The sequence below is a fragment of the Mycobacterium ostraviense genome (genome assembly GCF_002705925.1).
Lineage (GTDB): Bacteria > Actinomycetota > Actinomycetes > Mycobacteriales > Mycobacteriaceae > Mycobacterium > Mycobacterium ostraviense.
Map to the genome: position 1 here is coordinate 2,674,625 of NZ_NKRE01000001.1, position 57,671 is coordinate 2,732,295.

General features: G+C 66.8%; 49 protein-coding genes and 3 pseudogenes (2 of these 52 running past the window's edge). 20 read left to right on the top strand and 32 right to left on the bottom strand.

The genetic code is table 11. The annotated features are described in order from the left end of the window. Positions 1-910: the final stretch of a M13 family metallopeptidase gene (locus CDN38_RS12195; protein WP_075512496.1), read on the top strand. The gene continues 1,088 nt to the left of window position 1, outside the view; 910 of the gene's 1,998 nt are visible here — the last part of the coding sequence; its start codon lies beyond the left edge, outside the window; it ends in the stop codon at positions 908-910. A 46-nt stretch (positions 911-956) separates the two neighbouring features. On the opposite strand, the pseudogene CDN38_RS12200 reads toward CDN38_RS12195, so the two are convergent. From CDN38_RS12200 to ricR, 5 genes and pseudogenes are all read right to left on the bottom strand, one after another. After that, positions 957-3,230, bottom strand: a pseudogene (locus tag CDN38_RS12200) (molybdopterin-dependent oxidoreductase). Next, a complete protein-coding gene (locus tag CDN38_RS12205; RefSeq protein WP_075512497.1) occupies positions 3,227-3,814 on the bottom strand; it encodes a TetR/AcrR family transcriptional regulator in 588 nt (195 codons plus the stop codon). The pseudogene CDN38_RS12200 and the gene CDN38_RS12205 overlap by 4 nt, the downstream one beginning before the upstream one ends. Positions 3,815-4,080: 266 nt before the next feature. Further along, positions 4,081-5,103, bottom strand: a complete 1,023-nt coding sequence (locus tag CDN38_RS12210; protein WP_075512498.1) for a L,D-transpeptidase — start codon at positions 5,101-5,103, stop codon at positions 4,081-4,083. Between the two features lie 138 nt (positions 5,104-5,241). Then, entirely contained in the window at positions 5,242-6,480 is a 1,239-nt protein-coding gene (locus tag CDN38_RS12215; RefSeq protein ID WP_075512590.1) for an MFS transporter, read from the bottom strand. Positions 6,481-6,628: 148 nt separating this feature from the next. After that, the gene (gene ricR / locus CDN38_RS12220) at positions 6,629-6,919 is read right to left on the bottom strand and encodes a copper-sensing transcriptional repressor RicR (protein WP_075512591.1); all 291 of its coding nucleotides are present in this window, start codon (positions 6,917-6,919) and stop codon (positions 6,629-6,631) included. A 123-nt stretch (positions 6,920-7,042) separates the two neighbouring features. Here ricR and ilvD point away from each other — a divergent pair, with 123 nt between their 5' ends. Further along, the gene (gene ilvD, locus CDN38_RS12225) at positions 7,043-8,737 is read left to right on the top strand and encodes a dihydroxy-acid dehydratase (protein WP_075512499.1); all 1,695 of its coding nucleotides are present in this window, start codon (positions 7,043-7,045) and stop codon (positions 8,735-8,737) included. A 50-nt stretch (positions 8,738-8,787) separates the two neighbouring features. Here ilvD and CDN38_RS12230 read toward each other — a convergent pair whose 3' ends face one another. Further along, positions 8,788-9,228 carry an SPW repeat protein gene (locus CDN38_RS12230; RefSeq protein ID WP_075512500.1) on the bottom strand — a complete coding sequence of 147 codons (441 nt, stop codon included), beginning with the start codon at positions 9,226-9,228 and terminating at the stop codon, positions 8,788-8,790. Positions 9,229-9,431: 203 nt separating this feature from the next. Between CDN38_RS12230 and CDN38_RS12235 the strand changes: the two genes are divergently transcribed. Both CDN38_RS12235 and mymT read left to right on the top strand, forming a co-directional pair. After that, positions 9,432-12,791 carry a PE family protein gene (locus CDN38_RS12235; RefSeq protein ID WP_099318983.1) on the top strand — a complete coding sequence of 1,120 codons (3,360 nt, stop codon included), beginning with the start codon at positions 9,432-9,434 and terminating at the stop codon, positions 12,789-12,791. A 124-nt stretch (positions 12,792-12,915) separates the two neighbouring features. Continuing rightward, positions 12,916-13,062 (top strand): copper-binding metallothionein MymT, encoded by a 147-nt coding sequence (mymT, locus tag CDN38_RS30720; protein ID WP_082277327.1) that lies wholly within the window; start codon positions 12,916-12,918, stop codon positions 13,060-13,062. Between the two features lie 20 nt (positions 13,063-13,082). On the opposite strand, the gene CDN38_RS12245 is transcribed toward mymT, so the two are convergent. From CDN38_RS12245 to CDN38_RS12260, 4 genes are all read right to left on the bottom strand, one after another. Further along, positions 13,083-15,146: a glycoside hydrolase family 3 protein gene (locus CDN38_RS12245; protein WP_075512592.1), complete on the bottom strand. Its 2,064-nt coding sequence runs from the start codon at positions 15,144-15,146 to the stop codon at positions 13,083-13,085. Between the two features lie 131 nt (positions 15,147-15,277). Beyond that, a complete protein-coding gene (locus tag CDN38_RS12250) occupies positions 15,278-15,775 on the bottom strand; it encodes a TIGR04338 family metallohydrolase (protein WP_075512502.1) in 498 nt (165 codons plus the stop codon). Beyond that, entirely contained in the window at positions 15,772-16,521 is a 750-nt protein-coding gene (locus CDN38_RS12255) for a DUF2786 domain-containing protein (RefSeq protein WP_075512503.1), read from the bottom strand. Before CDN38_RS12255 ends, CDN38_RS12250 begins: the two co-directional genes overlap by 4 nt. 35 nt (positions 16,522-16,556) lie before the next feature. Continuing rightward, positions 16,557-17,396 carry an alpha/beta hydrolase gene (locus CDN38_RS12260; RefSeq protein ID WP_075512504.1) on the bottom strand — a complete coding sequence of 280 codons (840 nt, stop codon included), beginning with the start codon at positions 17,394-17,396 and terminating at the stop codon, positions 16,557-16,559. On the opposite strand from CDN38_RS12260, the pseudogene CDN38_RS12265 reads away from it, so the two are divergent. The 5 genes and pseudogenes from CDN38_RS12265 (at position 17,344) to CDN38_RS12285 (ending at position 23,499) form a co-directional block, all read left to right on the top strand. Beyond that, positions 17,344-18,458 (top strand): annotated as a pseudogene (locus CDN38_RS12265) (sigma-70 family RNA polymerase sigma factor). The gene CDN38_RS12260 and the pseudogene CDN38_RS12265 sit on opposite strands and share 53 nt — an antisense overlap. A gap of 15 nt (positions 18,459-18,473) precedes the next feature. Beyond that, positions 18,474-19,867: pseudogene (locus tag CDN38_RS12270) on the top strand (alpha/beta hydrolase domain-containing protein). 288 nt (positions 19,868-20,155) lie between these two features. Next, positions 20,156-20,881, top strand: a complete 726-nt coding sequence (locus CDN38_RS12275; RefSeq protein ID WP_075512506.1) for a pirin family protein — start codon at positions 20,156-20,158, stop codon at positions 20,879-20,881. Between the two features lie 47 nt (positions 20,882-20,928). Continuing rightward, entirely contained in the window at positions 20,929-22,311 is a 1,383-nt protein-coding gene (locus tag CDN38_RS12280; protein ID WP_075512507.1) for a YhgE/Pip domain-containing protein, read from the top strand. A 153-nt stretch (positions 22,312-22,464) separates the two neighbouring features. Beyond that, positions 22,465-23,499, top strand: coding sequence for a phosphodiester glycosidase family protein (locus CDN38_RS12285; RefSeq protein WP_233026854.1), 1,035 nt, complete (start codon positions 22,465-22,467; stop codon positions 23,497-23,499). Here the strand turns inward: CDN38_RS12285 and CDN38_RS12290 are convergent. From CDN38_RS12290 to fadD5, 14 genes are all read right to left on the bottom strand, one after another. Next, complete coding sequence (locus CDN38_RS12290) at positions 23,492-24,199, bottom strand: YoaK family protein (protein WP_075512509.1); 708 nt, start codon at positions 24,197-24,199, stop codon at positions 23,492-23,494. The two genes, CDN38_RS12285 and CDN38_RS12290, sit on opposite strands and share 8 nt — an antisense overlap. A 22-nt stretch (positions 24,200-24,221) precedes the next feature. Then, on the bottom strand, positions 24,222-25,010 hold the full coding sequence (locus CDN38_RS12295; protein ID WP_075512510.1) for a mammalian cell entry protein: 789 nt from the start codon (positions 25,008-25,010) through the stop codon (positions 24,222-24,224). Then, the gene (locus CDN38_RS12300; protein WP_075512511.1) at positions 24,977-25,531 is read right to left on the bottom strand and encodes an Rv1363c family protein; all 555 of its coding nucleotides are present in this window, start codon (positions 25,529-25,531) and stop codon (positions 24,977-24,979) included. The genes CDN38_RS12295 and CDN38_RS12300 overlap by 34 nt, the downstream gene beginning before the upstream one ends. Further along, positions 25,528-26,505: an RDD family protein gene (locus CDN38_RS12305; protein WP_075512512.1), complete on the bottom strand. Its 978-nt coding sequence runs from the start codon at positions 26,503-26,505 to the stop codon at positions 25,528-25,530. The genes CDN38_RS12300 and CDN38_RS12305 overlap by 4 nt, the downstream gene beginning before the upstream one ends. After that, a complete protein-coding gene (locus CDN38_RS12310) occupies positions 26,502-27,263 on the bottom strand; it encodes an Rv1363c family protein (RefSeq protein WP_075512513.1) in 762 nt (253 codons plus the stop codon). The genes CDN38_RS12305 and CDN38_RS12310 overlap by 4 nt, the downstream gene beginning before the upstream one ends. Next, complete coding sequence (locus tag CDN38_RS12315; protein ID WP_075512514.1) at positions 27,233-28,789, bottom strand: virulence factor Mce family protein; 1,557 nt, start codon at positions 28,787-28,789, stop codon at positions 27,233-27,235. Before CDN38_RS12315 ends, CDN38_RS12310 begins: the two co-directional genes overlap by 31 nt. Beyond that, complete coding sequence (locus CDN38_RS12320) at positions 28,783-29,907, bottom strand: virulence factor Mce family protein (protein ID WP_233027184.1); 1,125 nt, start codon at positions 29,905-29,907, stop codon at positions 28,783-28,785. The genes CDN38_RS12315 and CDN38_RS12320 overlap by 7 nt, the downstream gene beginning before the upstream one ends. Positions 29,908-30,014: 107 nt before the next feature. After that, complete coding sequence (locus CDN38_RS12325) at positions 30,015-31,622, bottom strand: virulence factor Mce family protein (protein WP_075512515.1); 1,608 nt, start codon at positions 31,620-31,622, stop codon at positions 30,015-30,017. Continuing rightward, positions 31,619-33,208: a virulence factor Mce family protein gene (locus CDN38_RS12330; protein ID WP_099318984.1), complete on the bottom strand. Its 1,590-nt coding sequence runs from the start codon at positions 33,206-33,208 to the stop codon at positions 31,619-31,621. Before CDN38_RS12330 ends, CDN38_RS12325 begins: the two co-directional genes overlap by 4 nt. Further along, on the bottom strand, positions 33,205-34,245 hold the full coding sequence (locus CDN38_RS12335) for a virulence factor Mce family protein (RefSeq protein ID WP_075512517.1): 1,041 nt from the start codon (positions 34,243-34,245) through the stop codon (positions 33,205-33,207). The genes CDN38_RS12330 and CDN38_RS12335 overlap by 4 nt, the downstream gene beginning before the upstream one ends. Then, positions 34,242-35,561 (bottom strand): MCE family protein, encoded by a 1,320-nt coding sequence (locus CDN38_RS12340; RefSeq protein ID WP_075512518.1) that lies wholly within the window; start codon positions 35,559-35,561, stop codon positions 34,242-34,244. The genes CDN38_RS12335 and CDN38_RS12340 overlap by 4 nt, the downstream gene beginning before the upstream one ends. Positions 35,562-35,565: 4 nt before the next feature. Beyond that, positions 35,566-36,435, bottom strand: a complete 870-nt coding sequence (locus tag CDN38_RS12345) for an MlaE family ABC transporter permease (protein WP_075512519.1) — start codon at positions 36,433-36,435, stop codon at positions 35,566-35,568. A 1-nt stretch (position 36,436) separates the two neighbouring features. Further along, entirely contained in the window at positions 36,437-37,213 is a 777-nt protein-coding gene (locus CDN38_RS12350) for an MlaE family ABC transporter permease (protein WP_036395893.1), read from the bottom strand. A 246-nt stretch (positions 37,214-37,459) separates the two neighbouring features. Beyond that, the gene (gene fadD5, locus CDN38_RS12355; RefSeq protein WP_075512520.1) at positions 37,460-39,109 is read right to left on the bottom strand and encodes a fatty-acid--CoA ligase FadD5; all 1,650 of its coding nucleotides are present in this window, start codon (positions 39,107-39,109) and stop codon (positions 37,460-37,462) included. A gap of 147 nt (positions 39,110-39,256) precedes the next feature. Here fadD5 and CDN38_RS12360 point away from each other — a divergent pair, with 147 nt between their 5' ends. Further along, positions 39,257-39,976, top strand: a complete 720-nt coding sequence (locus tag CDN38_RS12360) for a GntR family transcriptional regulator (RefSeq protein WP_075512521.1) — start codon at positions 39,257-39,259, stop codon at positions 39,974-39,976. Here CDN38_RS12360 and CDN38_RS12365 read toward each other — a convergent pair. Beyond that, the gene (locus CDN38_RS12365; protein WP_075512522.1) at positions 39,973-40,413 is read right to left on the bottom strand and encodes an SRPBCC family protein; all 441 of its coding nucleotides are present in this window, start codon (positions 40,411-40,413) and stop codon (positions 39,973-39,975) included. The genes CDN38_RS12360 and CDN38_RS12365 overlap by 4 nt on opposite strands. Before the next feature lie 90 nt (positions 40,414-40,503). Then, entirely contained in the window at positions 40,504-41,001 is a 498-nt protein-coding gene (locus CDN38_RS12370) for an acyl-CoA thioesterase (RefSeq protein WP_075512523.1), read from the bottom strand. A gap of 14 nt (positions 41,002-41,015) precedes the next feature. On the opposite strand from CDN38_RS12370, the gene CDN38_RS12375 reads away from it, so the two are divergent. Continuing rightward, positions 41,016-42,122, top strand: a complete 1,107-nt coding sequence (locus CDN38_RS12375) for an alcohol dehydrogenase catalytic domain-containing protein (RefSeq protein ID WP_075512594.1) — start codon at positions 41,016-41,018, stop codon at positions 42,120-42,122. A 21-nt stretch (positions 42,123-42,143) separates the two neighbouring features. Here CDN38_RS12375 and CDN38_RS12380 read toward each other — a convergent pair whose 3' ends face one another. Both CDN38_RS12380 and CDN38_RS12385 read right to left on the bottom strand, forming a co-directional pair. Further along, on the bottom strand, positions 42,144-42,701 hold the full coding sequence (locus CDN38_RS12380) for a hypothetical protein (RefSeq protein WP_075512524.1): 558 nt from the start codon (positions 42,699-42,701) through the stop codon (positions 42,144-42,146). Between the two features lie 173 nt (positions 42,702-42,874). Next, complete coding sequence (locus CDN38_RS12385; RefSeq protein WP_075512525.1) at positions 42,875-43,549, bottom strand: CoA transferase; 675 nt, start codon at positions 43,547-43,549, stop codon at positions 42,875-42,877. Positions 43,550-43,901: 352 nt separating this feature from the next. Between CDN38_RS12385 and CDN38_RS12390 the strand changes: the two genes are divergently transcribed. Further along, on the top strand, positions 43,902-44,603 hold the full coding sequence (locus tag CDN38_RS12390; protein ID WP_075512526.1) for a DUF427 domain-containing protein: 702 nt from the start codon (positions 43,902-43,904) through the stop codon (positions 44,601-44,603). A gap of 14 nt (positions 44,604-44,617) precedes the next feature. Here the strand turns inward: CDN38_RS12390 and CDN38_RS12395 are convergent, their stop codons facing one another. Together CDN38_RS12395 and CDN38_RS12400 are read right to left on the bottom strand one after the other, a co-directional pair. Then, positions 44,618-45,532, bottom strand: coding sequence for an LLM class F420-dependent oxidoreductase (locus tag CDN38_RS12395; protein WP_075512527.1), 915 nt, complete (start codon positions 45,530-45,532; stop codon positions 44,618-44,620). Positions 45,533-45,536: 4 nt separating this feature from the next. Next, positions 45,537-46,418, bottom strand: a complete 882-nt coding sequence (locus tag CDN38_RS12400; RefSeq protein WP_075512528.1) for an acyl-CoA thioesterase — start codon at positions 46,416-46,418, stop codon at positions 45,537-45,539. A 148-nt stretch (positions 46,419-46,566) separates the two neighbouring features. Between CDN38_RS12400 and CDN38_RS12405 the strand changes: the two genes are divergently transcribed. Then, positions 46,567-47,115, top strand: coding sequence for a TetR/AcrR family transcriptional regulator (locus CDN38_RS12405; RefSeq protein WP_075512529.1), 549 nt, complete (start codon positions 46,567-46,569; stop codon positions 47,113-47,115). Positions 47,116-47,139: 24 nt separating this feature from the next. Here CDN38_RS12405 and CDN38_RS12410 read toward each other — a convergent pair whose 3' ends face one another. Continuing rightward, a complete protein-coding gene (locus CDN38_RS12410) occupies positions 47,140-48,480 on the bottom strand; it encodes an FAD-binding oxidoreductase (RefSeq protein WP_075512595.1) in 1,341 nt (446 codons plus the stop codon). Positions 48,481-48,650: 170 nt separating this feature from the next. Here CDN38_RS12410 and CDN38_RS12415 point away from each other — a divergent pair, with 170 nt between their 5' ends. From CDN38_RS12415 to CDN38_RS12435, 5 genes are all read left to right on the top strand, one after another. Further along, positions 48,651-49,541, top strand: a complete 891-nt coding sequence (locus tag CDN38_RS12415; RefSeq protein ID WP_075512530.1) for an alpha/beta hydrolase — start codon at positions 48,651-48,653, stop codon at positions 49,539-49,541. Between the two features lie 142 nt (positions 49,542-49,683). Further along, positions 49,684-51,192, top strand: coding sequence for a PE family protein (locus CDN38_RS12420; protein ID WP_075512531.1), 1,509 nt, complete (start codon positions 49,684-49,686; stop codon positions 51,190-51,192). Between the two features lie 165 nt (positions 51,193-51,357). Further along, positions 51,358-52,842, top strand: coding sequence for a PE family protein (locus tag CDN38_RS12425; protein WP_075512532.1), 1,485 nt, complete (start codon positions 51,358-51,360; stop codon positions 52,840-52,842). A 135-nt stretch (positions 52,843-52,977) separates the two neighbouring features. Continuing rightward, on the top strand, positions 52,978-54,513 hold the full coding sequence (locus CDN38_RS12430) for a PE family protein (protein WP_075512533.1): 1,536 nt from the start codon (positions 52,978-52,980) through the stop codon (positions 54,511-54,513). A 69-nt stretch (positions 54,514-54,582) separates the two neighbouring features. Beyond that, positions 54,583-56,070, top strand: a complete 1,488-nt coding sequence (locus CDN38_RS12435) for a PE family protein (protein WP_075512534.1) — start codon at positions 54,583-54,585, stop codon at positions 56,068-56,070. 18 nt (positions 56,071-56,088) lie between these two features. Here CDN38_RS12435 and CDN38_RS12440 read toward each other — a convergent pair whose 3' ends face one another. Further along, positions 56,089-56,721 carry a TetR/AcrR family transcriptional regulator gene (locus CDN38_RS12440; protein WP_036399235.1) on the bottom strand — a complete coding sequence of 211 codons (633 nt, stop codon included), beginning with the start codon at positions 56,719-56,721 and terminating at the stop codon, positions 56,089-56,091. 172 nt (positions 56,722-56,893) lie between these two features. On the opposite strand from CDN38_RS12440, the gene CDN38_RS12445 reads away from it, so the two are divergent. Beyond that, on the top strand, positions 56,894-57,019 hold the full coding sequence (locus CDN38_RS12445) for a hypothetical protein (RefSeq protein ID WP_023369539.1): 126 nt from the start codon (positions 56,894-56,896) through the stop codon (positions 57,017-57,019). 273 nt (positions 57,020-57,292) lie between these two features. Next, positions 57,293-57,671, top strand: the 5' end (the start) of a protein-coding gene (locus CDN38_RS12450) for a PE family protein (protein WP_075512535.1). Its footprint extends 1,085 nt past the window's final position; only the first 379 of its 1,464 coding nucleotides appear in the window; the start codon lies at positions 57,293-57,295; its stop codon lies beyond the right edge, outside the window.

Here is a 57,671-nt window from a genome sequence, read left to right on the forward strand (position 1 = left end):
CGAGCTGGTGGCCAACCTGCAGGAGGCGTACCGGGTCAGCATCGGCGCGTTGGAGTGGATGACCCCGCAGACGCGGCAGCGGGCGCTGGCCAAGCTGGACAAGTTCACCGCCAAGGTCGGCTATCCGGTCAAGTGGAAGGACTATTCCGCGCTGGTAATCGACCGTAACGACCTCTACGGCAACTTCCGGCGCGGCTACGCGGTCAACCACGATCGCGAGATGGCCAAGCTCGGCGGTCCCGTCGACCACGACGAGTGGTTGATGACGCCACAGACCGTCAACGCCTACTACAACCCGGGAATGAACGAGATCGTCTTTCCGGCAGCCATTTTGCAGCCACCGTTCTTCGACGCCGACGCGGACGACGCCGCCAACTACGGCGGGATCGGCGCGGTGATCGGACACGAGATCGGGCACGGCTTCGACGACCAGGGGGCCAAGTACGACGGTGACGGCAACCTGGTCGACTGGTGGACCGATGACGACCGCGCCGAATTCGCCACCCGCACCAAGGCATTGATCGAGCAATACGAGCGCTACGCGCCGCGAGGCCTGGATAGTGGGCACCATGTGAACGGCGCGTTCACCGTCGGCGAGAACATCGGCGATCTGGGTGGGTTGTCCATCGCGCTGCTGGCCTACCAGCTGTCACTGGACGGGCAGCCCGCTCCGGTCATCGACGGCCTCACCGGCGTGCAGCGGGTGTTCTTCGGTTGGGCTCAGGTGTGGCGCGCCAAAGCGCGTCAGGCTGAGGCGATCCGGCGGCTTGCTGTCGATCCGCATTCCCCGCCGGAGTTCCGGTGTAACGGTGTGGTGCGCAACATCGACGCTTTCTACGAGGCCTTTGGCGTCACCGAGCACGATGCCCAGTATTTAGCGCCGCCACAGCGGGTCCGCATCTGGAGTTAGGTCGCGTTCTTCCCGCGAGCAGACACAGAATCGCATCATCCGGCGATTAGACACGCGATTCTGTGTTCCCCCGCAAGCGGGTGGTACCCCCGGCTGGGCAGGGCTCGATACGCGCCGGCACATGTTTGTGCCACGGTGTGCCGGCATAGGGGTCACGCCACCGCGTCGAGGTCAGTGCGTTAGGGGCGACGCCCGGGGTGCGTAGCTGGCCATCGTCGTCGGTGTAGTCCAGGCCAAAGCCATTGGGCAGGGCGGCATGTCCGGGCAGCATCGTCTCGGTGATCTCGATGGTCGACTCGGCGCTGCCGGCCGCGGTGGTGATGCGGGCTCGGCCGCCGTCGGCCAGTCCAAGGACTTGGGCGTCTTCGACACTGACCCGCAGCGCCCCATCGGCGTCGCGTTTGCGCCACGACGGGTCGCGGAAGATGTCGTTGGCGGTGTAGGCGCGGCGCTCGCCCACCGACAGCACGATCGGCAACTCCGGCGTCGTCAACGGCACCGAAGCGCGGGCCAATGACCTCATCTCAGTTAGCATTTCGGGGATTTCCAGGGCGATCTTGTGGTCGGCGTGGCTGATCAACGCGAAATCGTCCGGGTAATTGTGCGCGGTGAAGGTGACCCCGGAGCGACTGGAAAGGATCGCGTCGAACAAGGCGTTGCCGTCAGCGTGCCCGGCGCGCCGGACGGCGTCGGGATAGGTCATCGCGGTCTTCTGCGCAAGCCCCCACAGCGCCGCCGCTCCCGCCAACCGGTCCGGCAGCGTCGGGCCGAGAGTTTCGTAGAGCACGTAGGGAAGCAGTTTGGCCACAGTCGGATTGGTCGCCACCGCGGTGAGAAACGCTTGGGTGTACGCCTGGCGACCTTGCTGCGCCGCCTCGCGCAGCGGCCGCAGATCCGCGTCGTCGACAACATCCAACGCGCGTACCAACCGTGACCAGATTTCCGGTTCCGGCAACGTTCCCGGCAGCGGTTCCAGTATCGGGTGGCGCAGGTGCACCGCGTTATGCGGGAACTCGAAGTTGAAAAAGGTCGCTTCGACCTTCTCGAACTGCGACGACGCCGGCAGCACGTAATGGGCCAGCCGGGCGGTTTCAGTCATCGCGACGTCGACGACCACCAGCAGTTCCAGCGTTGCGAACGCCTCCCTGCAGGCCGCCGAATCAGCAAGGGAATGAGCTGGATTGGCGCTTTCGACGATCATGGCGCGGAACCGGTCCGGATGGTCGGTCAGGATCTCTTCCGGCACGACATTGCCCGGAACCAGTCCGGCGATGATCGGAGCGCGGGTGACCGGCGTGCGCCCGGATACCGTGCTGAACAACGGTGCGAACGACGAATGCAGATGCTGGCCACCCTTTTTCGCGAAGTTGCCGGTGAGAATCCACAGCATCTTGTTCAAGTACGAACACAGGGTGCTATTGGGCGCCTGCTGGACGCCGAGGTCCTCGAACACCGAGACGCTGCCCGCGGTGCCGATCCGCCGGGCCGCCGCTCACAACAATTCCTCGTCCACTCCGCAGCGTTGCGCGTAGTCGGCGACGGGAACCTCCCGCAGTACGGCGCGCACGGCGTCGACGCCGTGCACGTGTTCGCTGAGAAATGTTTCGTCGCAAAGGTTATCCTGAACCAGAACGGCCGCCAGCGCCGCCGTGCACCAGGCGTCGGTGCCGGGCCGCACCCGCAGATGAAAGTCGGCCATCTTGGCCGTGTCGGTGACGACCGGATCGATCACGATCATCGATCGGGCCGGGTCTTTGGCGATGTCGTTGAGCACCACTCGGGCCCGCGGGAAGCTCTGCGACATCCACGGATTCTTGCCGACGAACACCGATACCTCGGCGTGCTCGAATTCGCCGCGCGTGTGACCGCCATATAGCTGCCAATCGATCCATGCTTCGCCGGTCTTTTCCTGCGCCAAGGCATTTGACCGGTAGCGCGCGCCCAACGCCTTCAGGAATGCGCCGCTGTAGGCACCGCCGAGATGGTTGCCCTGTCCGCCGCCGCCGTAATAGAAGATCTTGTCGCCGCCGTAGACATCACGGATCCGCTTGAACCCGTCGGCGATTTCGACAATGGCGGTGTCCCAGCCGATTTCCTCGTAGGTCCCGTCGGACCGGCGGCGCAGCGGCGAGGTCAGCCGGGCGCGGTTGTTCTGGTAGTGGTCCAGGCGTAACGCCTTGTTGCAGGTGTAGCCGCGGGACGCCGGGTGCGCTTTGTCGCCGCGGATGCGGGCCAGTGTGCGGTCGGCTACCTGCACCACGATGCCGCAGTTGCATTCGCAGAGGATGCAGGCAGTGGGCTGCCAATCCGTGGTGGTCATTGGGGTTTCCCTTCCGGCAGCTCGGCCAGGAGCAGGTGGTGCAGCTGGCGGTAAACCGACTCGAGCGGCGTCAAGTCGCGCCGCACCCGGGCCAGCAGGAGCGCGCCTTCCAGCGCCGACACCGCCAGCATCGCCAATTCGTTCGCCCGGGCGGCCGGAATGCCGTCGCTGACGAAGCGCTGCGCGACCAGGTCTGACCAGCGGTCGAACACCGCCGCCGCGTGCTCGATCACCGGCGCCATCCGCTCGCTGTCGGCGCCCTCGCCGGCTTCGACCGCCACCGCCGCGATGGGACAGCCCGCACGGAAGTCGCTGGCGAGCAACTGCTCGCGGTACCAGCCGATCAGCGTGTCGAGCAGGTCGAGGCTGCCGCTCGGTTCGGTGATGATGGCCGCGACGTGCTCACCGGCGTAGTCGACGGCCTCGCACAGCAACTGGGTCCGCCCGCCCGGGAAGTAGTGGTAGGCCGACCCCCGCGGCGCCCCGCTGTGCTGTAGCACGTCGGAGATGGCGGTGGCGCGTGCGCCGCGCTCGCGGATCAGCACCGCGGCCGATACGACCATGCGTTCGCGGGGACTTCGCATGGCTGCTCCTCGGGCCTGGGCTTCTATGTATGTTGCTATACATAACACCAGTTGCGCAAGGGCCGGCGCGACGCAGTTTGGACAAGGGAACGGTTTGGCAAAGGCTCGCGCTTGGACGCGCGAGACTGCATCCAGGGCGCCCAGTCTGCGTCCACAGCACCGCTGAGCGCGATCTCGTCGCCCTCAGCGCAGAATGAAACCTGACCCCGCTCGGGCAGCGCCGAACCCGCGTGAGCCGTTACCGATCCGCGCTCCTAGGGCAGCTCTTAGATCTGCCAGTCCTGAGCGCCGTCATTCTTGTTGTAGGTACCCACGGAGTTCTTCACGACCACCGGGTCCCCACTGCCGAAGTTGTCGTAGAACCACTTGGCGTTGGCGGGACTGAGGTTGATGCAGCCGTGGCTGACATTGCGCTTGCCCTGATCGCCTACCGACCACGGAGCGCTGTGCACGAAGTTTCCACTGTTATCGATCCGGACGGCATCGGAAACGGTCACCTTGTAACCCTGCGGCGAGTTGACCGGAACCCCATACGTGGAGGAATCCATCACTACCGTGGGCATCTTCTCGAGCACGTAATACGTGCCGTTCGGAGTCTGATGATTGCCGGCTGCCATCCCCATCGACATCGGGAACGTCTGCTGGACCACGCCGTTGCGGGTGATCGTCATCTGATGCGTGGCGTCGTCGGCGGTGGCCACCAACGAATCACCAGTACGGAAACTCGACCTGGTGCCGGCCGCATCGATGTTGACCGCCGTGTTGGCCGGCCAAAACTGCAGCGGGCGCCACCGAACCTGGGTTGGACTCATCCAGTAGAACTTGCCGGGCACCGGCGGGATCGACGAAATGTGGATGGCACTTTCCGCCATCGGGCGATCGGCGATGGGCACCTGGAAATTGATGATGATCGGTTTGGCGACACCGACCATCGCGCCGTTGACCGGGTTGAATGTCGGCGGGCGGAATGGCGGATCGCCGACAAACGGCGTCGGATCCTGCCCGGCGACCGGGCCGGCTGCCGCTGGTATCGCCAGCGGGTCGGGCGGCGGCGCAAGCGGGTCGGACGCCGGCGGCAGGGCCAGCGGGTCGGGTGCGGGAGCCCCCGGGTCGGCAGGCTCGGCCGGCGCGACCACTCCCGGGTCGCCGGGCACCTGTTCCGGGTCCGCGAGAGCGGGACCGGTGCCCAGCAGCAACACCGAAACCACTCCGGCTACGTTCACCGCGGCGAAGAGGCTTCCCGTCCTGCCCCTGCTGCCCCCCATGCGGGCCCTCGTCCAGCGCGACATATGTCATCCCCTCCGGTCACGTCCTGGCCCCAGTGTGGCATAGCACAGCGGCTGCTTTCCGGCCCCGCCGCCGCCCGGCACCATGTCAGCTGCTCAATTCACGCCGTTGACCTGCAGCCTTACTCAAGGTGTGAAGTTTCACCGGGCCGCCTCATCCGCAGCCTCGAAGACGCGCCTTGCTACCGTCATCCCCACCAACGCGACGGCCATCAAGATCGCCGATGCGGTGAGCATCAACGCCACATTCCGTTCGTACAACAGCCCACCCGCCAGTGAGCCGGCCATGATGCCCAGCTGAAACGCCGTCACATACAGCCCGGATGCCCCGTCGGGGTCGTCGGACCCGCTGCGCATCGCCGCCGATTGCAGCATCGGCGACACCGCGGTGGCAGCCGCTCCCCACAGCACGATCGCCCCGGTCCCGACGACCAGTGTCGTCACCGGGGCGCGGCCACCGCCGAACGCCAGCGCCGTCAGCACGACGAACGCGACGGTCAGACCCGCGACACAGAAAATCATCGCGCCCTTGGGCCGGCGGTCCAGCGGGCGCGCCACCAGAGCCACCGCGATCACTCCGGCGGTCCCGTAGGCGGCCAGCAGCCATGCCTGATTCGGCCCGTGCACGCCGACGACTTGCCGGATGACCACCACGATGTAGGTGTAGGAGACGAAATGGCCGGTGACGCCGATCATGGTGATCAGGCTGACGATGATCAACGCGCGATTGCGGTGGTGCCGCGATCGCGGACCGACGTGCCGCAACTGGTCCGCGCTGAGCACCAGCTCGGGCAACAGCAGCCGGGCCGCCACAGTGACCGCGGCAGCCGCAACCGTAACGCACACCGCTGCCAGCCGCCAGCCCCACATAAGGCTCAAAGCGGCCGTCAGCGGACTTCCCACCACCAGCGCCAGGCTGGTCCCGATGTAAATCGACGTGGTGGCGCGTCCGGCGTGGCTGGAGGGCACCAGCCGGGTGGCGATCGGGGCGATGACCGACCACAGCAAGCCATGGGTGACCGCACACAGCACCCGCCCGCCGGCCAACACCGCGAAGTTCGGCGCCAACGCCGAGATCAACTGTGAAACGGTCAGGCAGACGAGGGCGACCACCAGGGTCCGCCGCCGCGGCCAATGCGCCGTCCACCGCACCAGCGGAACCGTCGTCAGCGCCGCGACTAGGGCATACCAGGACAGCAGGGTCCCCACCAGGACGACGCTGATATTCAGGTTTCGCGCGATCGCCGATAGGGCACCCACCGGCAGGATCTCGGCGGTGACATACACGAAGGCCGCCGCGGCCAGCACAGCCAATTGCGCGGCGATCCGCGGCGTCCACGGTCCGGCGGCGGGGGCAACGGTTCGGGTCTCGGCAGTCATGGCGGTGACATCTATCGGCATTCAGTGGCCGCGCATCGCCCGCGCACCGCGGTAGTGCGTCGCGACGATCACGCTGCACTCACCGTACGCACCGCCGCCGCGCCGTCACACGAATTGCGGGTCAACACGCCCGTGCGGGGCCGCGTGCTCAGGAACGAACGAGTCGGGCGATGGCTGCGGAGGCTTCGGCGAGCTTGCTGTCCGCATCGGTGCTGCCCTCGGCAACGGCACGGGTGACGCAGTGGTTCAGGTGCTCGTCGAGCAGATTCAGCGCCACCGATCTCAGCGCACTGTTGACGGCGCTGATCTGGGTCAGCACGTCGATGCAGTACTTGTCCTCTTCGATCATCCGCGCGATTCCACGCACCTGACCCTCGATGCGCCGCAGCCGCTTGGCGTAATTGTCCTTCTGCTGCGAATAGCCGTAGTCGGTTGTCATCATTCTCCCAACGATCGGACGCCCCAGCTCTGCGGAAATCTCCGATCGGGCTGCTGTAAATCCTAGATGCTACCTCATACCCTAGCGGGGTATCAGGTAGGACGCCACGCGCATACTTGGACGATGCCCGAAGCCGACATCAAGCCCCGTAGTCGTGACGTCACCGACGGCCTGGAGAAGGCCGCTGCCCGCGGCATGTTGCGTGCGGTAGGCATGGGCGACGAAGACTTCGCCAAGGCACAGATCGGGGTCGCATCGTCGTGGAACGAGATCACGCCGTGCAATCTGTCGCTGGACCGGTTGGCCAAGGCGGTCAAGGAGGGGGTGTTCGCCGCGGGCGGCTATCCCCTTGAGTTCGGGACGATCTCGGTGTCCGACGGCATTTCGATGGGACACGAGGGGATGCACTTCTCGCTGGTGTCGCGCGAGGTGATCGCCGACAGCGTCGAGACCGTGATGCAAGCCGAGCGGCTGGACGGCTCGGTGCTGCTGGCCGGGTGCGACAAGTCGCTGCCGGGAATGCTGATGGCCGCGGCACGCCTGGATTTGGCGGCGGTGTTCCTCTACGCGGGTTCGATTCTGCCGGGGTTGGCCAAGCTCTCCGACGGCAGCGAGCGCGAGGTCACCATCATCGACGCCTTCGAGGCGGTCGGCGCGTGCGCGCGCGGACTGATGAGCCGGGAGGACGTCGACGCCATCGAGCGCGCAATCTGCCCCGGCGAGGGAGCGTGCGGCGGCATGTACACAGCCAACACCATGGCCAGCGCCGCCGAAGCGCTGGGCATGTCGTTGCCGGGCAGCGCGGCGCCGCCGGCCACCGACCGTCGCCGCGACGGGTTCGCGCGCCGCAGCGGGCAGGCCGTCGTCGAACTGCTGCGCCGCGGCATCACCGCGCGCGACATCCTGACCAGGGAGGCGTTCGAGAACGCGATCGCGGTGGTGATGGCGTTCGGCGGCTCGACCAACGCGGTGCTGCACCTGCTGGCCATCGCTCACGAATCCGGCGTCGAGCTGACGCTGGACGACTTCAACCGGATCGGTTCGAAGGTGCCGCATCTGGCCGATGTCAAGCCCTTCGGCCGGCACGTGATGTCGCACGTCGACCACATCGGCGGGGTGCCGGTGGTCATGAAAGCACTGCTGGATGCTGGTCTGCTGCATGGCGATTGCCTGACGGTGACCGGTCAGACGGTGGCCGAGAACCTGGCCGCCATCGCCCCGCCGGATCCGGACGGCAAAGTCCTGCGCGCGCTGAGCAACCCCATCCACCCGACCGGCGGGATCACCATACTGCGCGGATCCCTGGCGCCGGAGGGTGCGGTGGTCAAGACCGCCGGTTTCGACTCCGAGGTATTCGAAGGTGTGGCAAGGGTTTTCGACGGCGAACGGGCCGCGCTGGACGCCCTGGAGGACGGCACCATCACCAAGGGCGACGCGGTGGTGATCCGCTACGAGGGGCCCAAGGGGGGGCCCGGGATGCGGGAGATGCTCGCCATCACCGGGGCGATCAAAGGCGCGGGACTGGGCAAAGACGTGCTGTTGCTGACCGACGGCCGGTTCTCGGGCGGTACCACCGGCCTGTGCGTCGGCCACATCGCGCCCGAAGCCGTCGACGCGGGGCCGATCGCCTTCCTGCGCGACGGCGACCGGATCCGGCTCGACGTCACCGCCCGCACCCTCGACGTGCTCGCCAATCCGGACGAATTCGCGGCCCGACAACAGGATTTCGCTCCCCCGCCGCCGCGCTACCGGACCGGCGTCCTGGCTAAGTACGTCAAGCTGGTCGGCTCCGCGGCAGCTGGGGCAGTCTGCGGCTAGCGAACCTCGGTCGCTAGTGGTATTGCCTTCTCTGTTAGCGGACTTCGGAACTACGTATTGGTAGCCGCCGCGCGCGTGCGTATGCCGAAGTAGGTGGCGGTCAGCCCTAAGAAGGCCACCACCGCTCCTGCGATGATATGCGACCACATCATGCCGGCCGTCCGTGTGATTCCTTGCAGAACCCACGGCGAGAAGATGAGCCATACACCGAGCACGGGCATCGTCCAGGTCATGCCGTGCGTGCGATCCAGCGCTGAGGCGAACCCGTAGGCCAGGTACGCGACCGCGATCCCAACGATGAGGTCGCACCAGGCGAGCTGTCTCGTCGCGCTGAAACCAACGATCCATGGTGACGCAGCCACATACAGGCCTGCCAGCATCGTCAGGCCGAAGGTGATCTGCGCGCTCATCGACTCGGCGGCGCGCTCGTAGCTCGCCCGTAGAGCCAACAAATCGGGGTGGTGATCAATTGATGAATGGACCGTACTCATTTCGCAACCTTTCTGTTATGCAGCAGGTTTCAGCCTTCTGCATCCCATCCATCTGCTCCAAGATTACGCTCGGCCGCTCACGGCGGCCACGCAATCGATCGGCCAGATGACCTGTGTTAGGCGATTTCCGAAACCATGCGCGCCGGCTTCCTTGCCGGCGATACCATCGTGCAACCGCCCGTTAGTACCCACCGAGGTGCCTTATGACGTATGTACTGGTCTCACCGGACATCATGGCCTCGATGGCCGCCGATGTGCAGCGCATCGGCGCGCTGTTGGCCAATGGGAACGCGGTAGCGGCCAGCACGACGACCAACGTGGCCAGCGCGGCCGCCGACGAGGTATCCACGGCGATTGCGGCGTTGTTTTCCCGGCACGCGCAGAGTTACCAGGTGCTGGCCGGGCGGGCAGCGGCTTTCCACGACCAGTTCACGAGCAACCTACTGGCCGGCGCGAATTCGTATGTTTCCGCCGAAGCTGCCAACGCCACAGACGGCCTGCTCGCGGTAATCAATGCACCCACCCAGGCGCTGCTGGGCCGCCCGCTGATCGGCAACGGCGCCAACGGAACCACCGTCAACGGCGTCGGGACGGCTGGCGGGGCGGGCGGGATCCTGTACGGCAACGGCGGCAACGGCGGGGCCAGCACCAACCCGGGGGCGCCCGGCGGCGCCGGCGGGGCCGCCGGCCTCATCGGCAATGGCGGCATCGGCGGGCAAGGCGGGGCCGGCGGGACCGGCGGCGCCGGCGGCAATGCCGGCTACTTGTACGGCACCGGCGGAGCCGGCGGCGCCGGCGGGACCGGTGCCACCGGCACGGCCGGCGCTGCCGGAGGCATGGGCGGCACGGGCGGCGCCGGGGGCAGCGGCAGCCCGTTTGGCTACGCCGGAGCCGGTGGCGCGGGCGGTGCCGGCGGTTCCGGTGGTCAAGGCTTGGCCGGCCAGGAGGGCGGCGCCGGTGGGGCCGGTGGACACGGCGGAGTCGGCGGGAGTGCCGGCATGTTCGGCCACGCCGGCGCCGGCGGTGACGGCGGCACTGGTGGCGGCGGAGGCGCCGGAGGTGACGGCTTGCCCGGCGGCTTCAACAATCCGGCCGGCCGCGGCGGCGCTGGTGGCGTCGGAGGCGACGCTGGGGCCGGCGGCAACGCGGGCACCTTCGGCATCAACGGCAGTGGTGGTGGCGGCGGCAACGGCGGCGCGGGCGGGACCGGCGGTACCGGCGCGGCCCAGCTCGAAATCGGCCCCGGAAAGGGCCCCGGCCTGGGCGGTCACGGCGGCGCCGGCGGCGCCGCCGGCGCGGGCGCGGCCGCTGGCACCGGCGGGTTCGGCGGATCGGCGGGAGGCTACGGCGACGGAGGACGCGGCGGCGACGGCGGTGCGGGCGGGGCCGGGCTCAGCGGCGCGGCCGGCACCGGCGCCAATGGCACCGCCGCGGGTTCCGGGGGTGAGGGCGGCAACGGCGGCAACAGCGGCGCCGGCGGCACCAACGGCAACGGCGGCAATGGCGGTGTCGGCGGACTGGGTGGCAGCGGCGGCTCCGGCACCGCGGACGCCGGCAGCGGCGGCGGCAACGGCGGCAACGGCGGAAAGGGCGGCCTCGGCGGGTTCACTGGTGTCGCCGGGACGGGCGGCACGGGTGGCACCAACGGCACCGGCGGCACTGGCGGTGCCGGCGGTGCCGGCGGTGCCGGCGCCGCGGGCAATCCGGGCACCGGGAACCCGGGTGGCAATGGTGGCCTCGGCGGCGACGGCGGCGACGGCGGCCCCGGCATCCCCGGCGGCACCAACGGCAATGGCGGCGCGGGTGGCGACGGCGGCGCGGGCGGCGCAGGCGGCTCCGGCACCCCCGACGTCGGTTCCGGTGGTGGCAATGGCGGTATGGGCGGCACCGGTGGTGACGGTGGCACCGGCGGCTGGCCGGGACAACGCGACGAACCCGCCAGTGGCATCGCGGGCATCGGCGGCGCCGGCGGCGCAGGCGGGGCCGGCGGCAGCGGTGCTAACGCCATTTCAGGGTCCGGCAACTCCGGCGGCACCGGCGGTGACGGCGGCTATGGCGGCTACGGCGGTTACGGCGGCAACGGCTGGAACAGCATCGGCGGCAACGGCGGCGACGGCGGCGCGGGCGGCACTGCGGGCGAAGGCGGCCTTGATGGTTCCAGCGTACAGGCTGGTTCTGGCTACGGCGGTGCCGGCGGTGAGGGCGGCGGAGGCGGCTACGGCGGTGCCGGCGGAATCGGCCAGCCGGGCTACATCGGCGGTGTCGGCGGCACCGGCGGCACCGGGGGAGCTTCGGTCAATGGAGTCGCCGGCAACGGCGGCAACGGCGGTACCGGCGGCGGAGGCGGTTACGGGGGCCCGGGCAGCCAATCGGCGGGCTTCGCTGGTGGGATGGGCGGTACCGGCGGCACCGGTGGAGCCCCAGGCTCGGGCGCGACGTCGGGCGTCGGCGGCAATGGCGGCACCGGCGGCGAGGGTGGCGGCGGCGGCCAAGGCGACACGGGCGACGGAGCGACCGGCTATGCGGGCGGAATCGGCGGCACCGGCGGCAACGGCGGCGCCGCGGGTGCCGGTGGCATCGGCGGCAACGGCGGCACCGGCGGCTACGGCGGCCCCGGCGGATACGGCGGCAGCGGCGACAACTCGGCAGGCTACGCGGGCGGGATGGGCGGTGCCGGGGGCACCGGCGGCACCGCGGCCCCCGGCGGCATCGGCGGCAACGGCGGCGGCGGCGGCTACGGCGGCACCGGCGGCGACGGCGATGACGGCGACAACTCGGCGGGCTACGCCGGCGGGGCCGGTGGCACCGGCGGCACGGGAGGCGTCGCCGGACCCGGCGGGCTCGCTGCGGGCGACGGCGGCCCCGGCGGCCTGGGCGGCAACGGCGGCTTCGGCGGCAGCGGCGGAACCGACCAAACCGGCTTCCAGGGCGGAAAGGGCGGCACGGGCGGCGCCGGCGGCGCGGGTGGCTCGGCCGGTGCCGGCATGACCAACGGCAATGGCGGCGACGGAGGCCAAGGCGGCGAGGGCGGCACCGGCGGCTTCGGCGGCGTCAACGGCAGCACCTTCGCCGGCGAGGCCGGCGGCCAGGGCGGCGAGGGCGGCACCGGCGGCGCGGGCGGGCAGGCCGGCTCCGGCGCGGGCGCTGCGGGCTCCGTCGGCGGAGGCGGCATCGGCGGCACCGGCGGCACCGGCGGCACCGGCGGGACCGGTGATGATGCCGGCGACGGCGGAACCGGCGGTCAGGGCGGCACCGGCGGCGCGGGTGGCGACGGCGCCACCGGCATCACCACCGGCCAGGCCGGCGGTGCGGGTGGGAAGGCCGGCAACGGCGGCGCCGGCGGCATCGGCGGCGCCGCGTCCGGCACCGGCAACGGCGGCGACGGCGGCCAAGGCGGCGACGGCGGCGACGGCGGCGACGGCGGCGACGGCGTCGGCGCGTCCGGCGGCCAAGGCGGGGACGGCGGCCAACCGGGCGGCGGCGGCCAAGGCACCGCACCGGGCGGCGTCGGCGGCGGCCCCGGCAACCCCGGCGCGGACGGCCTCGACGGCCAAAACCTCTAGCCTCGGATCCCAGTGGACCTTCTCGACCGGCTGCGGCTCGATGTGCCGGAAACGTCTAGCCGGAGGTCTGGTGCGATAGCCAACCAATGGGACTCCAGTCCCGACAGAGATGAGGGTGAGAAACATGGCGAATTACGAAGCCGGAACCGCGCTGACCTGTGGCCACGAGGGCTGCGGCTGTCGCGTTGTTATTGAAAACGAGTGCCATTGTGCGAACTCCGGCCAGCCTTACCGCTGCACCTGTGGCGAAGAGTTGGTCCCAGTCAAGTAAATCGAGCCCGCCGGCCGTGGTTACCGCCTGAACGCACGGCCGGCTACCGCAACTTCGGCGACCAGCTTCAGGTCGACCGCCGAAGCGCCCACCGCCACCGGGTAACCGCCCGGCTCGATACGCCAGCATCCGGCGTCATAGCGGGCAAGCAGTCGCGGATCCGCCCGCAGGGTCACCCGATGGGCCTGACCCGGCTCGAGCTCGACCCGTTCGAATCCCAGCAATCGCGACCGCGGTTCCCCGGCAGCGGCGATCAGGTACAGCTGCGGGACGTCGGCCCCGGCGCGGTTGCCGGTGTTGACGACGGTGAAGCTGGCGGTCACGGTATCCCCGCCCGTTACCGCCAAGTCGCGGTACTCAAAGCTGGTGTAGGACAAGCCGTGACCGAACGCGAACATCGGAGCCTGCCCCGTTCGGGCGTACCAGCGGTATCCGACCTCGGCGCCCTCGCAATAGTGGATGGTGCTCGGCGTGCCCCACGGGGCGCCGAGGTCGGGCAGCTGCGGGCGCGGTGTCTGACCAAGATCAACAGGGAAGGTGATCGGCAGCCGGCCCGACGGATTCACCTGGCCGACAAGGACTTCCGCGATGGCCTGCCCCCCGGCCTGGCCCGGATACCACGCCTGCACAATGGCATTCACCGAGTCTCGCCAGGGCATGACCACCGGGTTGCCGGTCTGCAGTACGACGGCGGTGTTCGGGTTGGCCGCGGCGACGGCGGCGATCACCGCATCCTGGCCCCACGGCAGCGACAGGTCGGGGATGTCGACACCCTCCCCCTCGACGCGGATCGCGAACACAATCACAATGTCTGCTCGGCGCGCGGCCAGCACCGCTTCGGCCGGGCTGATACCCGGGTCAAACTCGATTTGCGCGTGGGGAAGCCGCTTTCGCAGTTCGTCGAGCGGGCTTGACGGCAGCAGGTGGAGGTTGCGCAGGCCGCCCGCCAGCCCCGGCCCGCCGATGGGGATCACCTCGGCGTAGCCCCCGGGCGGGACGACGGCACTGGACCCGCAGCCGGCCGGCACGCCGCGCTGGGCATACCCGCCGATGACCGCGATACGCGCGGCGGCTTTCAGCGGCAGCACACCCCGGTTTTGCAGCAGCACGATTCCCTGCCGTGCGATCTGCAGCGCAATCTCGTTGTGCGCGGCCATATCCGGTGCGGACACGGGTTCCCATTGGTCGATTCCGACGGCGAACATCGAGCGCAGGATCCGCCGAACCATGTCTGACAGACGCTCCTTGGGTAGCCTGCCGTCGAGGTAGGCGGCCCGCAGCCGGTCACCGAACGCCTCCGACTGCCACAGCAGGGCGTCGATCTGCGCCCCGCATTCCTGGTCCAGGCCGGCAAGCGCACATTCCCAGCTCGGTGCGCCGCCCCAATCGGACATGGCCCAACCGCGGTATCCCCAAGCGCCTTTCAGCACGTCGTTGATCAACACCGTATTGGCGGCGGCATAGTCGCCGTTGACTTTGTTGTACGCCGTCATCACCGCGCCGGGTTGTGCGCGCTCGATGGCGATCTCGAAAGCCAGCAAGTCCGATTCGCGGTGCGCGTCGGGATCGATGACGGCGTCCAGCCAGTGCCGGTTGGTTTCGTTGCAGTTCAAACAGTAGTGCTTGGCCGTCGAGATGACACCTTCTTGCTGTATTCCGATGATCGATTCCGCGGCCATGATCCCGCTCAAAAGCGGGTCTTCGGAAAGATATTCGAAGTTGCGGCCGTTGCGCGGGTCGCGGGCCAGGTTGATGCCGCCGGCCAGCAGCACATTGAATCCGCGGCTGCGTGCCTCGCGAGCGATCGCCTGGCCCGAGGCTCGGGCCAGTGCCGGGTTGAAACTGGCGGCCAGCGCCAGGCTGGCCGGCAGCGCGGTGGCGGTGTCACCCGGGCGATAGCCGGGGTTGGTGACGCCCAGGCCGGCGTCGCTCATCTTCAGTGCGGGCACGCCGAGCCGAGGCACCCCCGGCACATATCCGGCACTCATCGGGGTGCCCTCCGGGATACGTTCGTCGCGCAGCGGCCAGAGTTCACTCTTGCCCATGACCCCGACCAGCAGTGCGAATCGCTCGTCGTCGGTCATCTGCGACTCGACCACGCGAGCGCGCACGTCAGGGTCGTCGCCTACGCTGCTCGATTGTCCGGCTCTCCCCCGCAAGCGGGCGGTGCCCCCACCTCGGGCCGCAGAGCGGCCCGCATCGTCGCCGGACGGCCTCACCGCACACCCTCTTTCGCGTACACGACGCGCAGCACATGGCCAACCTCGGGTCCCATCACCAACTCCGTCAACGTACAGATCGTCGCCACGAACTGCGGCCCATGCGGGGGCGGGACCTGACACAAGTGGTGCGCGATCTCGTGCAGCACCACCAGTTCACGCATCGCCCAGTCGGCGGCATTAAGGTCGGGAACCGCGATAATGCCCGCGCCGTCGCGGTTTTCGTAGTGCGCGGCGGTGGTCGCCCGCCGCGCCCGTACTCGCAGCGGCGCGACCTTCGGCCAGTGCTGCCGCACCACTGGCAGCGCAAGCACGTCGTCGACATAGCGCTGCACCGATGCCACCGACCCGAACCGTCCCTCCGGCGGCAACGTCAACTGCGTCCCGAAGAACTCCACCGCGGGTGAGCCGTGCTCGACGGCACGGTCGAACAAGATGCGGACGAATTCTTCAGCGGCATACACCTTGGCGCGCTGGCAATCCCGCTGGGTCACCGGTCCAGTGGAGTCCGCGCCCCGGGCAATTCGGGGCTGTTTCCCAGCCGCGCTCGCCTGCCCGCCCGGTCACCCGCTTGCCGCGCCGCCGACGAATACCCGGCCGTGGCCCTGCTGGCCCGCCAGGTACCGCGCGCCTTCGACGCGCTGCGGTAGTGGTCACGCAGCTCAATCTCCTTGTCCCGCAACGCGAGAACGGTCCTCGGTGCACGACCACGGTCCTTGGTGACCTCTTGGCGGGCCTGCTCCCGGGCCTCGGCCAGGCGCTGCCCAACCCGGACCCCGAACGCCAGCTGGAAATTGAGCCGCGCGGTGATCGTCGGCGTCGGCCGGTGTGTACCCGAGGCGAGGTAGGTGTCCGACGCCCGCACCATCTGCACAACCAGGCTGGCGTACAACGCGTGGCTGGCGTCGATGTCCTCGCTGAACCCGTAGGCATAGACGAATGTCGAATTCGACGCGATGTCACAGCGCACGTCGTTGGCCGCGGCGATCAGCACGAACAGCTGCACGTAGGTGCGCAGTCCCCGGGTGCCCGCCGTCCCGATGGTGATGGTGCGCTGCGTCGGGGCCTGCGCGGGCGAACGGTTGACGGCATGCGCCCGGGCCACCGCCAGGTCGATGGACGCCGCGGTGGCCAACCGTTGCGCGGCGCTCATGAACGCGTCGGCTTCGTGGGGATTGTCGGTGCCTTCGGCCTGACGCAGCAGGGCGGCGATACGGGCCAGCATCTTGTCGTCGGTCATGGGGCCAAACTACTGCAGCGGTACGACAATTCGGTTCAGAGGCGTTTGGTGATCCAGCCAACCACGTCGTCGAGCACCTGGTCGCGCTCCGGCTCGTTGAAGACCTCGTGGTAGAGCCCGGGATATTCCTTCAGCTCGACATCGGTGGAGCCCACACATTCCACCAGGCGACGGCTGCCCTCGATCGGGATGAGCCGGTCACCCGTGCCGTGCACCACCAACAGCGGCGCAGTCAGCGCCGGCGCCCGCCGCGGCATGGTCTCGCCGACCTGCAGCAGCGCCCGGCCGATCCCGGCCGGCACCCGGCCGTGATACACCCGCGGGTCGTTCTGGTAGTCCGCAACCACCTGCGGGTCGCGGGATATCGCGGTGAAGTCGATATCCTGGACCGGCAGGCCGGGCACCACGACGCCGAGAACCTTGGCGGCCAGCGCCACCACCGGCGACACCAGATCCTGGGCCGCCACCGCCGGCGCCGACAGCACCATCAGGTCGTAGTTGTCCGGGCGTTCCACCCCGTAGGCGAACACGATCCCGCCGCCCATGCTGTGCCCGAGCACGACGCACTTCAGGCCGGGGTTCTCCCGGGTGGCGATGCCCACGAGGGTGTCGAAGTCGGCGGTGTATTCGGAAATGTCGCGCACCAGCGCCCGCTTGCCGCCCGAGCGGCCGTGTCCGCGATGGTCGAGTGCGTAGGTAACCAGACCGGCCTCGCCGAACCGCTGCGCGACGTGGTCGTAGCGGCGGGCATGCTCACCCAGACCGTGAGCCAGCACAACCACGGCTTTGGGTGCGGTGTCGGGCGTCCAGACGTCGTAGACGATGTCCACACCGCCGACACCGTCGAAGTTGCGTTCAGTGCGCGTCGCATTCATTACGGGCAGCTTACGGGCTGCACAGCGGCTCCCCGGGCGGGGCTGTCCGGGTTGTCAGCGGTTCTGCGTAGGCTCGTCGGGGTGGGTCTGCTAGCACAGGACAATGAGCTCGGTGGTGATTTCTCCGCCCGTGCCGAACCCTACCGGCGCGAACTGCTGGCGCACTGCTACCGGATGACGGGATCGCTACACGACGCCGAGGATCTGGTGCAGGAGACGTTGCTGCGCGCCTGGAAATCCTACGACCGGTTCGAAGGCAAGTCGTCGATACGGACCTGGCTGCATCGGATCGCCACCAACACCTGCCTGAGCGCTCTGGAGGGCCGGCAGCGCCGGCCGTTGCCGACAGGGCTGGGGACGTCCAGCTCGGATCCGACGGCGGAGTTGGTCGAGCGCGGTGAAGTGCCCTGGCTCGAGCCGCTGCCGGAACTGACGGACGATCCGGCGGATCCGTCGGTCATCGTCGGGTCGCGTGAATCGGTCCGATTGGCGTTTGTGGCCGCGCTGCAGCATCTGTCACCCCGGCAGCGGGCGGTGCTGTTGCTGCGCGACGTGCTGCAGTGGAAGTCGGCCGAAGTGGCCGAGGCGATCGGCACCACCACGGTCGCCGTCAACAGCCTGCTACAGCGGGCCCGGTCCCAGCTGGAGACCGTGCGCCCCAGCGCCGAGGACCGATTGAGCGCGCCGGACTCGCCGCAGGCCCAGGATTTGCTGGCCCGCTACCTCGCCGCGTTCGAGACCTACGACATCGACCGGCTGGTGGAGCTGTTCACCGCCGAGGCGATCTGGGAGATGCCGCCCTACGTCGGCTGGTACCGCGGCGCGCGGGACATCATCACGCTCATTCACCAGCAATGTCCCGCCGAATCGCCCGGCGATATGCGCATGCTCCCGTTGGTGGCCAACGGCCAGCCCGCCGCGGCCATGTACATGCGCGCGGGTCAGCGGCATGTGCCGTTCCAGTTGCATGTGCTGGACATGGTCGACGGCCGGGTGTCGCACGTGGTGGCTTTTCTCGACGGCTCACTGTTCCCGAAGTTCGGTCTGCCCGGTTCGCTGTGATGGCCGTCGTCGCGTCTGTCCCCGGTAAGCCCACTGCTGCTGTTGGGCGCCTTCGACATCGGCAGCGTGGGCTACATCGCCGAGGAATTCTTCGCTTCCGGCACCGCCGCTTCCTACGCTCCGGTGTCCGAACTCGGCCCCGACGGCCGCTGGACGGCAACACCTTCGGGCGCCGCCGACTACGCCACTCGGATCGTCGCGCTGACCCCCGCCGACCAGACTCGATTCAACGGTACGGTGCTGGTCGAATGGCTCAACGTCAGCGGCGGCATCGATGCCCCCGCCGCGTGGATGATGGGCCACCGCGAGATCATTCGCGCCGGCTACGCCTACGTCGCGGTCTCGGCCCAGCAGGTGGGGGTGGCCGGCGGCGCCGGCCTGCTTGGCGTCGACATGTCGCTGAAAAGGCAAGAGCCGGCGCGCTATGCGTCCCTGCAGCATCCGGGCGACGCGTTCTGCTACGACATCTTCTCCCAGGCCGGGACGCTGATCAAAGACCATGACATGCTGCGCGGGCTACACCCGTTGTCGCGTGGGTGAATCCCAATCGGCGATGTTCCTGACCACCTACATCAATGCGGTCGATCCGCTGGTCGAATGCTACGACGGGTGCCTGGTGCACTCGCGTTTTGCGCCTGCCGCTCCGCTGGACGGCAGTTCCCTCTTCGACCAATCGCCGACCAGCACACCACGAGCCGTCAAGTTCCGTCCGGACCTCCGGGTTCCGCTGCTGACGATCATCACCGAAACCGACCTTTTCGGCGGTGTGGGACATGGCTATTTCTACGCGAGACAGCCCGACACCCGGTGGCTGCGGGTCTGGGAGATTCCCGGTGCCGCTCATGCCGACAACTACACGATCCAGGTGGCGCCCATCGACACCGGCTTCGCGCCGCTCGAAACCCTGGTCGCCGCCTACGCGCCGACCACAAGTCTGATGGGGCGCCGACTTGACCACTACATCAATTTCGCGCCGCAACACCACTATGTGGTACAGGCCGCGCTTGCCGCACTGAACGGGTGGGTGTGCACCGGCGAGCCCGCGCCGGCGGCACCGCGCATCGCGGTGCACGACGCCGATCAACCCCGCCCCGTTCTGGATGCCAACGGCCTGGCTTGCGGCGGCGTCAGGACGCCGTGGGTGGATGTTCCGATTGCGCGCACGTCGGGGCTTGGCACCGAAGAAAGCGTCGTGTCCGCGATTTTCGGCACCGGCGAACCCTTCGACGGCGCCATGCTGCGCCGAATGTACCCGGGCGGGAGCCGACGAATATCTCGGCGAGTTCACCGCCGCACTGGACCGAGCGATTCAACGCGGCTTTATCCTGCCCGCGGACCGAAGCGAGATTCTGCAGCTCGCCGCCGCGATCTATCCCCGCGACGCGGCGCGGCGGCCGGCGGTCCGGTGACGCACCCAGCGACGCTCCGGCTCAACGCGTCCCGGTGATCAGCGGAAAATCCGGTGGCCCCGCGTGGCGAAGCTGCCGGCTCGGCGTCATCCGCACTCGCGACCACGCCGGCGGCTGTGCGGTAGTCGAATCAGGGCCGAACACAACCAGATTCGAGGATGCCCGGCGCGGGCGGTAGCGTAGGGCAGTGCAGTGCAGCCGCTGGGCGGCCGCAGCCGCCGTGACGCCACCGTGTCCCGACGCTCCGCAGCACGCCACACCGGCTGCGCACGCCGGTACTGTGAAACCATGCCCGCCACCGTGGAGATCCGGCGAGCGGCCGAGCGGGCCGTCACGACGACCTCCTGGCTGACATCTCGACATTGCTTCTCGTTCGGCGACCACTACGACCCGGACAACACCCACCATGGGCTGCTGCTGGTCAGCAACGACGACGTCGTGCAACCCGGGACCGGATTCGACACCCACCCGCACCGCGACATGGAGATCGTGACCTGGGTACTGGAAGGTGAACTGACCCATCGGGATTCGATGGGCAACCACGGCGTGATCTACCCCGGTCTGGCTCAGCGCATGTCGGCGGGCAGCGGAATTGTGCATTCGGAGAAGAACGAGTCGGCCACGCAGCCAGTGCATTTCGTGCAGATGTGGATAGTGCCCGACCAGACCGGCATTGACCCGGGCTACCAGCAGCATGATGTCGGCGATGACCTGTCGAACGGCGGTCTGGTCACCATCGCCTCGGGCATCAACGGACACGGCGCCGCGATCACGCTGCACAACCGCAGCGCTGCCCTGCACGCGGCGCGATTGCGGCCCGGCGACACGGTCGACGTCCCCCCGGCGCCTTATCTGCATCTGTTTGTCGCCCGCGGCCGGGTTGCCCTGGAGGGGTCCGGCGAGCTGGCCGAAGGGGATGCGGTCCGCTGCACCGACGCCGGTGCCCGGCGGTTGACCGCCGACCGCCCCGCGGAAGTCCTGGTGTGGGAGATGCACGCAAACCTGGGGTCCTGACCCCGCTCTGACACCACATAAAGTGGGCACGACAGACAGGAGCCCACATGTCTCAATCGCAGCCGCGGCACGCCGCACCGAACCCCAAGCGCGGCATCAAGTCGGTTCGGACCGTGCGGTTCTGGGCGGCGCCGATCCTCATCACACTGGCACTCATGTCGGCACTGGCAGCCCTGTACCTGGGCGGAATCCTGAACCCGGGCACCAACCTGCGCCACTTCCCCATCGCGGTGGTCAACCAGGATGCCGGGCCCACCGGCAAGCAGATTGTCGAGGGTCTGGTGGCCGGATTGGACAAGAACAAGTACGACGTGCGCGTCGTCTCCCACCACGAGGCCAAGCGGCTACTGGACCGGGCTGAGGTCTACGGTTCGGCCGTCATTCCACCGACCTTCTCATCGAGCCTGCGAGATTACGCGATGAGCGCCGTGCAGCCGATCCGCGCGGACCGGCCCACGATTACCATCTCGACCAATCCGCGCGCGGGCACCCTGGGCTCGAGCATCGCCGCCCAGACGTTGACCCAGGCGATGACCGTGGTGAATACCAAAGTTGGGCAACGACTTACCGCCGATGTTGCCGCGCAGACCGGCGGCGCGCCGCTGGCCGGAGCCGCCGCGCTGGGGCTGACCAATCCGATCGACGTCAAATCCACGGTCTACAACCCGCTGCCTAATGGAACCGGTAATGGCCTGTCAGCCTTCTACTATTCACTGTTGCTGCTGCTGGCCGGATTTACCGGCAGCATCGTGGTCAGCACGCTGGTGGACTCGATGCTCGGTTACGTACCAGCCGAATTCGGCCCGGTGTATCGCTTCTCCGAGCAGGTCCGCATCTCACGCTTCCGCACCCTGCTGCTGAAGTGGGGATTGATGACGGTGCTGGCCCTGCTGACGTCGGCGGTGTACCTGGCGATCGGCCATGGCCTGGGCATGCCCATTTCGCTCGGCTGGCAATTGTGGCTGTACGGAGTGTTCGCGATCGTCGCGGTGGGCGTCACTTCCAGCTCGCTGATCGCGGTGCTGGGATCGATGGGCTTACTGGTGAGCATGTTGGTCTTCGTCATCCTCGGGCTACCGTCGGCGGGCGCCACCGTTCCCCTGGAGGCGGTGCCGTCGTTCTTCCGCTGGCTGGCCACATTCGAGCCGATGCACCAAGTGTTCCTGGGGGTACGGTCGCTGCTCTACCTCGACGGTCACGCCGACGCCGGGCTGTCGCACGCCCTGGCGATGACCTCCATCGGTTTGGTCATCGGCCTGCTGTTGGGGGGCATCATCACCCACCTGTACGACCGCAAGGGGTTCCACCGGATACAGGGGGCGGTCGAGATGGCCATTGCGGCGGAGCACCAAGCGCAGCACCAGGCACGGGAACGGGCCCGCGCCGGCACCGCCGACAGCGCAAGCGAAAATTCAAGCCAGCAAACGTAATTCGACCGCGGCCGGGTCGTCACAGCGCCGTTATTAAAGTTGACAGTGTGACGGATGTGACTAATTCTGGGATGGCTGCTTCCCGATCGGGACGAAAGGGCTACCGTGCTGACGCCATCTGCCAGCCTGCGCCGACTTGCGGCTTGTCTTGCCATGGCGGCTGCATGCGCCACGCTCACGGCCACCACGGGACAACCCCTCGCCCACGCCGCCGACGGTCGCGAGATGCTCGAGCACGCCATCGCCACGACCAAGGGCTCCTACCTGGTGTACAACTTCGGCGGCGGACATCCGATGCCGCTGCTCAACGGCGAGGGCGGCCGCTACGAGATGAACAACGGCGGCCATCTCATGATCATCAAGAATGCGTCGCAGCGGCTGCAGCCGCACCTCTTGGTCGACACCCACACTGGTGACCAGGCGCGCTGCGAACACAATGCCGGGGCGCGCACCAACGAAGGGCTCTGGCAGGCATCGGAGATCTACGCACCGCTGCAGGCCTGGCAGCGCATGGGACAGCCGACAATCGCGATCAACGCCAACTTCTTCGACGTGCGCCCGCAAAAGGGTGGCTCCTGGCGTTCGACCGGTTGCAGTTCGCCATTGGGCGCGTTCGTCGACAACACCCACGGCCAGGGCCGCGCCAACCAGGCGGTCACCGGCACCGTCGCCTACGCCGGCAAACAGGGCCTGTCCGGCGGAAACGAGACCTGGACCTCGCTGGCCACCATGATCATCCCGGCGGGTGGCGCGCCATATGTGTTGCGGCCCAAGGGCAGAGAAGACTACGACCTGGCCACTCCAGTGATCCAGGACTTGCTCAACAAGAATGCGAAGTTCGTCGCCGTCGCCGGGATCGGGCTGTTGTCTCCCGGCAACACCGGCCAACTTCACGACGGCGGCCCGAGTGCCGCCCGCACGGCGCTGGCCTACGCCAAGCAGAAAGACGAGATGTACATCTTCGAAGGAGGTAACTACACGCCGGACAACATTCAAGACCTCTTCCGGGGCTTGGGCAGCGATACGGCGATCCTGCTCGACGGTGGTGGGTCGTCGGCGATTGTGTTGCGCCGCGACACCGGGGGCATGTGGGCCGGCGCGGGATCGCCGAAGGGCTCGTGCGACACCCGCGAGGTCCTCTGCGACTCCCACGAGCGGGCGCTGCCCAGTTGGCTCGCATTCAACTAGTAAGCGCCTGAGGCGTTTTGCGATCCACGGGGCCGTAGCGAAAGACCAGCAGGCTCCCCAAGATCACGGCGGCGGCCAGTGCGAGCACCGGCGCCACGGCCACCCGGGACATGATGGCACCGACCAGGGCGCCGCCGCACATCACCGCGATCACGCTGTAGCGCAGCACGTTTCGACCACCTGTGCCGCCGGCCAGCCGGCTCTCGGCGCCGATCGCGACGATGGTCGACGTCAACATCGTGGTGCTGAGTTCGCGAATGCCGAACTCCCGAGCGATCGCGTTCTGCAAGCCGAACGTCAGCGCGGGCCCACCGATAAGAAACAGCTTGGTGCTGTCGTGATAGCGCAGTACCCCGCTGCCGGCCAGTACCGACAACGTCGCCAGCACCAAGACCTCGGTCCCCAGCGCCGCGCTGATCCAGCGTCGAGGCTCACCACCGAGCGCCCGCGTCAACCGACCGCCGATGATCGTGCCGATGACGAAGGCGACGACGGACACCACGCCGGCGACCAGGTCGATACCCGACTGCGACTTCGGCACCAGGCAAATGCCGAGGAAGATCACGTTGCCGGTCATGTTGGCCACGAACACATGCCCGAGAACCAGCACACTGATCGCGTCGGCCAAGCCGGTGGCGAAGGTCAGCAACAGCAGCGCGGCGATCGTCAACCGGTGATACCCGGGCGAGCTGGCGGCCATGTGACCCCTCGACAGGCCGGGGCTACAGCCGAGGCGTCAAATCCAGCGAGGTGATCGTCGTCATCCTGGTCACAAACCAGCGGGAGTTATCCCGCTTCATGATCAGCCGGTACGACAGATACTTCATCGCCGGAATGTTCTTGGTCAGCGGGCTGGTGGTGGTGGTGTTCGTGTACACGATGGCCACCGCATTGGGACCATCCAGCGATTCGACGGCCACGCCGGTGACCTCGGTGTTATTGGTGACCTTGGCTTGCTTGTTCGGCGCGACGATGCTGTCGACGAATTTCCGGTATTGCGCTCCGAAGTCACCGCTGAGGTAGACCGCCGCGCGATCGGCCAGCTTGTCCATGTTTTCCGGGGTGTAGGTCCACAACGTGGTGATCGCGTTCGCCGCGGTCCGCGCCACGTTGAGCTTGACGGCGACGACCGCGCGATCGGCCAGGTACGGCTGCAGGGTCGCGCCGGCAAATGCGGCAGAACCCACGAAAAGCGACACGACCAGTCCAGCGACGACTGCGGCGACTCGCTTGCCGCTGGGGCGTTTCACCTTGCCGGTCAGTCGCTCGAGGAACCCGACCTTGCCGGCGCCGTCGGCGGCGACCTCGGTGCCGGTTTCGGAATCGGTGTCGCCGCCGTCAGCTTGCTCGGACTGATCCGCTGCTGCTGCCGCAACATCGTCGCTTCCGGGTTCCGCGTCCACCGACTCAGTTGCTTGAGTCGCCTGATCGTCCAACTCGGCTTCGGCGTCGGTCTCGCCGCCGGAGACCGCCTCGGTCAGATCATCTGCAGCAGGTTGCTGATCTTCCACTGATTCCCTTCCTGCTTTGCCGTGGCAGCCCAACGGTTCGTGTTCTCGAAGACCTCTTTGCCATCGGGTGACTTGGAGATGACTTCGGTGGCCACCAAAATGCTGGCGCTGCCGTCGTCGTTCCACCGTTCCACGCCCGCATCCAGGACCGTCCCCTTGGCGGGTTCTGCTTGAGCGACCTGAAGCAGGATCTCGTTCGCCTTGTCGTGGTACTGCTTGGCGAAATCGCCGGTCGCTTGGGCCAATATCCGCTCGACGTATTCGTTGGCGTGATACGGGTCAACCGAGGTGAACTGCCCCATGAACCATTTCACGTAGTTGACCACCTCGTGCTCCCGGTGCGCAGCCCGATCCCGGGAAACGTGTGCGACCAGCATCAAGCTGGACAGCGTGACCGCCACCGCCATCACCGCGGCAGCGGAAATAGCCAGGAGCGGGAACACCCACGGTCGCCTCGGCGGCAGTGGGCATGTGACAAGCAGGCGCCCCTCACCGGGGTGAAATCTGCGCCGCGGACTCATTTTCCGTCCCCGGGCGGCTTCGGTTTGGTCAGTACGGTCAGATCGTCAACGCGCCATTGGTCGTCGCGGTCCCTGGCGAAGCTGACCCGGACGGTTGCGCTGATGTAGCGGATATCGGGCGGTGTGCCGCGGCGACCCTGCATGAACAGCAGCATGGTCGCCCGATTCGGCGTCGCGGATTGGATAGAACTGCCCGTCACCCAGTACTCGTTGAGGACGGGGTGCCCCTTTGCGACGGTGTCCTGCTGGGCGGCCAACTGACCGCGGTACCTGTCGGTGGTCAGCGATTGTGCTCGAGCGAAGTCCTCGCGCAACGTTTTCGGGTCGTACGTCAACATCTGGGAGACCATCTTGGGGCCCTGCGTCGCAAGCTCTGCACGGGTTCGATCGGTTGCCTTGTCGTAGGAGTACACCACCGCATAGCTCACAGCGGCACCGCCCAGGCACAATCCGGCCGCGGTGATCAGTGCCACCGCCGTCCACCGCCGTACCGTGGCCGGCCGCCCGCCGGGATCAACGGTCCGCACCTCGGTGCGCAACAGCATGTCGGCGAAGGTGCGCCGGTCCGGATCCCACAGCGGCCACAGCCATCCGACCATGAGCGGCGCGGTGTCGACCAGGTGGGCGAGGTCGCGCACCATCAGCCGCCATGGGCCGACGGCGTCTCCGTCATGGCGTACCACCGCGATTCCGCACACGGCGCGTCCCAGGGTCCAACCGGTCAGGGCGGGCGCTAGCCACCGGTTGACCGACATCAGCAGGGTCACCAGGGCCAGGATGGCGACACACACCCACCACCATGCGTTGTCCGACGGCACGGTAAACGAGACCTGCGCCAGGGTCGCTACCACCGCGATGCCCGGCAGCACATCAACGGCGAACGCAGCCGCCCGCAAATGCCATGGCGCCAAAGCCTTTTCGGCTAGGGCTTGGACGGTCTCGGGGGTCTGGATCTCCTCGACCACCACCGTCACTTCGTCACCTGGTCGAGTTTCGAAATCTTGTACTGGCCGTCCGTCGGTGTCATACGCACCCGCAGCCGGTAACCCGTTTCCTGATCCTGCGCCTGATCGTTGGACATCCGGACGCGCAGGGCGACGAGCACGTCAACCGATCCGTCGGGGTTATTACGCTCGACCGCGGCCCGCATATCGGTCAACTGAACGTGCACGTTGGCGGCCTGGTACGCCTGAACGAGCATGCTGCTGTAGAGCACGGCTTGGGAGCGGTACTGATCGGTGCCGCAGTCGATGATCTTCTGTTCGCTAGCGGCCATCGAGCTGGTATCCGGTGCCTGCGTGACCGCGACACAGTCCTTGGCCACCTGGAGCGCTGCCGCGTTGTTGCGGGCTACCACCTCGCTCTGCTGGTGGGCGCGCAGCGCCAGATAGCCGCCGGCTCCGATACCGCCGGCGACGAGCACCAGTGCCGCGCTGATACCGACTAGCCACCCACGACCCAAACGCGACGGGCGCCGCTCGACGGTTTGGTCCTCACGTGCGGTGTGGGAGGTGTCCGGACCGGCGTCGTCCTCCGATTCGGCTGAGTCCTCGTCCGTCGCCTCGGCGCTGTCCTGACCGGCCTCAGATTCCGCAGTCAGTTCACCCTTCGTGTCGGGGGCGGCTGACCCGGGGTGGGCCGCGGATTCTGAGTCCTCGTCCGTTGCCTCGGGGCTCGGCGAATTATCCGCGTCGATGGGGTTCAGCCGGCTGGCGCCAGCATCTCCTTCCATCCGTCGTCTCCTGTTTTGGTCGAGTTTTCGACGGAGTATCGGACTCCGTCGGGCCCTACCAGTTCACCGCTCTGAGGGCTGTAGACCGCCGTGGGCGGCCCGCCCGGAGTGTAGACACAGGGGTTGGGCTGCTGTCCGTTGCACTGCACAGTACCCGAACCGGGCCGCTGCAGCGGGTCACTGACCGGCGGCGGCGTCCCGCCCGGAGGCAGTCTATCGGCCGGTGCCGGGTTCATGCCGTTATTGATCGACGGCGCCGGGATCACCAGGCCGGGCTTGACCGGCTGATCGCAGCGCGCTGCCGGAGCCGGGCACGTGAGGAGCTGGTTGGGGTCGCCATACCACGGATTGGTACCCGCCGGCACGTATGGTTTCGGGTCGCGGCACTCCCGCGGCGTCGCCGCTCGCTTGCCCGGGACGTCAACGCACGGAATGTTGCGTGACCCGCGCACGCTGTTGGCCGGGGTATCCATCGGAATCTTGCAGTACGTGCCTGTCGGCAACGGCTGCAGGCTGGTGTCGGCGAAAGAGCGCCACTCCGAGGCAGGGATGAACCCGGTCAGACACGGCGGCGGCTGGTTGATCGCCAACGCCAGGTCCAGGGCGGCCATGTTGGGGAAGGGTGCGGCCACTGTCTGCGCGATCGAAGCACCCTGCGGCAAGAACACCAGCACCTGCTCGACGCCTTTGTGGTAACGCTTGAGCAAGTCAAACACGACTTCGAGGTTCGCCAGCGTCTGCGGCAGCGAATCACGCACGTCGGTGAAGACCTCGTTCAGCTGGTCAGCGGTCGGAGCTGCTTGGGACAGAATGCTTTTCACGTTCTGGTCCCGTTGCGCGGTCTGCGCGGCCAGCGTGTTGAGGTTGTGTGCCCAGCGTTCGATCGCGTCGCCCGAGGTGACTTGGCTTTGCAGGATCGGTCCCGAGTGGTCGATGATGTCGTCGACATCTTTGATCTGGGTGCGGAAATCACCGACGATTGCCTGCGTGGCGTCGACCAGCCGTTGCAGGGCAGGGCCCAAACCGCCTACGGCTTGCGCCGTTTCGTCGAGCAGCACGGGGATCTTGTCCGCCGGCAACACCTGAAGGCCGCGGTTAGCGGTGTCCAGGGCGGGCCCGATCTCGCTGGGCACCGTCCCCTTGGTGATCGTCTGTCCGGGCGAAAAGACCTTGCCCGGGTTGCCCGTCGACACCAAGTCCAGGTACTGCTCACCGACTGCCGATACCGAGTGCACGTTCGCCGACGCATCGATCGGGATCTTGTAGCGGCTGTCGATGCTCATCGTCGCCTCGGCGCCGGTTGGCGTCGGCTCCACGTCGGTGACCTTGCCGATGGTGACGCCGCGATAGGTCACGTTGGCCGTGGGGTAAAGGCCGCCCGATGCCGGCAGCTCCGCCTTGAGCGTGTATCGGCCGATGCCTGCCAGCGATGGGATCCGCAGGTAGTACACCCCGAGGACCAACAGCGAGACGACTGTCAGGACCCCGAACACGATCAACTGGCGTTTGATGAAGGGAGTCAGCATTGCCGGTCGCCCCTTTCCACCAGCGGTCCGCCCGGCGCGTCGTTCGGGTTCGGCGTGTAGCGGACGTCGGGGATCATCGTCTCGGGATCGCGACCGAAGGACTGCTCGAGCGCGCGCAGGGCTCCGGAAAAGCCGGTACCGGTGAGCAAGGCGTTGTCCATGGCGCTGAAGGTCACGTCAATCGTGGCCGACACGTTCTGGTAGTCGCCGCGGAACAGCTTCGGCACGGTGTCGATGTCGTACGGCTGGGTGAGAATCAGCTTCAGCGCGCCGAGCAGATACTGCGAGCCGCGGCCGAGCTCCTTCAGCGGGCATTGCAGCGCTTGCAAGTCGGTATGCAGCGGGCCGCGTGCCTCCGACAGGTACTGGTCGGTCACCTGGGTGAGCTGTCCCACCGCGTCGACGGCGTTGATGAGCAGGTCGCGCGTGTCGGCGAAGTGCTTGATCAGCGGCGGGATGTCGGTCAGCACCCGGTCCAGAACATCGGCTCGACGACCCACGTAGACCAGCAACCGGTTGGTGGAGTCGATAGCGTGGGTGATGTCATCGCGTTGCTGGTTGAGCTGGTCGGTAAAGGTGTCCAGCTTGGTGAGGAAGGCCCGAATCTGGTCGGCTCGCCCGTGGAAGACGTTGTAGACCTCGTTCTGGAGCACCTCCAGATTCGGAATACCGCCACCGCGCAAGATCATCGAGATGCTGGCCAGTGTTTGCTCGGTGTTGGGATAGGCGGAGGAGTTCTTCAGTGAAATAGTGCAATCTTGTTTGCGGTGCGGCGGCGGGCACAGCGGCTGCGGGGACGGGTCGGGTGGCGACGCGAGCTCCACATGCTGAGAACCCAGCAAACTGGTCTGTCCGATCTTCGCGGTGGCGTTCCGCGGTAGCTTGACGCCCTTGTCGATGCCCAGCTTGAGGGTCGCTATCCAGTTCTCCAATCTGATGTCGCGGATCGAGCCCACCGTGACGTCGGCGACCATCACCTTGCTGTTGCCGTTGATCGCCAGCGTGTCGGGCACCTGCACATAGAGGACGTAGGACCCGTCCCCGGTGCCCGGACCACCCGGAATCGACACATTGGAGATCCCGCGCCAGCCGCACGAACTCAGCATCAGCGCGACCATCAGCAACGCCAAGGCCTGCCAGACCCGGTGACGGACACGTCCCACGGCGCGCCTCGGTGTCCAATGGCTCGGCTTGCTCTTCGCGCGTACCGCGCTCATCGCGCCGCTCACTGACCCCCTCCTGCCTCAGCGGGAAGTGGAGCGCCTACCGGCGCGGGTGCCCGGGCTGGACCGGGCGTCGGGGCAACCGGACCCGGGACCACCCCCGGGGCGGGCGGCGGCGGCTGGATCGGTACCGGGGCCTGCAAACCGATCGGCGGCAATACCGGGTACTCGTCATACGCGTTCGGCGGTCCGGGTGGCGTCTGCAAGGTGGACTGGACGGGCGGGATGTCCGGGCCTCCCATGAGTTCGGCCAGCGACTCGGGGGTCATCAGGCCCGCCGTGATCGGCCCTACCTGCTGCCCCTGCATACCTGGGGCGACAATCCAGCCCGGCTGGGTGTTGCGGTGCGACAACGGAGTATCCGGCACCCAGATCCCCGGGACGGTCGTGTCCTTGTACCCGTTCGGCGGCTGCAGCCGCGGCTCGGAGTAGGCGACCTGCTTGGGCAGCACCTCGGCGGTGCTGAAGAAGTTCACCCCGAACGGGAAGTAGTTGAACTTGATCGCATCCAGGATCGGCGCCAGATACTGCGCACACAGCTCAGCGGACTCCTGATAGCCGAGCCGGCTGGCGGCCTGAATCGAACTGCAGACGAATTGCATCGGGTTCGCAAAGGATGTGATCTCCGGAATGGCCACGACGGATCCGTGCGACGGATGGTAGATCTGGTTGACGTTCGACGCCGCCGTCGGCAGCACGTGCAAGGCGGTCTCCAAGCCGTTCAGCGGCTCGGGTTGCAGCAGCGTGTTGGTCGCCTCGGCCAGGTTGTTGACGTCATGAGTCAACACCTCGCGGTTCTTGTCGAGGAACGGCCGGATCGTCGTCAGCAAGCTGTCGAACTGTTGTAAGGCATTGGAAAGGGCTTGGTCGGAGCTGACCAGCCGGCCGGTGAGGTCGGCCAGGTTCTGGTTCAACGCCACGAATTGCGCGTCGTCCTGGTGCAGCGCGTTGACGAACAGCGCCAAGCTGCGGACCACCGCGAAGAAGTCGCCACGGCCTTCGTTGAGCGCGGTCAGCGCCCGCGACAGGTTGTCCAGCGTGGTGTTGAATTGCTTGCCCTTGCCGGCGAATCCGTACGCGAACGATTCGAGGACCTCACCGAACGGCCCCTTGGGCTGCTGCTCGGTGGGGCCGAGCTTGTCGATGATGTTGGTGATGCTGTTGCGCAGCTCGTCCCACTCCACCGGCACCTGGGTGCGCTCGATCGGGATTACCGCGTTGTCGGCAAGCACCGGGCCGCCTCTGTACGGCGGCTCCAGTTGGATCGAGCGCGACGCCACCAGCGTCGGGTTGAGGATCACCGCCGAGGCGTTGGCCGGCACCTTGTACTGGTTCTGATAGTGGAAGGTGACCTTCATCTTGTCGCCGGCCGCTTCGATGCTGTCGATCTTGCCCACTTGCAGGCCCATGATCTGGACCTTGTCACCGGGGTACAGCGCATTTGCGGCAGGGAAATAGGCAACCACGGTGTTGTTGGTCAGCTTCTGGTAAAGCCGCCAGCCGACAAACGCTGCCACCAGAGCCAACACCACGACCAGCGTTCCGACGATCACCGTCGCCCGCGTCATCCTCGGAAGCCGCAGATTGCGGATGTCAAAGACGGTGCTCAATTCTGGCTCCCTCCAGTCACACCGCTACCTCCGGTGCCTCCTGGGTTGATGTAGGGGTCGGGCAGCTGCGGCCCCGGCCCGGGCGGCGCGGGCGGACCCGGTGGTAGCCCCGGCGCGAACGTCGACGGCGGCGGTGTCGGGCCGGCCGGCGCCAGTTGCTCGGTTCGCGCACCCGGCGGTGCGTTCGGCGGCAGCGGCACCGGGGTGCCCGGAACGTCAGGCGGCGGGTCGCCCGGCCGCCCCGCGATCGGGATGCCCGGCGTCGGGGGCAGGCCGTTCGGGTTCGGCGGGGACGCCTCGACGTCCAGCGGCGCCGGGAAGTTCGGACCGCCGAATGGGCCGAGAAGCGCTCCCGCACAAGGCAGCGGGTTCCAGGGCCGCGGCAGCCCCTCGTCGCCGACGGTGACATTGCCGCCGGGATTGGCCGGCGTGTACGAGCACGGTGAACCGGGCGGCACGGCCGGCCCCGGGTGCTCGGGCGTGCCCTCCAGCACACCCGGCGCCGGCGGCGGCGCGCCATTGGGGAACCGGGTGCCGTTGGGGTCGGGCCAGCGGAATTCCGGCAACCCGGCACTGCGCCAGAAGTTCTCCGGGTCCAGGCCACGCTTCTTGAACGCGGCGTCGATGAAGGGCTGCAGAATCTGCCCCGGAACCAGGTTGTGGATAACCACTTTGAAGAACGGTCCCGACGCGATCGACTCGTTCAGCGACGGGAGGAATCCGCCGACCATCAGCAGCCCGTTCGCTAGATCGTCTTTGCGTTCAACCAGGATGTCGCTGACCTGACGCAGCTGCTCGAGCACATGGTTGAGGTTCGGGTTGTCGTTGATCAGCCCCTGCACCTGGGCCGAGAACGCCGCGACATTGGCCAGTAGTGCGTCGATGGCGCGTCCGCGTTCGTTGAACGCGGCGATCAACGTCTTGGCGTTGACCAACAGCCGGTCCACCTGCTGGCTGCGGTCCCCGAGGATGCTGGCCACCTGGTTGGCCTGCGCAAGCAGGTGCTTGATCTCCTCGTCGCGCTTGCCGATGGTGTCGGAGAACTTGGCCACACCGTCGAGGGTGGCGCTCAGATGCGGGTAGGTCTGGTCGATGGTCTGCGACAACACATGCAGCGACTGCTTGACCGTGTCGATGTCCCAGCCGGTGGCCGCCTTGGTGACGTCGAAGAAGGCGTCGTAAATCTGGTACGGAGTGGTGCTCTGGCCTAATGGCAACGTGCCCCCCGGGCGCAGCGGCTGGTTGCCGCGCGCCTCGATCTCGAGGACCTTCTTGCCGAGGATGGTGTCGGTTCGGATCGCCAGCCGGCTTTCGGTGCCGATGACGTTGGTGCCGACCGAGAACTTGATCTTGATGTGGTCACCGTCGATCGACAGGGCCTCGACCTTGCCGACATCCATGCCGGCGATGCGTACCTTGTCGCCCTTGTTGAGACCGCCGGAGTCGGTGAACTGCCCGTAGTAGCTCGGCCGTGCGAACAACATGGGGACGCTGGTGAAGCTCTGGCCGACGGCGACGACGATGATCATCACCACGATGCCCATGAGGCCGATACGAAGCCGATTGGGAGGTTCCAGCGTTCTCATTGTGGCGTGCACCTACCCGTCGGCTGGGTGAAGAGCCGGACCGTGCGCACCGGCCCGCCGGGCTGCAGCCCATTGATTCTGAGGCTGATGTCGCAAGAGTAGAAGTTCACGAAGTCCCCGTAGGACCCGATGGTGCGCCCGATCATGTTCAGCGCGGTCGGGACCTTATGCAGGAAGTCGTTCAACTCCTGACGCTGGTCGATGAGCGGCTGCTGGACGGCATCGAGGTAGTTGACGGTCTTGTGCAGCAGTGCGCGGTCCTCGGCCAGCAGATCGGCCACGGTTCCGGCGGCGTTGCTGATGTGCACGATGCCGTCCGCCAACTGGGTACGGTGGTCCTTCAACCCGGTGATCAGCACCTCCAGGTTGTTGACCGTCTGATCGAAGTCCTTGCGATGGCGAACCGTGGTGTCCAGCACGGTGTTCAAGTTCTTCACCACCTCGCCGATCGCCTGGTCGCGTTCGGCGATCTGTGAGGTCAGCTGCGCGGTCTGGTCGAGGATGTCGTTGATGGTGCCGCCCTGGCCCTGAAACACGGTGATCAGCGCCGATGCGATGGTGTTGACCTTGTCCGGGTCCAGCGCCCGAAACACCGGCTTGAAACCGCCGATCAGTGCGTCGAGGTCGAGCGCCGGCGAGGTGCGTGACAACGGAATGAACCCACCCGACCGCATGACCCGGTCACTGCCCTCGCCGTCACCGCGCTTGAGCTCCAGGTAACGATTGCCGATCAGGTCGAGGTAACGGATCTGCGCCGTCGTCGATTGGTAAAGGGGTATCGAGCGGTCGACGTCGAAATCCACCCGGACCCGTTTCCCGCCGTCCACCAGCGACACGTTTTTGACCTTGCCGATCTCCACCCCCGAGGCGCGGACGAATTGTCCGGCCCGGAGCCCGCTGACGTTGCTGAACTCAGCGGAGTAGCCGTAGGTGCGGTCGAAGCGGATCTGACCGAAAACGATGACGATCATCACGCTGAACAGCACCAGCACCAGTGCGAAGGCGCCGAGTTTTATTGCAGTACCGGTGATTTTCATGGGTTGATCGTGTTGTCCCCTACTTGACGGCCCCAGACGTATTCGATCGCGTAGGGCGAACCGGTCTCCAGGTGGTTATAGGGAGCGATGCTGTTGCCGGTGTCCATCACCAACTCGGGTGCTGGCCAGAAATCGTGGGTGATCTGCTGCCAGCAGCCCGGCGCACCGCCGGGGCCGCCATGTGCGTTGACCCGCGGCAGGTTTTCCGGATACATGTAGGGATTCGGTGCCCCGCCGACCACCCCGGCGGCCAGCCCGCCGATCTGTGACAGCAGCAGCGGCACCATCGACGTCGGATTCAGCATCAAGCCCAACCCGGACAGCAGCTCGCTGTGCGTGGCCAGCGAATAGCCGTTGCCGCCGAGGAACGTGGTGGCCTTGGGCTCGATGTCGTGATAGTTGCGCAGCGTGCAGTACAGCTCCGGGCTGTAGGTGTCCAACAACTGAGCACTGGGCACCAGGTCGGCGGCGCCACGCGCCAGATACGGGCCACCCCGGCCAAAGACGTCCGCGCCGGTGTTGCCGAACCCGACCGCCGCCAGCAAAGCGGCATCCAATTCGCGCTGATGCTGGTTGATCGTGCGCGCCGTGGGCACCGAATTGTCAAGGAAGTCGAACAAATCCGGCGATGCGTTGGCGTAGACGTCGCCCAGCGCCGCCAACTGCTGAATGTCGCGGCGCGCCTGCGGCATGCGCGGGTTGACGTCGTCGAGGATCGCGTTGGCGTTGACGATCGATTGTCCGAAGCGATCGCCCAATCCGGTCAGCGCCTGCGCGGCCGCGCTGAGCGTCAGGTTGAGCTTGACCGGGTCCACCTTCTCGGCAATCGAGGTGATGGTCTGGAACAAGGTATTGATCTCGGTCGTCACCCCGACGGCATTGATGACGCTCTTGGCGGTGAGGTGCCCCTTCGAGATGACGTTGCCGCGGTCGTCTCGCGGCGTCGTCAGCGACACATACTTGCCGCCGAACACCGTGGTCGCCTTGATTTGCGCATTGACGTTCTCCGGTACCAGCGAGAGGTACTTCGGATTGACGTTCAAGACGAACTTGGCGGCCGGTTTGCCGTCGCGCGTGATCTCCGAGATGCTGTCGACCCGGCCGATCTGCACGCCGTTGTAGGTGACCTTCGAGCCGGGATCCATCACCAGGCCGGCTCGATCGGAAAACATCGTCAGCTTGACCTTCGGGGTGAAATCGCCACGAAACTGCAGGTACACCAACACGAATATGACAAGCGCGATCACCACAAAGGCCATACCCGCCGTCTTGTACGGCGGGTCGCTGACCTTGTTGACCTTCGCCGGCATCGTCATGGCGCTACACCGTCAGTGCGAAGTTGGGGTCGACGCCGTAGAGCGCCAACGCGGCGGACAAGACGACCACGGGTATCGAGACCAGCGAGAAACGCATCGATCGGCCGACGGCCTCGCCGACACCGACGGGGCCGCCGCCCGCGCTGTACCCGTAGTAGCAGTGACTGACCATCACCACCGCGGTGATGATGATCGCCTCCAGAAACGACCAGAAGACGTCGTCGGGGCGCAGGAACGTCCGGAAGTAGTGCTCGTAGGTGCCGGTCGACTGGCCGTAGAGGACCGTCGTGGTGATCTGCGGGGACAGGAACGCCATGATCATCGCCATCGCATAAAGCGGGATGATCACCGTCAGCCCTGCCAGGATCCGGGTGGTCGCCAGGAAGCAGATCGACTTGATGCCCATCACTTCCAGGGCGTCGATCTCTTCGCTGATCCGCATCGCGCCCAGCTCGGCGGTGGCACCGGCGCCGACCGTTGCCGCCATGGCCACACCGGTGACCACCGGCGCGGCGATGCGGACGTTGATCAGCGCGGCGAAAAAGCCGGTGAACGCCTCCACGCCGATGTTCCCCAGCGACGCGAAGCCCTGGATGGCGACCAGCGAACTGCCGGACAACGTGACGAAACCGACGATCGCGGCGGTGCCGCCGACGACGGCCATCGCACCGGTGCCCATTCCGATCTGAGCGATCAGCCGCAGCGTCTCCTTGCGATAGCGGCTCAGCGCGAACGGGACGTTCCCGATGCTGACCAGCGCGAACCACGCCAGCCGGCCGGTGGTGTCCAGCCCGCGGACCGCCGCCCCGCCATATCGGTTCAGATTGGCGGTGGCCCTGGGGAATCGGGCGCGTAATACCGCAGAAGTCGCCATGTCAGTGCCCCGTCCCGAACCGGACGCCGACCGTGGTCAGCACCACGTTGACCGCGAAAAGCGCGACCACGCAGAGCACGACGGTCTCGTTGACAGCGGTACCCAAACCCTTGGAGCCACCGCGGACGGTCAACCCGCGATAGCAGCCGACCAGCCCGGCGATCAGCCCGAACGTCGCCGCCTTGACCATTGCGATGACGACCTCGGGCAGGCCGGTAATGGTGGTGAGCGTGGCCAGGTAAGCCCCGCCCGACACGTTTTGCAGATAAACACCGAACAGATAACCGCCCACCAGCCCGACGGTGATCACCAGGGCGTTGAGCAACGTGGCGATGAGCGTCGCGGCAATGACCCGGGGAACGACGAGCCGGTGGATGGGGTCAATGCCCAGCACCTCCATCGCGTCGATCTCCTCACGGATGGTGCGGGCACCCAGATCGGCGCAGATGGCTGTCGACCCGGCGCCGGCCACCACCAGCACCGTGACCTGCGGGCCGAGCTGGGTGACGGCCCCGATCGCCGCGCCGGCACCGGAGAGGTCGGCGGCACCGAACTGGGCCAGCAGCACGTTGAGCGTGAAGATCAGCAGGACGGTGAACGGCACCGAGACCAAGATGGCCGGCAGCAGCGCGACCCGCATGATGAACCAGCACTGCAGGATGAACTCGCGCCATTGGAACGGCCGTCGAAACAGCGCCTTTCCGGTCAACACACACATTCGAAAGAATCCGCCGACGAGTGTGAGGGGCGTTTCCAACTGGTCCCGCAGATAGCCCATCAGGTGCGGACGCGTCGAGGTCGTCGTCACTGTCGCCTCCTCACCATGGGACCGCTCGGGTTGCGGCGTAACGGCCGATCATGTCGCACGCCTTCCTCCTTGCCCCATCCCTAGGTGTGTGACCGTCGGCTCCCTACCTGCAGGTAGTAACGGAGACCACAGGAATGTACCTGATGGCCGTCGGCGTGTGAACCGCATCCTCACAATTAACCCTTCGTCAACAGCGGGCAACCCGCAAAGGTCCTGTCAGTCGTCCTCTCTTAGCGTTGAATGCATTGGCACAGAACGATTTTCGAAGCTCTTCCGAGCTCCGTAGCGCAACCGCAATTCGGTTTTGAGCACCTTACCGGCAGGGTTGCGGGGCAGCGCCTCGACGATCTCGAGCGCCTTCGGGTGCTTGTAGCGCGCGAGCCGCTCGGTCAGGTACTCAGTTAGGTCTTCGATCCGGAGGGGGGCGTCCGTTACAGCCGCGATGGCAACCGGCACCTCGCCCCACTTTTCGTCGGCCCGGCCGACCACCGCGACTTCGGCGATACCAGGGTGGCCGGCCAGAGCGTTTTCCACCTCGGCGCAGTAGATGTTCTCGCCGCCGGAGATGATCATGTCCTTCTTGCGGTCGACCACCCAGACGTAGCCGTCGGAGTCCATCCGAACGAGATCCCCGGAATGAAACCAGCCGCCGGCGAACGCTTCCGCGGTGGCCTCCGGATTGTTCCAATAGCAGCTCATCAATGTCGGTGCGCGGTAGACGATTTCACCCACCTCACCGACCGGGACGTCGTTCATCTGATCGTCGACCACGTGGGCGGCGACCGTAGGAATCACCTTGCCGACCGAGCCGCGCTTGCGGATCGCGTCTTCGCCGAGCAGCATGCAGGTGACCGGCGACATCTCGGTCTGGCCGAACGCGGCCAGAATCTGCGTTCCGGGAAAGACCTCCGACATCTGCCGCAGCAACGCGTCCGGCGCCGGTGCGGCCCCCCATGACATCACCCGCAGTTTCAGGTTGCGCGGCCTTGCCTGCTGCTCGGCGCACACCGCCTGCCATTGCGCGGGCACCAGAAAGATGCCGGTGACCCGCTCTGCGGCCAGCACGTCGAGCAGTTGACCGGGATCGAACGCGCCCAGCGGGTAGAGCACTGTGGTGACACCGAGCAACATCCCGGTCAGCATGTTGCCGATCCCGGCGATGTGGAACAGCGGGACACCGATGAAACCGACGTCGCTGCTGATGTTGGCGCCGCTGGTGTACAGCGCGGTTATCGCCTGCCCGGTGAGATTGGCGTGCGTCAGCACCGCACCCTTCGGCCGGCCGGTGGTCCCCGAGGTGTACATGATCAGGGCCGGCGAGTCGTTGGGGATGTCGACCGGTGCGGGCGGGTTCCCGGTTTCGCTGATCAGATCGTCATAGCTCAGCACGGTGTCGTCGGATGCGCCGCCGGCCACCACGATCGTGTCCACCATCGGCCGGATGGCGCGGACACCGGTGGCCACCGGTGCCAGCACCGACTCGGTGATCAGCACCCGCGGTGCGCAGTCCGCTACCAGCAAGGCGATCTCCGTCGGGGTGAGCCGGAAATTCAGTGGCACCGCGATGGCCCCGAGCATGTTGGCCGCCAGCACCGACTCGATGAACTCGGTGCGGTTGAGCATCAGGATCATCACCCGGTCGCCGAAGCCGACCCCTCGACGGCTCAGGGCGCCGGCCAGCGCGGTGACCCGATAGTGCAGGTCAGACCACGTCACGGTGTGACCTAGAAAGCGGAGCGCGGTCGCCTCGGGCTGCATCAGGGCATGCCGCTCGAGCTGGTTGACCCAGTTTTGCCGCCGGGCCAGATAGGGCTGCTCCAGGCCGGCTGCGGCCTGGCTCAGATGACTGGCCAGTTGCGCGGTCAACTGTGCGATCCCTTCACTCCTGCACCGCTTGCGTCATGCTGATATTTGATAAAACATGGTGTTATCTGGGTCACATTAACGGGCCCAGTGGCCCTAAAACAAGACCTGCAAAGTCCCGCCAAGCCCCCGAAAGTCCTGGCAGGCCGCATGAACGCTCCGCTATCCGCCCGGCCGCGAAGCCGGCGGCCACTGCGCAGGGCGCAGTTGTCCGACGAGGTGGCCGGCCATCTGCGGGCGGCGATCATGTCGGGGACGCTGCGTCCGGGCACGTTCATCCGCCTCGACGAGACCGCGGCCGAACTCGGGGTCAGCATCACCCCGGTTCGTGAGGCCCTGCTGAAGCTACGCGGTGAGGGCATGGTGCAGCTGGAGCCGCACCGTGGTCACGTGGTATTGCCGCTGACCAGGCAGGACATCGACGACATCTTCTGGCTGCAGGCCACCATTGCCAGGGAGCTTGCCGCCGCGGCAACCGCCCGGATCACCGATGTCGAGATCGACGAGCTGACCCGCATCAACGACGGGCTGGCCGCCGCCGTCGGGTCCGGTGACGCCGAGACCATCGCGACGCTCGAGTTCTCGTTCCATCGCGTCTTCAACCAGGCCAGCCACCGAATCAAGCTGGCCTGGTTCTTATTGAACGCCGCCCGCTACATGCCGGCGCAGGTGTTTGCCGCGGATCCGCGCTGGGGCGCGGCCACCGTGGACAATCACCGCCGGCTGATCGCGGCGCTGCGCCGCCGGGATGCGGCCGCGGTTGCCGAGCACACCGTCTGGCAATTCACCGACGCGGCACGACGACTGACCGAAACGCTGGACCGCAACGGAATCTTCGGCCAAGCCGACCGGTTTGCCCCGTCTTCCTAGCCGGTGGCCAGGTTCTCGGCGCGCTGTTTGAGGTTCTCGGCGAGCTGCTCGAGGACGTTGTTGAGCAGCATTTTCACCATGGGCGCGGGCACCGGCAGGCTGGGCTCGACGTCGATGTCCACCGTCAGCAAGCTGTTGGTGCCGGTCTCCACCACACTGAACAACTGTTCCTGCTTGATAAAGAGGTCGCCCTGCTGCATGACCGTTTGAATCTGATTCTCGCCCGGGTAATACACGGCGTGGATATAGATGCCTTCGAAGCCTTGGACGGCGGTGTCGAGCCGCACCTGGCTGGGACGCCCGTCGTCATAGCGGTGCAGCACCCAGGCGCCCTTGATCCCTTCGTTCCATTCCGGGTACCGCTCGATATCGGCGACGATGCCCATGATCGCCCCGGCGTCCGCGCTGACCTCGACGGTCTTGCTCAAAACTGGCATTGGCGAAGCATACCCGGGTAGCAAGAGGGCGCTGACCGCGCCGGTTCGGGCCTGATTTCGGGTGTGGCCCGGCCTATTTCACGCAGGGTTTCACGCCGGCTGCACGCAAGCTGTCGCCAGCAGTGAGCGGATGGCGTCGGGGATCGGGACGGGTTTGCGACTGGTCCGGTCGACGTAGACGTGCACCCAGTGCCCCAGCGCGGTGATCGGCTGCGGCCGGTCGGTATCGGCTCTGAACACGCCGAGCCGGTAGGTGACGCTGCTTCGGCCCAGGCGGGTGACTGCCAGGCCCACCGCCAGGCTTTCCGGGAAATGCAGCTCAGCGAAGTAACGGCAGCCCGACTCGGCGACGATGCCCAGCGAAGGGGTGGTGAGCGGGTCGAGGCCGGTGCCGGTGCTGATCCAGGCGTTGATCGCGGTGTCGAAGAGTTGGTAGTAGACGGCGTTGTTGAGGTGGCCGAACATGTCGTTGTCGGCCCAGCGGGTGAGCGCCGGCCACAGCACCGGGAAGTCGTCGCTGGTGAGGTTCTGCGGCGCAGGCGTTTCGGGCACCGACGGAACCGATCGGTCCGGCGATATCGAAGCCATGGTTGTATTCCAACATGTTTCACATCCGCGGCGCAGTGCTCGAGCGGATCGGGTCGGCACGCCCGTACGTCGAGTCGCGGCCTATCGGCGTGGCCGACCTCGATCTGGAAGCGCCCGGCAGCGACGAGGTGCTGGTCCGCATCGAGGCCGCCGGCGTGTGCCACTCCGATCTGTCGGTGGTCAACGGCAACCGGGTGCGGCCGGTGCCGATGTTGCTCGGCCATGAGGCCGCGGGAATCGTCGAGCAGGTCGGTGACCGGGTCGCCGACGTAGCCGTCGGCCAGCGAGTCGTGCTGGTGTTCCTACCGCGGTGCGAACACTGTCCGGCATGCGCGACCGAGGGCATGGCGCCGTGCCAGCCGGCCGGCGCGGCCAACGCGGCCGGAACATTATTGGGCGGCGCTATCCGACTCAGCCGGGAAGGCCACCCGGTGTACCACCACCTCGGTGTCTCGGGATTTGCCACCCACGCCGTGGTCAACCGGGCCAGTGCCATCCCGGTACCCGACGATGTGCCGCCGCAGGTGGCGGCCCTGCTCGGATGCGCGGTGCTGACCGGCGGGGGCGCGGTACTCAACGTGGGTAACCCGCGACCGGGACAGTCGGTCGCCGTCGTCGGACTCGGGGGCGTCGGGATGGCAGCGATGCTCACCGCCCTCACCTATCCCGACGTCCGCGTCATCGGTGTCGATCAGATACCCGAAAAGCTTTCCGCTGCAACGAAACTCGGCGTTCATGATACCTATACACCGCAGCGGGCCACCGATGCCGGAGTGAAAGCGGACGTGGTCGTCGAGGCCGTCGGTCACCCTGGCGCCCTGCAGACCGCGATCGCACTGACCGCCCCGGGCGGCCGTACCGTTACCGTCGGGCTGCCGCCCCCGGATGCGCGGATCAGCATCTCGCCGTTAGGTCTTGTCGCCGAAGGCCGGTCGCTGATCGGCAGTTACCTCGGTTCGGCGGTCCCCAGCCGCGACATTCCCCGGTTCGTGTCGCTGTGGCGGTCCGGCCGGTTACCGGTGGAATCGCTGGTGTCCTCGACGATTCGGTTGGACGACATCAACGCGGCGATGGATCATCTCGCCGATGGCACGGCGATCCGCCAGCTCATCACGTTCTGACTCTGTGGGCTCACGCCGGCACTAGCCCCACCACTGCGTATCGCTGAACAGTGTCTCGACCGACTCGACTGAGCCGCAGGGGATTCCGGCCGCCTGCAGCGCCTGACGCTTGAAGGCCCGGGCGGCCGAGCTGAGCACATGCTGCACCGGGCTGATCGTGCGATTCAGCCCCCAAGGCCACTCGTCACCCCACAGCGCCACCTCGCCCGACCGGTGCTCGAGCGCCTCGAGCACCCGGTCGCGAACGCGATCGTCTGCCGCGAACGCACCGGCGCTGACGGCCAGGCTCTGACCCGATGGCCCCCATGGGCGCGACTCGGTCAATCCGGTCTCCAGATCCGCGGCCCGGGCCCCGAGGATCTGCAACGGCCGGGTGCCGCCGCCCCCCGGCAGCAGTACCGTCACCTCCCAACCGGCCGTCACCCGGTCGTACAACCAGCCCCCGGCGGCGTGCACCACGTCGACGGCACTGGTGGCCACCACTTCGAGCCGGTAGCGCAGACACTCCGTGTCGGTCCGCGGCGCTCGGTGCGCAGCTGTCGTCAGGTAATCGCTGATGCCGAAAGTGGGAGTGATCATCGGTTCATTCCTCGTGCGTGGACCACCTGCGGACCGGTGGCTTCCCGCGGCTGTCAGGGGTGTCCGCCACACCGGATGGCCCACCGGGACCGGCCCGGTTTCGGCGAATCAGGTGACACGGCTCACTCGACAGCGTGACACTTTCGCGAAAATTTGTAAAGCATCCGGGACCGTCAAGACCCGCAGCGGGCCGCAAGTTCGACCAGAACTTCCTCGGTGTGCTGGCCCAGCGCGGGAGCCGTCCAGCGGGGCGCCCATGGCGTGCCGTGGAAATCCGCCGGCGTGGCCACCATCGGCACGCTCGATTCCCCGTGCGGCACCTCGACGATGCCGCCCGCGGCGTGGAACTGCTCGTCGGCGACGACGTCGCCGAGCGTGTTGACCGGGGACCAGAAGAAATCCGGTTCGGCGGCGAACGCCGCCACGTCATAGGCGGCGCGGTCGGCGTCGGGCCCGGTTTCGCCGTATCCGGTGATCAGCCCGTAGACCAGACGGGGGTTGTGGCCGGACACCGCATCGAAGTCGAGCCCCAGCCGTTGCAACGCGCCGGGGCGCACATTGGTCACGAAAACGTCTGTATCGCTGAGTAATTCGAAGGCAGTGCGGCGATCGGCAGCGGTAGTGAGGTCCAGCACGACGCTGCGCTTGGAACGGTTGTCCATTTCGAAAGGCGGGTTGACCCCGAGATCGCATCCCAGCATCCGGCCGAACATCCGGCCCGGATCACCGGTCGGCGGTTCGATCTTGATGACGTCGGCGCCCCAGTCGGCCGGGATCGCGGCCGTGGCCGGCCCGGCGACCCAGACCCCAAGCTCGACGACGGTGATGCCTGCTACCGGTCCCGCCATGGCTCATTCCTACCGTGGCTCGTCCGCCCGAGTTTCTGCGGGACCGAAGCCCGTATCCGGCAGCACGCGCCGGGCGCGGTTGGCGCATAACGTCGATTCCGCATCGCGTACGCACAGCTGCTCGAGACGGGAAGCCGGCCGCAGCGCCCGGTCATACCCCACTCACATCTTGGGTAACGGCAATCCGTAGCGGATACCGGCGGGCCACCGCTTACGCTTACCTGACAGCATGACATCGCCGGGGTTCGCGGTCCGCCAGCAGCGATCCCGCAACCCCGCCCTCGATGTACCCGGCTCGCGGCGACGCGGTCACCATGGCCGCGGTGCGGATGCCCCAATTGGGAGGAGCCTCATGAGTCTGGTGGCCGGACATGGTCCCCTCAGCCGGAACCCGGCCGGACACTTCTGTCCGCCGATACCTACCAACGTCGTCTACATCGAACCGCATCTGCGCCGGATCCAGGCATTCCGCAATGGGCGGCTGGTCATCGACACCGAGCGGGCGCTGCTGGTACATCGGCGTGATCACCCGCTCAGCTACGCTTTCCCGTCCGACGAGGTCGGCGACCTACCGACCGAGCCCGAATCCGAAGCCCCCGGCTATGTTCGCGTGCCGTGGGACGCCGTCGACACCTGGGTGGAGGAGGGCCGCAAACTCGTCCACTATCCGCCTAATCCGTACCACCGGATCGACTGCCGCCCAACCACGCGTCACCTCAACGTCTCTCTCGCCGGGACTGCGTTGGTGGACACCCACGACACGGTGATCGTTTTCGAGACGTCGCTGGAACCGCGGCTGTACGTGGAACCTTCGCAGGTGCGCACCGATCTACTGCGGAAGTCGGATACGTCGGGCTACTGCAACTACAAGGGCGTCGCGGCCTACTGGTCCGCCGTCCTGGACGACGTCTTCGTCGAAGACGCCGCGTGGAGTTATCCAGATCCGTTTCCGGAAAGCTTGCCCATCAAGGGATTGCTCAGCTTCGACGATACCCGCATCGATGTCATCGCGGAGCTGCCAGGCCGCGTTCTCGGGGCGACAAGGGTGCTGTGATCGGCGACGAAAGGTCAGTCGGCATCGATCACCAGAATCCGGAACCGCTCGATGCTCTCCAGCACATGAGCGAGGCTGTCGCCGGGCAGCCTCACGTGCACCCAGGTAACGCCAAGGGCTGCAAGCTTTTCCAACCCGGACAGGTAGGCGTCGGCGTTGAAGCCGTCGTTCGCCGGGCTGCCCCCGTCGGCGTTGGTGAAAGTGATGTCGATTGCCGACCAGTCCCGGCCGGCCGCGTCGCAGTTGCGCCGTAAGTCCTCGATAGCGTCGGCAAGCCGGTCCACCGAGTCGATGGCCGCGGTACCCGCGGTCTGGGCCAGCCGCGCAGGGGCGGGGAACGGGCACCAGCCGTCACCGTAGCGGGCGACGCGACGGCGGGCAGCCCGCGTGTTGCCACCGATCCAGATCGGCGGCGGACGCAGCGGTCTGGGATGCGCGGTGATACCACGCGCAGTGAAATGCCTTCCCGCAAAAGATATGTCATCGCTGCTCCACACCGCGCGGATGACCTGCAGCGCCTCCTCGAACAGCTCGGCACGCTCGTCGTAGTCGACACCCAGTGCCGCGAATTCCCGTTTCAGATATCCCACGCCGACCGCCAGCGTGAACCGGCCGCCGGACAGCAGGTCCAGCGTTGCGCCGGACTTGGCCACCAGGAACGGGTTTCGGTACGGCAGCACCACGATGTTGGGAATCAGGCGCAGCGTCGTGGTCCGTGCGGCGGCAAAACCCATGGCGACAAACGGATCCAACGCGTCATGGCCGCCCGCTTGAAGCCAGCGCTGCGACGGGGCCGGGTGGTCGGTGAAGCCGAACCCGTGAAAGCCGGCGTCTTCGGCCGCCGCGGCTATCTCCGCGATACTCGCCCCGGACAACAGCTCCGGATTGTAGGGATGACTGTGCATCGGGTGGGTGACGGCGAAGCGCATACCGCTAGAACCGGGACCGGGCGTCGATCGCCGTGTCGGTGGTGCGCAGCGGCCGGATCATCGCCTCCTGGGCAAAGGAGGCGATGAGTCCGCCCTCCTCGGTGTGCACGGTGCCGCGGACGTACGACATCCCGGCGCCGACCTGCGTGCTCTCGTGGGTGTAGAGCAACCAGCCGTCCCAGCGCACCGGTTCGTGAAAGGCCACCGAGATCGTCATCGGCGCGGTGGACACGGTCAGATGCGCCTGGCTGGTACCGATGCCCGGGTGCGCCCGCATGGTGGTCGAAATGCCCAGGTGGCCGGTGAAGTACGCAACCAGCGCCTTGGCCAGGTCGTCACGGGCCGGGATGGGGTCGTAGCGCAGCCACGCGTACAACTCGGGCGGTCCCACCTCGTCCGGACTGTTGACGTCCACCACGTCGACCAGTCGCAACTCGCGTCCGATCATCGGCATCTGCGAGGCGTTGGCGTCCGCGGGCGCCGCGACGCCGGGCCGCGGCAGGTGATGGCGGATCACGTCGCCGGTGGGGACGTCGACCAGGACCGTCATGGTGATGCAGCGCCGGCCGTCCTGCTGCGCCGAGACGACGGCGGTGGCGGTGGACCGGCCCTCGTGCACGACGTCGAGGAGCAGCTCGACCGGCGGACCGACCGCGACGGCGCGGGAAAACACCGCGTGCGCCGACCGCACCGACTTGCCGTGGAATCGCTTGGCGACGGCGACGATTGCCTGTGCGAGCACCTGGGTGCCCTCCACCACCCGCCGGCCGTCCTGCCCGGCGATGCCGGTTTCGGCACTGAACCGATCGGTGCCCTGGGGCCGTACCTCGAAGAGCTCGAGCAGCCGATCGACCGACCATTGGGCCTGTTCAGAATCTGTCGTCAACTGCGTTCACCTCTTGCTCGCGACGCCAACTCACGGCCCAGCGTGACACTTTGAGCCAAGTTTGTAAAGGTTCTCAGGTGGCCTCGCGTCCGCGGGCCACCGGTCGAAACCACGTGACACTTGGCCGATGTTTTGTAAAGTTTGAGGCATGAGCCAGGCGTTTGGGGCAACAGCTGCGACCGAGACCGACAATTCGACCCGGCTGCGGATCCTGGCGGCCACCGCGGAGGTGCTCGGCCGCAGCGGCAAGACCAAGCTCAGCCTCTCGGAGGTCGCGGCCCAGGCCGGAGTATCGCGTCCGACCCTCTACCGCTGGTTCGCTTCCAAAGAGGAGTTGCTCTCCACATTTTCGCGCTACGAGCGCCAGAACTTCGAAAGCGGACTGGCCGACGCGACGGCCGGGCTCAAAGGCGTCGAAAGGCTGGATGCCGCACTGCGTTTCATCGTCGACTACCAGTACTCCTATTCGGGTGTCCGGATGGTCGATGTCGAACCGGAGTTGGTCATCGCGCAGATGTCCGGCGTGATACCCGAGATGCGTGACGGCTTGCAGCGGCTGCTTCCGGGCCCTAATGCCGCGGTGAAGGCAGCGACGGCAATCCGAGTCGCGATCTCGCACTACATCGTTCGAAGCGACGACGCCGACCAGTTCCTGGCTCAGTTGCGCCATGCCGTCGGCATCAAGGGAGCCGACTGAAACCTGCCGACCGGGCCTTTAATTTTAATCGAACAACACCGCCGCGTTGAGATAGCCGGTCGGGTCCAGCGCGGCCTTGAGGGTTCGCATGACGGCGATATCGGCGGGCTCCCGCGACATCCCCAGGTACCGGCGCTTGCGGCTGCCGACGCCGTGCTCCGAGCTGACGTTGCCGCCGCACTCGGCGATCAGTCCCATCAGCTCCGGATACAGCGCAGGTTCGCGGTCCGGCGGCAACCGCAGCACGTTGAGGTGCAGATTGCCCTCACCGATGTGGCCGAACAGCACCGGCAGCGCGTCGGCAACGTGAGCGTGGACCAGACTGACCGCATCCCGGGCAAATCTGCCGATCGCCGGCAACGGCAGCGAAACGTCGACCTTCATCGGTGGCCCATAGCCGCCCAACACCTCGGCCAGCGCTTCCCGGGTACGCCACAACCGTTGCCGCGCAGCGCTATCCACGCCTACGGCCGGCTCGCCGCAGCGCCGCATCTCGCCGAGCAGCCCGGCGAGCCGATCGGTCTGATCGTGGTCGGCTGCCAGCTCCACCAGCAGCAGCCAGTCGCCCTCGACGGGAGCGGCCAGTCCCAGCTGCTCGCGGGTCAGCGCGGCGGCGCGGCCGTCGATCAATTCCAGTGCCGCGATTCCGTCCGCGTCGCGCAACACCCGTCCGGCATCGACCAGCGCGTCGAGGTCGGCGAACCCGCAGACCGCCGTCACCCGATGCGACGGAGCCGGATGCAGCCGCAGATCCAGCTCGGTGATGACGCCCAACGTGCCTTCGGCGCCGACGAACAGCGCCGGCAGGTCGTAGCCGGTGTTGTCGCGGCGCACCCGGCTGTGCCGGTGCAGCACCGAGCCATCGGGCAGTGCCACGTCTAGACCCAGCACCTGCTCGCTCATGTTGCCGTAGCGCACCGTACGCAGGCCGCCGGCGTTGGTAGCGGCCATCCCGCCGACGGTCGCGGAATCGCGAGCCGACAGGTCGACGCCGAACACCAGGCCCGCCGCCGTCGCGGCGTGTTGCACCGCCGCCAGCGTGGCCCCGGCGCCCGCCTCGACACGGCGTTCGAGGACGTCGACATCGCCTACCGCACAGAGTCTTTCGGTGGACAGCAGTACGTCGTCGTGTTGCGGAACGGTGCCGGCCACCAGGGAGGTGCGACCGCCTTGCACGGTGACGTAGGCCCCGGCGTCCCGGCATACCCGCAGCACCTCGGCGACCTGCTGGGCGCAGCCGGGCCGCACCAGCGCACTGGCCCGGCCCCGATAGCGGCCGGTGTGGTCGACGCTGCGCGCGGCGAGCACGTCGGCATCGGTGGTGACGTGGCTCGAACCGACGGCGGCGGTCAGGCCGCGCAGCATGCTCATGGCGCGTGCGAAGCCTCGTCAAGCGCCAGTCGACGGACGTTTCCGGCGCCGACGCGGACGACGCGAATCGCCATGGGGCTGCCCTCCGTCAAGCTGCGATGCTGTTACCGTTTCCAGACCGTAGTCCATCATCCGGCGGGCTCCGAACATCGCGTGGAGGGGCTGTGGCCGAACGCGAAGACGTCTATTTCACCTCCGGCGCCGACCGGATCAGCGCGTGGCTCTACCGCCCCACCGGCAGCGGTCCGTCGCCGCTGCTGGTCATGGCGCACGGTCTGGGTGCGGTGCGCACCATGCGGTTGGACGCCTACGCCGAGCGGTTCAGGGCGGCCGGTTACGCCTGCCTGGTGTTCGACTACCGCAACTTCGGCGACAGCGAGGGCGAGCCCCGCCAACTGCTCGACATCGGTATGCAGCTTGCGGACTGGACGGCGGCGGTGGCCTATGCGCGCACCGTCGAGGGTATCGACCAGAGCCGAATCGGCTTGTGGGGCACGTCGTTTGGCGGCGGGCACGTCATCACCACGGCAGCCCGGGTGCCGGGTATCGCCGCCGTCGTGGCGCAGTGCCCGTTCACCGACGGCGTCGCCTCCGTCCGCGCGATCAACCCGGTGACGGTCGCGCGCCTCACCGCGCTGGCGCTGCGCGACGTCGTCGGCGCCGCGGCCGGACGACCCCCGGTGCTCGTTCCCACCGTCGGCAAGCCCGGCGAGGTTGCGGTGATGACCGCCCCGGACGCCTACGACGGCTACCTCGAGCTGGTACCCGAGGGTGTGGAGTTGCGCAACGAGATCGCCGCCCGGATCGCGCTGCGGGTCCTCACCTATCGTCCAGGCCGGCTGGCCGCGAAGGTCCGCTGCCCCATCCTGTTCTGCGTGTGCGAGACCGACTCGGTGGCGCCCGCCGGCGCGACCCTACGTTACGCCGCCCAAGCTCCCTGCGGTGAGGTCAAGGTGTATCCCGAGGGGCATTTCGCCATCTATGTCAACGACGCGTTCGAGCGCGCCGTCGCCGACCAGATCGCATTCCTGGACCAGCACCTGAAAGCTTGCTAGCCTCGCGCTTTCATGCCGTCCGATACGGGCAAACGCCAGACTTCCCGGCAAGACCGCTCTACCCTCGGTAATTACCCAATACCCGCGGTTGCGGTTAGTTGCGGTGGGACAGGGCGGGGCCCGTTGGCGGGAAGGACGGGAGATGTCGCATGTGTTTGCTGCCCCGGAGCTATTGGCGTCTGCCGCGACCGAAGTCGACGGTATCGCCGCGGCGGTAGGCGCGGCCAACGCGGTGGCTGCCGGACCGACGGCCAACCTGCTGGCAGCGGCCGGTGACGAGGTTTCGGCGGCTACGGCCGCGCTGTTCAATGCCTACGCGCAGGAGTACCAGGCGGTCGTCAGGCAGGCTGCCGCGTTCCACCACGAGTTCACCCGAGCACTGGCCGCCGCGGCGGGTGCCTACGCCCAGGCCGAGGCCACCAACGCGGCTTTGCTGAACGGGGCTCTGACCGGGGCTCTGTCGAATGCGCGCACCGCGGTCACCGCACCGATCCAATCGTTGTTGACGAGCGCGGGGGTCGGCACCGGCGGAGCCAACGCGCTGACGACGGTTCCGGCCGCGGCCTCCCAGGTTGCGCTGATCATGGGCGGCACCGCAAACCCCGACCCCGACCCCATCTACCTGAATCTCATCAACAACAGATACATTCAGCACCTCTTCCCCGGGGCCATCCCGAAGGCGCTCTTCACACCCGAGCAGTTCTGGCCGGTTACCCCCCAACTCGGCAACATGACCTTCAACCAATCCGTCGCCCAGGGTGTGACGGCGCTGAACAATGCCATCAATGCCCAAATAGCTCTGGGAAATAAGGTCATCGCTTTCGGCTATTCGCAGAGCGCCACCATCGTCAACAACGAAATCAACGCGCTCATCGGGGCGGGCTCCCCCCATGCGAGCGACATCTCGTTCGTCATGATCGGCAATCCCAATACGCCCGACGGCGGACTGCTGTCACGCTTCCCCGGCTTCTACATCCCGTTCCTGGATGTGTCGTTCAATGGCGCGACCCCGCCGAACAGTCCTTATGCGACCACCATTTACACCGCCCAGTACGACGGCATCGCCAACGCCCCGCGATATCCGCTCAACATCTTGTCGGACATCAACGCCTTCATGGGCTACTTCTACGTGCACAACACCTATCCGACGCTCCCGGCCAGCGAGATCGCCAACGCGGTGCCCTTGCCGACCTCTCCGGGCTACGCCGGCAACACCCAGTACTACATGCTGCTGACCCAAGACCTACCGCTGGTCCAGCCGATTCGCGACATTCCCTATGCCGGCCCGCCGATCGCCGACCTGTTCCAGCCACAGTTGCGGGTGCTCGTCGACCTGGGCTACGCCGACTACGGACCGAATTACGCGAACGTTCCGACCCCGGCCGGGCTGTTCTCGATTCCCAACCCGTTTGCCGTCGGCTACTACCTGGCCTTGGGAAGCTTGCAGGCGCCCTACGCCGCCGTGGTGGAAATCGGCGTGGAAGCCGGATTCTGGGGCCCGGAGTGGTTCCCGCAGGCTTATCCGTGGATTCCGTCCATCAATCCGGGGCTGCATTTCTATACCGGCCAGCCCGAGGTGACATTGCTGTCCCTGCTGAGCGGGGGCCTCGGGTCGCTGCTGCATGTGATTCCGCCGCCGGTCTTCGCGTGAGATGACGGCGCCGGGCCCGATCGGGACGAGTCCGCGTGGCCAAAAACGGGCAATCGCCGGACTTACCGGCAGGACCGCCTTACCCTCTGTTCATACCTGATACCCGCAGTCGCAGGCCCTCTCCGTGTTCGACCGGAAGGCGCCCGGTTTGCAAAGGACTTAGCGATGTCGTATTTGCTTACTGCGCCAGAAATGGTGGCGACGGCCGCCACCGACCTGGACGTGATCGCGGCGGCGCTCCATGCGGCCAACGCGGCCGCGGCCGGCCCCACGACCGGGTTGCTGGCGGCGGCCGAAGACGAAGTGTCGAGGGCCGTCGCGACGCTGTTCGGCGCCTTCGGTCAGGAATATCAGGCTGTTGTCACCCTGGCCGCCGAGTTTCACAGCGAGTTCACCCGGGCACTGGCCGCGGCGGCGAACGCCTACGCACAAGCCGAGGCCGCGGCAGCGAACGCGCTGAGCGCATTCGACACGCAAGTCCATTCCCTGTTGGGCCCGCTGCTTCCCAACGCCGGGACCGGTGGCACCATCCCGCTGACTTCGATCGCCAGCCCAGCCACGCAAGTGGCCTTCATCATGGGCGGCACCGCTATCCCGTACCCCGACGCGATGTACGTGACAGGTGCTCAGACGCTGTTCATCCAGCCCCGTTTCCCCGGGGCCGTGTCGAACGTCCTGTACACGCCGGAGCAGGTCTGGCCGATCACGCTGAATCTCGGCAACCTGACCCTCGGCAGGTCCGTCGCTCAGGGTGTGGCTATCTTGAGCGACGCGGTCAATACGCAACTCAGCACCCTGGGGAACGGCGCCGTCGTGTTCGGCTACTCCCAGAGCGCCACGATTTCCACCATCGAAATACGCAATCTTATGAGCCAACCCGCTCCGCCGAGTCCCAGCGAGCTGGCCTTCGTGCTGACCGGTAACCCGAACAACCCCAACGGCGGGGTCCTGCAGCGCTTCAACGGCCTGTACCTCCCGATCCTGGATGTGCTGTTCAACGGTGCGACTCCGCCGGATTCGCCCTACCCGACCGTCATCTACTCGAACCAATACGACGGCGCCGCCAACTTCCCGCAATACCCGCTCAATCTCCTTGCGGACCTCAACGCCATCATCGGCGTTTTCGACGGTACCCATTTCTATGTCGGCCTAACGCCGGACCAGGTTGACAACGCGGTACTGCTGCCGACGTCCCCCGGCTACAACGGCAACACCCAGTACTACCTCGGTCTCACCCAGAACTTGCCGCTGACCAGCCTTATTCGTCCGATTCCCTATGTGGGGACCGCCCTTGCCGAACTGATCCAGCCGGACCTGCGGGTGCTCGTCGATTTGGGCTATTCCGACTACGGACCGGGCCTGAGCTATGCAGACATTCCCACCCCCGCCTCATTCCTGTCCGTTCCCAACCCGCTGGCCGTCAGCTACTACCTGGCCAAGGGCGCCGTGCAGGGAGTCCAAGCCAGCATGGTGAGTCTTGGGTGGTTACCGCCGTCCTACACGCCGACCGGGTATCCGTACGCTCCGTCGTTGGCCCCGGGCGTGAACTTCTTTCTGGGTCAGTCGAGCGTGACCGGGCTGTCGCTGCTAACCGGCGCGCTCGGCACCGCGGCCAAAGATCTGGGATGGATTCCGCCGTGGTGGTATTGATTTCGCCCATGCCGAGGCTTGCGCCTTGCTAAAATCACACTCTCGCTGACCAGGTGAAAACCCCCGTTTTCCAGTGCAAGAAAAGCTTGCTCGTCACCTCTTGGAAAACGCCGGATTGTCAGGGGAGGACGTGCAATGACGCACCTAATCGCTGCGCTCGAAACGATGGTGTCGGCGGCTACGAATGCGGAGCAGATCGGTTCGGCGATCAGCGCGGCCGGCGCCGCCGCCGCGGGGTCGACGACCAATGTGCTGGCGGCTGCTGCCGACGAGGTGTCGGCGGCGATCGCGAAGCTCTTCGGCACATACGGCCAGCAGCTCCAGGCGGCCCTTACGCAGGCCACCGCATTTCATGACGAGTTCGTCCAGACGCTGGCCGGTGCGGCAACCACCTACGCGCAAGCCGAGGCCGCCAATGCCGCCGCGGTGGCCAGTGCTCTCGGCGGACTCAACGCGCAGGTCCAGAGCCTGCTGGCCCCGGCGGTCAGCAACGCCGCCACCGCACCGGCACTGATGGCTGCCGCGGCACCCGCCGCCTCGACTGTGGCGCTGGTCATGGGCGGAACCTTCGACCCGGAGCCCTTCCCCCTGTACGTATCGCTGATCAACGACGCGTACATCCAGCCCTTCTTCACAGGGGCACTCGCGGCGGGGGTGAGCTACCCCGCCCAGTTGTGGCCGCTTACGCTGAATCTCGGTGGCCTGACACTCAACGAGTCCGTCGCCCAGGGCATGGTTGATCTCAAGACCGCGATCGCCTCTCAGATCGGTTCGGGCAACAAGGTCGTCAATTTCGGCTTCTCGCAAAGCGCCGTGGTTTCCACCAACGTCATCACCGACCTCATGGCCCTGCCCCCCGGCATGCGGCCCGACCCCAGCCAACTGTCGTTCGTGCTGGCCGGTAATCCCGCAACGCCCAACGGGGGCTTCTTCACCCGATTTCCAGGCATTACCATCCCCTGGTTGGACATAACATTCACCGAAGCGACCCCGCCGGATTCTCCCTACCCGACCACCATTTACGCCGCCCAATACGACCCGGCCAGCGACTTCCCGCGCTACCCGCTCAATTTCTTGGCCGACCTCAACGCGCTAATGAGCACCGGGCGACACGATACGTATCCAAACCTCGACGTCGCTGACGCGGTACCGCTGCCGACGTCTCCGGGCTATAACGGCAACACCCAGTACTACATGTTTATGACTAAGGACCTGCCATTGCTCCACCCGCTTCGTGACATTCCCATTGTGGGTGAGCCGCTCGCTGAGCTCATCCAACCCAATCTGCGGGTACTGGTCGATTTGGGCTACTCCGACTGGGGAAATGGCCAGGACTACGCGAATGTCGTAACCCCAGCCAGCCTGTTTTCCATACCGGACCCCTTCGTCGTCGGCAGAGAACTGGCCGATGGCACCGTCAAGGGTGTCCAAGCCTCGCTCGTGGAAGTAGGCGCATTGCCGCAGTCCGCACTGCCGAACGAATACCCATATCTTCCGTCCTTGGACACCGACGTGAATTTTTACGTGGGCCAGCCAACCGTGACGGACATATCTTTGCTTACTCGCGCCGTCGGGCCGCTGCTGAACTTGATTCCGCCTATCCACCACAATCCGCTGCTGACTCCTTTAGCACTTCCGTTGATTCCGCTAGTCGTTCCGTTGCTCCAGTAGCGCAGGTCAGGTGTAAGCGGAGAACTCCTGCTGGCGCGGCCCGGCCACGCCCGCCAGAAAGGACAGGTGATGTCGTACGTGCTCACCGCCCCCGAGATGGTGGCGACCGCGGCCACCGACGTATCGGGCATCCGATCGGCGATCAGCACGGCCAATGCGGCTGCGGCAGCACCGATCTCGGGAGTGCTGGCCGCCGCCGGAGACGAGGTGTCGACGGCCATCGCCAAGTTATTCAGCGCATACGGACTGGAGTATCAGGCCGTCGTGGAGCAGGCGGCAGCACTTCATGCCGATTTCAACGCGGCGCTGGCCGCGGCGGCGAGCGCGTATGCCGAAGCCGAGGCGGCCAGTGCAGCCCTGGTGTCCAGGGGCTCGACCGAGCTTGGCGCTCTCAACGCGCCGATCCGGGCGCTGTTGGGGTCGACGCCGGCGGGCACCGGATCCTCCGGTGCATTGGCTTCGATGATGAAGCTGGCTTCCGTGGACCCGCTGACGGCGCTGATCATGGGCGGTACCGACAATCCCCTGCCCGATCCCGCCTATGTGACGGCCATCAACAACGCCTACATCCAGCCCCGTTTCCCGGGAGCTGTACCGCAAGGCCTGTTCACGCCCGAGGAGTTCTGGCCGATTACCGGAACCCTGACGTTCGGCCAGTCCGTCGCCCAGGGCGTCACGCTGCTGAACAGCGAGATCGACCATCAGATCAACACCCTGGGTAACAGCGTCGTCGTTTTCGGCTACTCGCAGAGCGCCACGATTGCCACCAACGAGATCAACGCCCTCATGGCCGCCGGTTCGCCGTACACCGGCCAGCTGTCGTTCGTGCTGGCCAGCAATCCCAACAATCCCGACGGAGGCATCCTCGCGCGGTTCCCGGGTTTCTATATCCCGTTCCTCGACGTGCCGTTCTCTGGCGCGACGCCGCCGAACAGCCCCTACCCGACGTCGATGTACACAATCCAGTACGAGGGCGTCGCCAATGCGCCCCAGTACCCGCTCCATGTGCTCTCCAACATCAACGCCGTCATGGGCTACTTCTACCTGCACGACACGTACCAACATCTGACGGCCACCCAGGTCAGCAGCGCGCTACCGTTGCCGACCTCTCCGGGCTACACCGGCAACACCCAGTACTACATGTTGTTGACCCAAAACCTGCCGCTGGTCCAGCCGATTCGTGACATCCCGTATCTGGGTCCACCGCTTGCCGACTTGATCCAGCCCGACCTGCGGGTGCTGGTCGACTTGGGTTACGGCAACATCGGCGTCGGCGCCGACTATGCCAACGTTCCCACACCGGCGCGGCTGATCCAGCTGATCGACCCGTTCAGTGTCGGCTTCAATCTGGCCAAGGGCGCGGTGCAAGGACCACAAGCTGCGCTGGTGGATATCGGGCTGCTGCCGCCGTCCTACCTTCCGGACACCTATCCCTACGTTCCGTCACTGAATCCGGGGCTGTCGCTGAGCTTCGGCCAGCCCAGCGTGACGGGCCTGTCGGTGCTGAGCTGCACGCTCGGGTCGATACTGCACCTGATCCCGCCGGTGAATCCCTAACGACTGTCGGGGTCGCCGCTACGGTCCCAGCGGAGAATTCCTGCGGATCGACTCGTCGCGAATCAGCCCGCGCAGCAGCGCGGTGCTGAATTCGGCCGCGATCTCCTTGGCGGTGCGGCGGCCGCTAGGCCGCAGCCAGCGGTAGCTGCCCAGCGTCATCCCGATGTAGCCCAGCGCCACCACATGGGAGTCGCATTCGTAGAACTCGCCGCTGGCGATGCCGCGGTCGATGAGGCCGTGGACGTGCTCGTAGACCTGGGCTTCCTTCTCGCGGACCTCCGCCACCTGTTCGCTGGTGAACCATTCGGTGATGTAGGGCTGCTCCTGGAAGTACACCGCGGCCCGTTCCGGATTGCGCGCAATGCCGGTGAGCAGCCGCACGGTGTACTGGTAGAGCGCTTCGCGCGCCGTCCAGGACGGGTCGTCGTGCACGGCGGCGAGCGTGCCCTCGGCGGCTTGGCGGTAGATGTCGAACAGGATCAGCGCCTTGCTGGCGTAGTAGTGGTACACCGTCGCCTTGTTCAGCCCGATCACGTCGGCGACGTCATCCATCCGGGTGCCGTGATAACCGCGGGCAGCAAACAGCTTCGTGGCAACGGCCAGCAACTCCTCACGGCGCGAAAGCCCGTTCTCGGACGGCGTTTGTGGCATCGGTACTCGCTATCTCGCTGCCCGCGGGGCTCGGCGCCCCGAATCAAGGCTTGACCAATCAACTGGTTGGACAGTTTATGCAGGGCCGGCGCCGCCTGTCGCACCGACGCGGATCCGACTAGACTCCTGGGGGACCAAGTCGCGAGTCGATAGCGAGTCGAGAGGTGCGGTAATGGATCCAAGTCCTGACTACGACGTGAGCGACGAAATCGAGTTCTTCTTCAATTACCTGACCTGGGGCATCCGTGGGGTCGAGGACGGCAACGGCTATCCGCCGCCGGCCTACCCGCCCGTTTAGATATCCAGCGCCACCGTCGCCACCACCGCAACCGACAAGCTCCATCGCGGCTGGCTAGCCCTATGTTGGCGACCTGCCGTTTGTAACGATTGGTGATCCCAACCCGCCGCGGTCGCGACATTTGGGCCCGGCGGACGCTGGATTGGCCAAAATGCCGGACGTCCCTGCCAGGACTCTTCTAGGCTCTCTGGGCACCCGCTGTTGGGCTGGCCGTGCTTGGGAGGGCCGGTCCCGGTTGACGGGTAATCGCCTCAGTGTCGGACAGGAGACGAGATGCCCAGTGTGATCGCGGTCCCGGAGATGCTGGCGACTGCGGCCGCCGACGTGGACGGGATCGGTTCTGCGATCAGCGCGGCCGGCGCCGCCACTGCGGGCCCAACGGCCCAGGTGCTGGCGGCGGCCGGCGATGAGGTGTCGGTGGCCGCTGCGGCGCTGTTTCGCGCATACGCCCAGGATTGTCAGGTGGTCCTGCGCCAGGCCACGACCTTCCACAGCGAATTCACTCAGGCGCTGGCCGCCGCTGGGGCCGCTTACGCGCAGGCCGAGGCCGCCAACGCCGCGGCCATGTCGGGCGCACTCGACGCGCTCGGCGCGCCAGTCCAAGCGCTGCTGGGACTGGGCAACGCCGGACCTGGCGCCGCCGTGGGTACTT

Coding starts and splice junctions, on each gene's coding strand:
- CDN38_RS12215 (WP_075512590.1), bottom strand. CDS start 6,480: ATGACTGCCGAGACCCGAACCGTTGCCCCCGCCGCCGGACCGTGGACG.
- CDN38_RS12255 (WP_075512503.1), bottom strand. CDS start 16,521: ATGACCGACGACAAGATGCTGGCCCGTATCGCCGCCCTGCTGCGTCAG.
- CDN38_RS12285 (WP_233026854.1), top strand. CDS start 22,465: ATGGCGGCTGCATGCGCCACGCTCACGGCCACCACGGGACAACCCCTC.
- ricR (WP_075512591.1), bottom strand. CDS start 6,919: ATGACAACCGACTACGGCTATTCGCAGCAGAAGGACAATTACGCCAAG.
- CDN38_RS12380 (WP_075512524.1), bottom strand. CDS start 42,701: ATGATCACTCCCACTTTCGGCATCAGCGATTACCTGACGACAGCTGCG.
- CDN38_RS12435 (WP_075512534.1), top strand. CDS start 54,583: ATGTCGTACGTGCTCACCGCCCCCGAGATGGTGGCGACCGCGGCCACC.
- CDN38_RS12410 (WP_075512595.1), bottom strand. CDS start 48,480: ATGCTGCGCGGCCTGACCGCCGCCGTCGGTTCGAGCCACGTCACCACC.
- CDN38_RS12290 (WP_075512509.1), bottom strand. CDS start 24,199: ATGGCCGCCAGCTCGCCCGGGTATCACCGGTTGACGATCGCCGCGCTG.
- CDN38_RS12440 (WP_036399235.1), bottom strand. CDS start 56,721: ATGCCACAAACGCCGTCCGAGAACGGGCTTTCGCGCCGTGAGGAGTTG.
- CDN38_RS12420 (WP_075512531.1), top strand. CDS start 49,684: ATGTCGCATGTGTTTGCTGCCCCGGAGCTATTGGCGTCTGCCGCGACC.
- CDN38_RS12205 (WP_075512497.1), bottom strand. CDS start 3,814: ATGCGAAGTCCCCGCGAACGCATGGTCGTATCGGCCGCGGTGCTGATC.
- CDN38_RS12430 (WP_075512533.1), top strand. CDS start 52,978: ATGACGCACCTAATCGCTGCGCTCGAAACGATGGTGTCGGCGGCTACG.
- CDN38_RS12335 (WP_075512517.1), bottom strand. CDS start 34,245: ATGAAAATCACCGGTACTGCAATAAAACTCGGCGCCTTCGCACTGGTG.
- CDN38_RS12300 (WP_075512511.1), bottom strand. CDS start 25,531: ATGAGTCCGCGGCGCAGATTTCACCCCGGTGAGGGGCGCCTGCTTGTC.
- CDN38_RS12315 (WP_075512514.1), bottom strand. CDS start 28,789: ATGCTGACTCCCTTCATCAAACGCCAGTTGATCGTGTTCGGGGTCCTG.
- CDN38_RS12330 (WP_099318984.1), bottom strand. CDS start 33,208: ATGAGAACGCTGGAACCTCCCAATCGGCTTCGTATCGGCCTCATGGGC.
- CDN38_RS12235 (WP_099318983.1), top strand. CDS start 9,432: ATGACGTATGTACTGGTCTCACCGGACATCATGGCCTCGATGGCCGCC.
- CDN38_RS12395 (WP_075512527.1), bottom strand. CDS start 45,532: ATGCGCTTCGCCGTCACCCACCCGATGCACAGTCATCCCTACAATCCG.
- CDN38_RS12230 (WP_075512500.1), bottom strand. CDS start 9,228: ATGAGTACGGTCCATTCATCAATTGATCACCACCCCGATTTGTTGGCT.
- CDN38_RS12425 (WP_075512532.1), top strand. CDS start 51,358: ATGTCGTATTTGCTTACTGCGCCAGAAATGGTGGCGACGGCCGCCACC.
- ilvD (WP_075512499.1), top strand. CDS start 7,043: ATGCCCGAAGCCGACATCAAGCCCCGTAGTCGTGACGTCACCGACGGC.
- mymT (WP_082277327.1), top strand. CDS start 12,916: ATGGCGAATTACGAAGCCGGAACCGCGCTGACCTGTGGCCACGAGGGC.
- CDN38_RS12385 (WP_075512525.1), bottom strand. CDS start 43,549: ATGGCGGGACCGGTAGCAGGCATCACCGTCGTCGAGCTTGGGGTCTGG.
- CDN38_RS12320 (WP_233027184.1), bottom strand. CDS start 29,907: ATGGTCGCGCTGATGCTGAGTTCGTGCGGCTGGCGCGGGATCTCCAAT.
- CDN38_RS12210 (WP_075512498.1), bottom strand. CDS start 5,103: ATGTCGCGCTGGACGAGGGCCCGCATGGGGGGCAGCAGGGGCAGGACG.
- CDN38_RS12405 (WP_075512529.1), top strand. CDS start 46,567: ATGAGCCAGGCGTTTGGGGCAACAGCTGCGACCGAGACCGACAATTCG.
- CDN38_RS12350 (WP_036395893.1), bottom strand. CDS start 37,213: ATGGGCTATCTGCGGGACCAGTTGGAAACGCCCCTCACACTCGTCGGC.
- CDN38_RS12310 (WP_075512513.1), bottom strand. CDS start 27,263: ATGGAAGGAGATGCTGGCGCCAGCCGGCTGAACCCCATCGACGCGGAT.
- CDN38_RS12340 (WP_075512518.1), bottom strand. CDS start 35,561: ATGACGATGCCGGCGAAGGTCAACAAGGTCAGCGACCCGCCGTACAAG.
- CDN38_RS12365 (WP_075512522.1), bottom strand. CDS start 40,413: ATGCCAGTTTTGAGCAAGACCGTCGAGGTCAGCGCGGACGCCGGGGCG.
- CDN38_RS12275 (WP_075512506.1), top strand. CDS start 20,156: ATGCCCGCCACCGTGGAGATCCGGCGAGCGGCCGAGCGGGCCGTCACG.
- CDN38_RS12445 (WP_023369539.1), top strand. CDS start 56,894: ATGGATCCAAGTCCTGACTACGACGTGAGCGACGAAATCGAGTTCTTC.
- CDN38_RS12280 (WP_075512507.1), top strand. CDS start 20,929: ATGTCTCAATCGCAGCCGCGGCACGCCGCACCGAACCCCAAGCGCGGC.
- CDN38_RS12360 (WP_075512521.1), top strand. CDS start 39,257: ATGAACGCTCCGCTATCCGCCCGGCCGCGAAGCCGGCGGCCACTGCGC.
- CDN38_RS12370 (WP_075512523.1), bottom strand. CDS start 41,001: ATGGCTTCGATATCGCCGGACCGATCGGTTCCGTCGGTGCCCGAAACG.
- CDN38_RS12260 (WP_075512504.1), bottom strand. CDS start 17,396: ATGAATGCGACGCGCACTGAACGCAACTTCGACGGTGTCGGCGGTGTG.
- CDN38_RS12390 (WP_075512526.1), top strand. CDS start 43,902: ATGAGTCTGGTGGCCGGACATGGTCCCCTCAGCCGGAACCCGGCCGGA.
- CDN38_RS12375 (WP_075512594.1), top strand. CDS start 41,016: ATGTTTCACATCCGCGGCGCAGTGCTCGAGCGGATCGGGTCGGCACGC.
- CDN38_RS12345 (WP_075512519.1), bottom strand. CDS start 36,435: ATGGCGACTTCTGCGGTATTACGCGCCCGATTCCCCAGGGCCACCGCC.
- CDN38_RS12245 (WP_075512592.1), bottom strand. CDS start 15,146: ATGACCGACGACGAGCGATTCGCACTGCTGGTCGGGGTCATGGGCAAG.